This window comes from Mycolicibacterium pyrenivorans, assembly GCF_025821625.1.
Taxonomy (GTDB): domain Bacteria; phylum Actinomycetota; class Actinomycetes; order Mycobacteriales; family Mycobacteriaceae; genus Mycobacterium; species Mycobacterium pyrenivorans.
Genome location: NZ_JACKSH010000166.1, coordinates 1 through 48,495 on the forward strand (window position 1 = coordinate 1; position 48,495 = coordinate 48,495).

Consider the following 48,495-nt stretch of genomic DNA (forward strand, 5'->3'; position numbering starts at 1 on the left):
GCCCCAGCGGCGGCCGGCCGGACAGCCGCCTGCGCTCGTCGAGCCGGAGCAGCGACTCGGGCCCGCCGTCCACCCGGGCCATCGCATCGGCGTCGACGAGGTACGGCCCCGAGACCGCCGCCGCGCCGGCCACCTCGAAGATCTCGACGGCGGGATACCGCGGACGAAGCCCGCTGTCGGTGATGAACCCCTCAAGGCTGCCGGGACCGACGGGCTCGCCGAACTGCGCCACCTTCGTCAGACCGGGCGAGCCGTCGATCGTCCGATGGACCAGGATGGGACGCGCCGACCGTGACGTGTCCGGATCCAGGTCGTTGCGCACCACCACATACGAAATGCCCTGTCGGGCAAGGGTATCGGCGAGGCCAGCGGAGGATCGGCCGGCGGCGAACAACCGCTGCACGGAATCGAGCGCGCGGATCGTCTCCGGCGGCGTCAGTGGGATGGAGTCGCGAACCCCCCAGGGGCTGTGGCCCAGGACCTGCAGTGGCTCGTCGTGGCTGTTCCCCCACACCTGAGTGGCGAACGGAGCGCCGGGCACCACCAGCACCCGTCCCGGCGTCGGTGATCCGTCGCCGGCAGGCGTCCCGGTGTTGTTCGCATCCAGCCAGTCCGCGGTGTCGTGCCAGTACTGCGGGATCGCGTCGAACGCACCCGGCGGCGTCAACCGCCCTGTCCAGGCCAGCGACGTGGCTGCGGTCAGGGCGGTCAGCACCACCACGCCCACCGCGACGCGCTTGTCCCTCTCCGGATGGGCGAAGGCGTCGCGCCACACCGTCCGCGGCGCACTACCGGGCAGCGGAACCCGCCCCAGCAGGTGGGCGAGTCCCAGAGCCAACGGCAGCCGCAGCAGCGGGTCCAGCTTGTGCAGGTTGCGCAGCGGGGTGCCGTCCGCGTCGAGGAAAACCTGGACCTGATGCGCGATCGGGGAGCCCAGTCCGCCGCCGTAACCGGCGGCCAACAGCACGATGCCGAGCATCAGGATCGTGATCAACCGGCCCTTCGCCGGCATCGACGTCATGGCGAGCCCGGCCAGTCCGCCTGCCGCCACCAGCGTCGTCGCCAGCACGGCCACCGTCCCGGTGACCAGCGGCGCGCCCGCGGTGGCGGTCGGCGCCACGTACGGTGTCCACGCGCCGGTGCCGCGCAGCATCTCGGTCAGTGACATCCACCGCGTGGTGACACCGGAGGACTCGATGAAATCCAGGAACGGCGGGCTGATCTGGCCCAGATGCACCAACGCGACGACCCACCACGTCACCGCCAGGACCGCGCACAGCAGCCACCACGCGGTGAACCGCCGCCAGACCGCGGTGGGGCGATGGCACGCAAGCCACACCACCGCACACAGGCAGGCCGTGAGGGTGGCGACGGCGTTGACCGCCCCCATGAGCGCGATGGCCAACCCCGAGCGCGCCGCCAACACCCGAATGCGCGGGTCGCCCTGCGCCTGAAGTGCCAGGATGACCGGCAGTAGCACCCACGGCGCCAGCATCATCGGCAGCGTCTCCGAGGAGATCGCGCCGATCGTGGTCAGCACCCGCGGCGACAGCGCGAACGCCGCCGCGCCGATGACCCGTGAGGTGCGGCTGCCGATGTTGAGCGCCTCGGCCACCCGCAGCACACCCCAGAAACCCACGGTGAGCAGCAGCGCCCACCACACCCGCTGCGTCACCCAGCCGGGAACGCCGAGCAGGTCGCCGGCCAGGAAGAAGGTGCCGTGCGGGAACAGGTAGCCGTAGGCCTGGTTCTGCGCCTGGCCGAACGGCAGGTCGCTGTTCCACAGGTTGAACGCGCGGGCCAGGAAGCGCAGCGGGTTCGCGGTGAGATCGAGCTTGGTGTCGGGTGAGATCTGTCCGGGTGACTGGGCGAAGGTCAGGACGAGAGCCGCCGCGAAGGCCACCCAGAGCCAGCGCCGCGACAGCGGCGCTGTCACGTCAGCTTCTGTCGCCGTACTCGACCCTGTTGAGGACTGACGACGCCGGATCGCCCGCTTGCAGCGGAGGCTTGGTGTCCTGCTGCACCATCAGCGTCACCCCGAACACGGCAGCCGCGCCCAGCAGCAGGCCGACGACGATGCTGGCTGCGGCGGGCACGAGAAACCGATCCATGGGCCTCAAACTAGCACGCGGCCCGTCACGGCTCCGGAGGCACGATCAGCACCGGGCGCCGTCCCCGGCGCAGCACGTGGTCGGCCACGCTGGACTGGATCAGGGACCTCAACCCCGTGGTCGCGCGGGTGCCGGTGACGATCAGATCGGCGTCCAGCTCGTCGGCGGTGTCGATGATCGTGCCCCACACGGTGTAGGTCTGCGCGAGGCACAGCGGCTCGGCGGGCAGCCCGGTCGCCAGCGCCAGTTCGAGGCCCTCGTCGTTGATGCGCTGCGCCTCGGCGAGCGCGATGTCGACCTCGTCGGTGTCCGGCGGATCGGGAGGGCCGTCGAGGTCGTAGGACACCGGGTCGGTGCCCCGGTCCAGCGGGGACCACACGGTCAGGACCACGGCGCGGTCGGCGGTGAGGAACCGGCTCGCGTAGTGGACGGCGCGGCGCGCGGTGGGTGAGCCGTCGAACGCGATGACGATGACGGTCTTCTTCTCGCCGGCCGTCCGACCGGCTTCCGCGCTCGACATCACCTTCTCCTCTTCGGCCCCGAAACCGCTCAGTGCCCTTCAGACCACCTTATTGGGTGTGGCCGTCGTGCCGGCCGGTTCCGGCACCCGGCGCCGACCCTCCGAGAGGGGGTTGACCTGGTATGCAGCCGGCCCGGTCACCAGGGCGTGGAGACCGACAGCCGTTGCCGTTAGTGTCGGGACGTATGTTCGCGCTCCGAAGTCGCTGGAAAGTCCCGGGTGCCCTGCTGGTGGTGATGGCCTCGGCCTCGCTCGCGCTGGGATGCACCTCGACCACCGAACAACCCGAAGCGTCTGCCTCCCGGCTGACCATGGCCGCAGGTCCGGTGCCCAATTTCGCGCCACCGGCTGCCCCGGCCCCCGCACCGGCAGCTCCTGTCTGCGGTGATCCGGCCGCGATGTCGACCCGCGACAAGCTCGCGCAGCTGCTCATGGTCGGGGTCACCGGTGCGGCGGACGCCCGCGCGGTCATCGACACCCAGCACGTGGGCGGCATCATGATCGGCAGCTGGACGGACCTGTCGATGCTCTCGGACGGCTCCCTGACGGACATCGCCGCCTCGGCGGGCCCGCTGTCGCTGGCCGTCAGCGTCGACGAGGAGGGTGGCCGCGTCTCGCGGCTGTCGAGTGTGATCGGTTCGCAGCCCGCGCCCCGGGCGCTGGCGCAGACCAGTACCCCCGAAGACGTCTACGCCATCGCGCTCGACCGCGGCCGCCAGATGCGCAGCCTGGGGATCACCATCGACTTCGCGCCCGTCGTCGACGTCACCGACGCGCCGAACAGCACCGTCATCGGTGACCGGTCGTTCGGTTCGGATCCCACCAAGGTCACCGACTACGCGGGCGCGTACGCACGCGGCCTGCGCGACGCCGGAGTGCTGCCCGTGCTCAAGCACTTCCCCGGGCATGGCTACGCGTCGGGAGATTCGCATGAGGGCGGCGTGGTCACCCCGCCGCTGGCCGAGCTCCAGGCCAACGATCTGGTGCCCTACCGGACGCTGACGGCCGCGGCCCCGGTCGGCGTGATGGTCGGCCACATGCAGGTGCCCGGGCTGACGGGGAGCGAACCGGCCAGCCTGAGCCCCGCGGCCTACGCGCTGCTGCGTTCCGGCGACTACGGCGGTCCGCCGTTCAACGGGCCTGTGTTCACCGACGACCTGTCCAGCATGCGGGCCATCACCGACCGCTTCGGGGTCGCCGACGCGGTGCTGCGTTCGCTGCAGGCCGGCGCCGACGTCGCGTTGTGGGTCACCACCGGCGAGGTGCCCGCGGTGCTCGACCGGCTGGAGAAGGCGGTGGCGGCCGGCGAGCTGACGATGTCGGGTGTGGACGCCGCCGTCAACCGGATCGCCGCCGTCAAGGGTCCGTCACCGAACTGCGGGGGCTGATCGGCCGACCATTGCTTACCCTGGGGTGAACTCCACGGATATCGGCAGGGAAGGCTCGGCTCATGGCAGGTGGCACCAAGCGGTTACCGCGTGCCGTCCGTGAGCAGCAGATGCTCGACGCGGCGGTGCAGATCTTCTCGGTCAACGGCTACCACGAGACGTCCATGGACGCGATCGCCGCCGAGGCACAGATCAGCAAGCCGATGCTCTACCTGTACTACGGGTCGAAGGAGGAGTTGTTCGGCGCCTGCCTGGACAGGGAGCTGAGCCGCTTCGTCGACGCGGTACGCACCAACATCGACTTCGACGACGCACCCAAGGAGTTGTTGCGCAGTGCCGTGCTGTCGTTCCTGAAGTACATCGACACCAACCGCTCGTCGTGGATGGTGCTGTACACCCAGGCGACGAGCTCGCAGCGCTTCGCCCACACGGTGCGTGAGGGCCGTGAGCGCATCATCGAACTCGTCGGCCGCCTGCTGCGGTCCGGCACCCGGCACCCCGAACCCGACGCCGACTTCGACATGATGGCCGTCGCCCTGGTCGGCGCGGGCGAGGCGGTGGCGTCCCGGGTCAGCACCGGCGACGCCGACGCCGACGAAGCCGCGGAACTGCTCATCAACCTGTTCTGGCGGGGCTTGAAGGGCAAGCCTTCCGACGCGACCCCGGCGGACGCCGCGACGGTCGTGGCGAACTAGGGGCGGCCGGTGTCAGGCCGGCGTCACGGTCGCGGTCAGGTGCGGATGCCCCTTGGTCAGGTGCCGCAGCGTCAACTCCCACGCATCGCCGCGACGGTCGACGTAGAGGCCGGCGCGGGCGGGCAGCACCACGGGTTTGGCGAACCGCACCGAATACTTGACTGCATCCGGTAGCTGACCCTCGATGTTGGCCAGAACCGCTGCGGCGCTGTACATCCCGTGTGCGATGACGGTGGGGAACCCGAACAGCTTGGCGGCGATCGCGTTCGTGTGTATCGGGTTGTGGTCGCCACCGATGGAGGCGTAGTGGCGGATCTGCCCCGCCGTGACGTGCAGCACCGCGTTGGGCGGGCCCAGCTTAGGCTGTTTCTGTGGCGGCGGTTTGGGCTCGTCGGACAGGCTGGTCCGCTGTTGATGAAGGAACGTCGTCACCTGGTGCCATGCGGTGTCGTTGCCGATGTTGACGTCGGTGACGATGTCGACCAGCAGGCCCTTGCGGTGCTCCCGCAGATTCTCGGCGTGCACGGCCACCGCGACGGTGTCGGTGACCGAGATGGGCCGGTACTGGGTGATGTGGTTCTCCAGATGAACCGAACCCATTGCGGCGAAGGGGAAGTCGAACCCGGTCACCAGGTTCATCACCGTCGGGAAGGTCAGTGCGAATGGATAGGTCAGCGGCACCGTGTCGCCGAACCGCAGGCCGGTCACGTGGGCGTACGCGGCGACGTTGGCGGGATCGATGCTCAACTCGTCGACGCGCAGCGCGCGGTCGGGCAGCGTGTCGCCGCGCCGCACGATCGGCAACGCACCCGCCGCCGCCCGCAGCAGGTTCTTCAGGCCCGAAGGCTGTTCGTTCTCGCCCATGCCTACGCGCCCAGCATGGCCTGGCCGCAGACCCGGATCGTGTTGCCGCTGACGGCGTTCGACGCGGGGCTGGCGAAGTAGGCGATCGCCTCGGCGACGTCCACCGGCTGGCCGCCCTGGAACAGGGAGTTCAGCCGTCTGCCGACCTCGCGGGTCGCCAGCGGGATCGCGTCGGTCATCTTGGTCTCGATGAACCCCGGCGCGATCGCGTTGATCGTGATGTTCTTCGCGGCGAACTGCGGCGCCAGCGCGTCGGTCAGGCCGATCATGCCGGCCTTGGTGGCGGCGTAGTTGGTCTGCCCGCGGTTGCCCGCGATGCCGGCCATCGACGACAGCCCGACGATCCGGCCGCCGTCGCCGATCGTCCCGTTGCCGACCAGGCCCTCCGCAAGCCGAAGGGGCGCAAGCAGATTGACCGCGACCACGGAGTCCCAGCGGCCCTCGTCCATGTTGGCCAGCAGCTTGTCCCGCGTGATGCCCGCGTTGTTGACGAGGATGTCGAGCCTGCCGTCGTAGTGCTGCTTCACGTGCTCGGTGATGCGGTCCACCGCGTCGGCCGCGGTCACGTCCAGCGTCAGCGCCGTGCCACCCACCTTCGTCGCGGTCTCGGCGAGCGCGTCCGCCGACTGTTCGACGTCCACCGCGATCACCTTCGCACCGTCACGGGCGAACACCTCGGCGATCGTCGCGCCGATCCCGCGGGCCGCGCCGGTGACCACCGCGACCAAGCCGTCGAGCGGCTTGTCCCAGTCGGCAGGCGGGGTCGAGTCGGCGGCGCCGACCCGGAACACCTGGCCGTCGACGTAGGCCGACTTCGCGGACAGGATGAAACGCAGCGTCGACTCCAGGCCGGTCGCGGCGGGCTTGGCGTCCGGCGAGAGGTAGACCAGTGCGGCGGTGGAGCCGTTGCGCAACTCCTTGGCCAGCGAGCGCGTGAACCCCTCGAGTGCACGCTGCGCGGTGCGCTCGTGCACGCTGCCGGTGTCCTCCGGGGTGGTGCCGATGACGACGACGCGGCCCGAGTGGCCGAGGTTGCGCAGCAGCGGCGTGAAGAACTCGAACAGGCCCTTGAGGCCTTCGGGCTCGGTGATGCCGGTGGCGTCGAACACCAGCCCGCCGAACGAGTCGGCCCAGCGACCCCCGAGGTTGTTGGCGACGACGTCGTAGTCGTCGGCGAGCGCGGCCCGAAGCGGCTCCACCACCCGGCCCTCGCCGCCGATCAGCAGGGAACCGGCCAGCGGCGGCTGGCCCGGCTTGTAGCGCCGCAGCGGTTCGGGCTGCGGGACGCCGAGCTGTTTGGCCAGGAACCCTCCTGGCCCTGAGTTGACGACTGTGGAGAGCAGATCGGAAGCCACGGTGCTGCCTTTCGAGAGATCTTGGGTACATCGAGTCGGGGGACGGGTACCCAGCCCGGGACCCACTGTCGTGTCGATCACGAACTTACTCCAGAGTAAGAACGGTGGGTAGTATGACCCTCGACACCCCAATGATCCTCGCGACGCCGGGAGGCACACGTGGCCGATGACAAAAAAACCCGCCGGGTAGCCATTCTCGGAGGCAACCGGATACCGTTCGCCCGCGCCGACGGCGCCTACGCGAACGCCTCCAACCAGGACATGTTCACCGCCGTGCTCGACGGACTCGTCGACCGGTTCGGCCTCGAAGGCGAGAGGCTCGGTGCGGTCATCGGCGGCGCGGTGCTCAAGCACAGCCGTGATTTCAATCTGATGCGCGAGTGCGTGCTGGGCAGCGCGCTGTCGTCCTACACCCCGGCGTTCGACCTGCAACAGGCGTGCGGCACCGGCCTGCAGGCGGCCATCGCCGCCGCCGACGGCATCGCGCTGGGCCGCTACGAGGTGGCCGCGGCCGGCGGTGTGGACACCGCCTCCGATCCACCGATCGCTTTCGGGGACAAGTTTCGCCGGACACTGCTGGGATTACGGCGCGCCGAGTCCAACCTGGACCGCCTCAAGCTGGCCGGCAAGCTGCCCGCGTCCCTCGGGGTGGAGATCCCGGTCAACAGCGAGCCGCGCACCGGTATGTCGATGGGTGAGCACGCCGCCGTCACCGCCAAGGAGATGGGCGTCAAACGCGTCGACCAGGACGAACTCGCCGCGGCCAGCCACAACAACATGGCCGCGGCCTACGACCGCGGCTTCTTCGACGACCTGGTCACCCCGTTTCTCGGGCTCTACCGCGACAACAACATGCGCGCCGACTCCTCACCGGATAAGCTCGCCAAGCTCAAGCCGGTGTTCGGGGTGCGCAGCGGCGACGCGACGATGACGGCGGGCAACTCGACGCCGCTGACCGACGGCGCGTCGGTGGCGCTGCTGTCCAGTGAGGAGTGGGCGGCGTCGCACTCGATCCCGGTGCTGGCCTACTTCGTCGACGGCGAGACCGCGGCGGTGGACTACGTCAACGGCCCCGACGGCCTGCTGATGGCGCCGACGTACGCGGTGCCGCGCCTGCTGGCCCGCAACGGCCTGACGTTGCAGGATTTCGACTACTACGAGATCCACGAGGCCTTCGCCTCTGTCGTGCTGGCCACCCTGGCGGCATGGGAGTCCGAGCAGTACTGCAAGGAGCGTCTCGGGCTGGACGGGGCGCTCGGCGCCATCGACCGATCCAAGCTCAACGTCAACGGGTCGTCGCTGGCCGCGGGGCACCCGTTCGCGGCGACCGGCGGCCGGATCCTGGCCCAGCTGGCCAAGCAACTCGCGGAGAAGAAGGCTTCGACGTCCGGCGACCAGGCCCGCCCGGTCCGCGGCCTGATCTCGGTCTGCGCCGCAGGTGGGCAGGGTGTGACGGCCATCCTCGAGGCCTGAGCCGGGGCCGCGACCCGATAGGCCGAAATCTGTGGGCAGTCGGACGAGAACAGCGTCGAAAAAAGATTTTGGAAAGCGTGTAACGCCGGCAGTTGAGGCGTCGATACATGGGATAGCTCCGTGTTGCCGTCTGACCCCCCGACCCGACGGCAACACGGGGCACTAACTTTTCCGGGGCTACATTCAGCACATGCAGATCAGCATGTTCGGACAGCTCAGCGGCTCCGACGGTTCCCCGATAGACGCGACCATCGCCAACCTCACCACGCTGCGTGACGAAGGTTTCCGCAGGGTGTGGATGAGTCAGCTGCCCTACGAGCCCGACCTTCTCACCATCCTGGCGGTCGCCCTGCGGGAGGTCGACGGGATCGAGGCCGCCAGCGGCGTGGTCCCGATCCAGAACCAGCACCCCATGCAGATGGCGCAGCGTGCGCTGACCGTCAGCCTGGCCTCCGGCGGCCGGTTCACCCTCGGCCTCGGCATGACCCACGCCGCGGTGACCGAGGGCATGTGGGGCATCCCGTGGGACCGGCCGGTGCGCCGGCTCAACGAGTACCTCGACGGGCTGCTTCCGCTGCTGGCCGGTGAACCCGCCGACGCGACGGGGGAGACGGTCACCACCCGCGGCGCCCTGCTCATCCCGGGAGCGCCCCGCCCCGAGGTGTACATCGCGGCGCTGGGACCGCAGATGCTGCGCCTGGCCGGCCGGCGCACCGCGGGCACCTGTACCTGGATGACCGGCCCGGCCACGCTGGGGGCTCACGTCGGCCCGACGCTGCGCCAGGCGGCTGCCGACGCGGGGCGCCCGGACGGTTCGGTGCGCGTCGTCGCCGCCCTCCCGGTGGCCGTCACCGACGATGTCGATGCGGCCCGTCGCCAGGCCGCCGAACAGTTCGCCATGTACGGAACGCTGCCCTCCTACCGGGCGATGCTGGACCGCGAGGGGTACGCGGGGCCCGAGGACGCCGCGATCATCGGCGACGAGCAGACGGTGTCCCAGAGGCTCGACGAACTGGCCGCCGCCGGCGTCGACGAGTTCGTCGGGGCACCGTTCGACCCCTCTGCGGAGGGTCGTGGCCGCACCCGTTCGCTGATGCGCAGCAGGGAGTCCTGACGACCCGAATTCGCACTGGTGTGATGGCAGTCACAAGCGTAGGATCGGTCGCACGACGGGTTCGGGAGTGACTGATCCAAAGAGCCGACAAGGGATGAAAGTCGGCCGCGTGAGACTAATGAAACGCACCCAAGTGTCCTCCCGAACCCGCCCTTATTCTCTGGGTGTGGCCAGCCACACCGTCGATTCACCGGATACCACCATCGATCGCGGCACGTCTGGCGAGCCACGATGGTCGACGTGACCACAACCACGACCGAAACACCTGCCACCGAGGCCCGATCGGACTGGGCCCGAACGCTTCTCGTCCCGCTGCGCCGCTCCGCCTGGCCGTCGTATCTGTACGTCGTCCTGGTCAGCCTGCTCGCGGTCATCGCCGTCGCCTTCCTGTTCGCCTCGGGGCTCGCGTCCGGGCTGTTGCTCGTCACGGTGGTCGGCATCCCGCTGGTGGCCCTGGTCGTGATGAGCGGGCGGGCGTGGAATCGACTGTTCCGGAAGCTGGCGCGGCTCACGGGAACGGTCATCGCCGAACCGCCGCTGTTCGCCAGGCCGGCGGGGCGCCTGCAGACGGTGACGGCGGCGCTCACCGATGCCGTCGGCTGGCGGAGCCTGGGCTTCCTGATGCTGCACGCGCTGCTGATGACACCGATCGGATATTTCACGATCGTGGGCGTGGTCGCGTCGGCGGCGCTGGTGGTGTCACCGGTGGTGTGGCTCGTCATGGGAGAACCGTTCGTGTCGCTGGGTGAACCGGTCGACTCGTTGGGGTGGTACCTGCTGCTCTGCGTCGCGGGTGTCGTCGCGCTGTACCTGTTGGCATGGGTGATGCTGGCGATCGCCCGCGCCCACGTCTGGCTGGCGGGCTTCATGCTCGGGCCGAGCGAGCGGGAGCGACGGGTGACCCAGTTGGAAGGAGCCCGCGCCGGGGTGGTGGACGGCGCCGCCGCCACCCTGCAGCGCGTGGAGCGGGATCTGCACGACGGAACCCAGGCGCGGCTGATCACCGTGGCCATGGCGTTGGCGCGCGCCGACGAGCAGCTCGCGAAGTCGGCCGACCAACCGCAGGCGCGCGCGCTGGTCTCCGACGCGCTGGCCGACACCAAGGACACGCTGGCCGAGCTGCGTGACCTGATCCGCGGAATCCGGCCGCCTGCATTGGATCTCGGCCTCGGACCGGCCATCCAGACGCTGGCGGCCCGAAATCCGATCCCGGTCGCCGTGACCGTCGATCTGCAGGTGCGGCCGTCGATCGGCGTGGAGACCATGGCGTACTTCTGTGCGGCAGAGCTACTGGCCAACGTCTCGAGGCACTCCGGGGCGGACGAAGCACGGGTGCGGGTCACCAGCGATACCCGTGAACTGCGAATCGAGGTGCACGACAACGGCTCCGGAGGCGCCCAGATCGGCGGCGGCTCTGGGCTGACGGGTCTGCAGAACAGGCTGGCGATGCTGGACGGGCGACTGGAGATCGACAGCCCGTCCGGCGGTCCGACGGTCGTCGCCGCGGTCGTGCCCGCCGGAGCGCAGCAGTGACCCGGATCGTCATCGCCGAGGACAGTGCGATCCTGCGTGAAGGTCTTGCCCAGTTGCTTCTCGACCGAGGGCACGATGTCGTGGCCACCGTCGGGAACGCCGCCGAGATGCTGGTCGCTGTCGACGAACTCACCCCCGACGTGGTCGTCGTGGACATCCGCATGCCGCCGACCTGCACCGACGAGGGTCTGGTCGCGGCGGTGTCGCTGCGCCGGTCACATCCGGGCATCGGTGTGCTGGTCTTCTCGCAGTGGGTGGAGACGCGGTATGCCACCGAACTGCTCGCCGTCAACCCCGAGGGGGTCGGATACCTGCTCAAGGACCGCGTGGCCGACATCGCCGAGTTCGATGCCGCGGTGCGACGGGTCGCCACAGGCGGTACCGCGCTCGATCCGGAGGTGGTGCGTCAACTGATGGGCAATCGCGGTGCCTCGGCGCTGGACCGGCTCACACCGCGGGAACGGGAGGTGCTGGCTCTGATGGCCGAAGGCCATTCGAACAACGGTCTCGCCCAGTCCCTTTCGATCACCGAGCGGGCCGTCGAGAAGCATGTGTCGGCGATCTTCACCAAGCTGGACCTGGCACCGTCGCATGCGCACCACCGCCGCGTGCTTGCAGTGGTGACCTACCTCAACTCCTGACCCGGCCTTCTCGCGCGCCCGGGCTTTCTCCCGGAGCAGACGCTAACTCGTGTGCCCCCGACATGCAAGACGCCCCCGGGAAGAGTCCGGGGGCGTCTCGGGGCCGAGGCGGCGGAAGAGCCTAGAAGGCCGCCTCGTCCAGTTCCATGACCTCGTTGTCGAGGTTCTCCACGATCGACCGGGTGCTGGTCAGCAGCGGCAGGAAGTTCTTCGCGAAGAACGACGCCACCGCGACCTTGCCCTCGTAGAAGGCGCGGTCGGCATCTGCGGCACCGGTGTCGAGCTTCTCGATCGCCACGGCTGCCTGCTGCTGCAGCAGCCAGCCGATGACCAGGTCGCCGACGCTCATCAGGAAGCGCACGGAGCCGAGGCCCACCTTGTAGATGCTCTCGGGATCCTCCTGCGAAGCCATCAGGTAGCCGGTCAGCGTGGCCGCCATGCCCTGGACGTCCTCCAGCGCGGTCGCCAGCAGGGCGCGCTCCGCCTTGAGGCGGCCGTTGCCGGTCTCGCTCTTGACGAACTGCTCGATCTGGCCGGCGACGTGCCCCAGCGCGACGCCCTTGTCGCGGACGATCTTGCGAAAGAAGAAGTCCTGCGCCTGGATGGCCGTGGTGCCCTCGTAGAGCGAGTCGATCTTGGCGTCACGGATGTACTGCTCGATCGGGTAGTCCTGCAGGAAGCCCGAACCTCCGAAGGTCTGCAGGCTCTCGGTGAGCTTGGCGTAGGCCTGTTCGGAGCCGACGCCCTTGACGATCGGCAGCAGCAGGTCGTTGACCTTGCCGGCCAACTCGGCGTCGATGCCGTGGACCGCCTGGGCCACCGCCGCGTCCTGGTGGGTCGCGGTGAACAGGTACAGCGCGCGCAGCCCCTCGGCGTAGGCCTTCTGGGTCATCAGCGAACGGCGCACATCGGGGTGGTGCGTGATGGTCACCCGCGGCGCGGTCTTGTCGGTCATCTGGGTCAGGTCGGCGCCCTGCACGCGGTCCTTGGCGTAGGCCAGCGCGTTGAGGTAGCCGGTGGACAGGGTGGCGATCGCCTTGGTGCCCACCATCATCCGCGCCTGCTCGATGACGTCGAACATCTGCGCGATGCCGTCGTGGACCTCGCCGACCAGCCAGCCCTTGGCGGGGACGCCGTGCTGTCCCAGCGACAGCTCGCAGGTGGTCGAGATCTTCAGGCCCATCTTGTGCTCGACGTTGGTGACGAACACGCCGTTGCGCTCGGCCGGCTCACCGGTCTCGGTGTCGAAGAGGAACTTCGGCACGAAGAACAGCGACAGGCCCTTGGTGCCGGGGCCAGCGCCCTCGGGGCGGGCCAGCACCAGATGCATGATGTTCTCGAACAGGTCATCGGAGTCGGCGGAGGTGATGAAGCGCTTCACGCCGTCGATGTGCCACGAGCCGTCGGGTTGCTGCACGGCCTTGGTGCGGCCGGCGCCCACGTCGGACCCGGCGTCGGGTTCGGTGAGCACCATGGTGGAGCCCCAGCCGCGTTCGGCGGCCAGCACGGCCCACTTCTTCTGTTCCTCGGTGCCGAGGTTGTGGAAGATGCCGGCGAATCCGGCGCCCATGGCGTACATGTACACCGCGGGGTTGGCGCCGAGGATGTGCTCCTGCAGTGCCCAGGACAGCGCGCTCGGCATGGCCGTCCCGCCGAGTTCCTCGCTGATGGTCAGCTTGTCCCAGCCACCGTCGATGACGGCGCGCACGGACTTCTTGAACGCCTCGGGCAGCTTCACGCTGTGCGTCTCGGGATCGAAGACGGGCGGGTTGCGGTCGCCCTCGGCGAACGACTCCGCGATTGGGCCCTCGGCCAGTCTGGCCATCTCGCCCAGCATCTCGACGGCGACGTCGGCGTCCAGGTCGGCGTACTCGCCCTGACCCAGCGCCTTGTCGACTCCGAGGACCTCGAACAGGTTGAACACCTGGTCACGGACATTGCTCTTGTAGTGGCCCACGATTCCTCCTCGATGAGAACGCCACATTGCGGTTGGGTACTTCGGAAAAGTTACCCACCAGTAACTGTCGCCAACTATACCGTCCGGTAACTTCAACGCAAAGCGAGTGTGAGCAATTTCGGGGCGTTGACCAACCCAGCAGTTGGGTGGGGGTTGAAAACGCCTGATTTCCATGTGCTGACCTGCGAATCTTCGCTGCTGTGATGATGGTCACGTCGAGGCCGTTAGGGTGTGTTCGTGCAGACGGCAATCGGGGTCGCGGTGTGGGGGACGGGCAACATGGGCGCGGCGTCGATCCGGTCGCTGACGGCCTTTCCCGGGCTGCGTCTGACGGGTGTCATCACCTCGTCGGAGGACAAGGCGGGAACCGACGCCGCTGCCTTCGCCGGGATCGGCGCCGTTACCGGGATCACCGCGTCCACCGACATCGACGCCGTACTGGCCGAGTGTGACGCGGTGGCCTACATGGCTTCCGGCGACATCCGTCCCGACGAGGCGATCGCCGACATCGAACGGTGCCTGCGTTCTGGCGCGCACGTCGTCACCCCGTCGCTGTACTCGCTGTACGACCCCCGCTCCGCGCCTGCGGAGTGGGTGGCACTCCTGACCGCGGCCGCGGAGGAAGGCGGGGTGACCCTGCTCGTCAGCGGGGTCGACCCCGGCTGGGGTAACGACGCGCTCGCGGTGCTGGCGGCGGGTCTGTGCACGCGGATCCGCACCATCCACTGCCAGGAGATCTTCGACTACTCGACGTACAACCAGCCGTTCGCGGTGAAGGTCTCGTGCGGCTTCGGGGGATCGATGGACGAGACCCCGATGATGCTGCTGCCGTCGATCCCGACGATGGTGTGGGGTGGCAACATCCGGCTCATCGGCCGCGGCCTGGGGCTCGAGATCGACGAGATCACCGAGGACGTGCAGCGCCGCCCGCTCGAGGAGTCCGTCGACACCGTCATGGGACGTTTCGAGGCGGGAACCCAGGGGGCGTTCTGGCTCAAGGTGATCGGCTGGTCCGGCGGGCGGGAGCGGATCGTCATCGATCACATCACCCGAATCCATCCTTCCTGCGCCCCGGACTGGCCGCAGCCCGATGAGGGCGTCGGCGACCACCGGGTCATCGTCGACGGCGACCCGCAGCTGACGATCGTGAGCCGCGCCGATGTGCGCGGTGGCACCCGCGCGGACGGCGGCAACACCACCGCAGCCAACCGGCTGCTCGGCGCGATCGGATGGCTGGCCACCCAGAAGCCCGGGATCTACGACGGCCTCGACGTCCCCCTGCATCCGCCGCTGCCCGCGGAAGTGGAGGCGACGCGGTGGTCGGCGGACTGACGGCCGGTATTACCTGCCGGCCAGCCGCTTGTTGACGAGCCGGGTGAGCCAAGCCGGTGAGAACCGCGATACCAGGGCCATCGACTTGGCCGGTACACCCACCGGATAGTGCACCTGGTGGGTGACGCGGCGGGGCGAGGACGGTTCCACCGCCGCCACGATGTCCTCGGCGATGTCCTCAGCGCTCAAATGGATGCCCAACGAGTCGGTGGTGCCCGTCTTGATGCCGCGGGTCATCGCCGTGTTCACATACAGCGGCCACATGTCGATCACCCTGATTCCGTAGTGATCCCACTCGATGTTGAGTGCCTCGGTGATGGCCCTGACGTAGAACTTGGTGGCGCTGTAGTTGGCGAGTTCGGCCTGGCCGTAGATCGCCGACGCGGACGCGAGGTTGACCACCACCGCACCTGGCGTGGCCCTCAGGTGGGGGAACGCTGCGTGCAGTCCGTTGACCACGCCTTTGATGTTGATGTCGATCTCTCGGTGGTGTGCGTCGACGCTGATCTCCTCGAACAGGCCGGCGTGCAATACGCCCGCGTTGTTGATCAGCACGTCGAGTTGGCCGCCGGCGGCGGAGACGAACTCCGACAGCCGCTGGGACACCTCCTCGGCATCGGTGACGTCGAGATGCCCGAAGGTCCCGGTACCGGCGACCGCGCCGATGTCTGCCGCGAGCAGCTTCAGGCCCTCGTCATCGATGTCGTATCCGCCCACGAAGTAACCGTGCCGCGCGAACAGCAGCGCCGTGGCCCGGCCGATCCCCGTCGCGGCACCGGTGATGAACACCGACTTCTTCATGCGCACTCCTCAGTTGTTCAACTGCCAGACGGCGAAGTTCAGGCACAACGCGAACGTCGTCCACGCCAGGTACGGCACGAGCAGCGCTGCCGCGATCCGACTGTGACGCCAGAACATCACCACCGTCGTGATGAGTACTACCCACAGCACGCTGAGTTCAGCGAACGCGATCCCGCGCCAACCGAGACCGAAGAACAGCGGTGTCCAGGCCGCATTGAGCACCAGCTGCACGGCGTAGGCCGTCAGCGCCGGCCGGGTCTGTGACCAGGGACCGCTACGCCACACCAGCCAGGCGGCGACGGCCATCAGGAGGTACAGCAGTGTCCAGACCGGGCCGAACACCCAGGACGGCGGAGCCCACGCGGGCTGTTCGAGCCGCTGGTACTCCTCGCCCGAACTGGTCGAGGCCAGCCCGCCGACTCCCGACGCGATGATCACGGCGACTACCGAGATCGCCAATGCCACTAAAGGTTTCGGCCGCGTGGGCGGGGAACTGTCGACCATGCCGAACCACCCTACCGGCGCGGACCCCGTCGCCGGCCGCCACCGCCGAAACGTTCCGAATCCGTTCGAATTGGCGGGTGCCCTATTCGGCTGGCTCCTGTGCGGCGCCGGCGGCAGCGTCTTCCGGCTGCGGATCGGGTGATTCGGCATCCGGCAGCTGAGCCACGAGATACTCGGCGAGCCCGCCGATGGTCGGATAGTCGAAGACCGCGGTCGCGTTGATCGTGAACGCGCCGCCGAACTGGCTGTGCAGCCGGTTGCGGAGTTCGATCGCCATCAGTGAATCGGTACCGAGGTCCAGGAACCGACTGGTCGCCGCCGGTGGTGACGCGAGCCGAAGGAAGTTCTGCACCTCGCGTTGAAGGAACTCGGTCACGAAACCGGCGCGCTGCGGCACGGGTATCTCCTGCAACTGCCGCAGCAACTCGCTGTCACCGGTCACCTCGCCGGCCGCGCTCGGCAACACCAGGTCGAGGATCGGTGGACGGGAACTGCCGAGCACCTTCGCGGCACGCTGCCAGTTGGCCTTGATGACGGCCGCCTGGCCGGTGCCGTTGGCGACGACTTCGGCGAGGGCGCCCAGCGCTGCCGCCGGGTCCAGCGGGATCAGGCCCTGGGCACTGATGTTGGCGACCGCGGCTTCCGACGAGGCCATGCCGCCCTGGGCCCAGGGGCCGAAGTTGACACCCGTGGCCGGCAGGCCGTGCGCCCTTCGCTGCGCGACCAAACCATCGAGCAACGCATTGGCGGTCGCGTAGTTGGCCTGGCCAGGGGAACCGAACAGGCTGGACACCGAGGAGGACACGATGAAGAAGTCCAGATCGTCGTCCTTCGTCAGGCGGTCCAGGTGGCAGGCACCGAACGCCTTGGGCGCCAACGTCGTCCGGAAACGCTCCAGGCTCTGCTGGGACAGCAGTGCGTCGTCGAGCACGCCTGCGAAGTGCGCCACCCCGGCGAGCGGCGGCAACTCCGCGCGGATCCGGTCCAGCAGTGTGGTCACTTCCGTCTCGTCGCCGACATCGGCGGAGAAGACGTGGATGCGGCACTTGTAGCGTTCGGTGATGTCGTCGATCGCCTGTTGGGCGTCCGTGTCGGGCGCCCGCCTGCTGGTCAAGATGATGTCACCGGCACCGAGTTGGGCCAGATACGACGCCGTGTGCAGACCGATGGCACCGAGTCCACCGGTGATCAGGTAGCTCCGGTCGGCCCGCGGCTGCAAGGGGTTTGGAATCTGGCACACGATCTTGCCGATGTGCCGCGCCTGCTGCATGCGCCGGAACGCGGCCCTGGCCTCGGTCAGCGGGTAGATCTCGGCGGGCAGTGGCACCCACTCGGCAACCGACGAGCGCTTGCGCGAGGAGTCAACAACCGACGAGCGCTTGCGCGAGGAGTCAACAGCCGCGGCCAAACCCTCCGACACCTCGGTCAGCAACCCGCGAATACGCTCGGGCTCCTGGATTGTCACCGTGTCCAGCGCGACGATCTCGTACGCGATGTCCGGGCGGGCCCGCGCCATCTGCTCGGTCGTCCAGATGTCACGCTTGGCGATCTCGGCGAACCGGCCGTTCTTGGCGGTGGCCCGCACGGTCGCGTCGATGAACCCCTCATTGGTCAGGCTGTTGAGCACCACATCGACGCCTTCGCCATCGGTGTCGGCGAGGATCTCGTCGGCGAAATCCGTGGTGCGCGAGTCGTATACGTACTTGACTCCCAGTTTGCGCAACGTGGCGCGCTTGTAGGTGCTGGCGGTCGCGAACACGACGGCGCCGTGCTGCTGCGCCATCTGGATCGCCGCCAGCCCGACGCCGCCGCTGGCGGCGTGGATGAGCACGCGATCACCGGGCTTGAGCTGCGCCCAATCGAACGCGATTCGGGCCGTCAGCGCCGCCGCGGGGATGGTGGCCGCCTCCACCGCGCTCACGCCGTCGGGAATCGGTGCGAGCAACTGGGCAGGCACATTGAACCGGCTGGAGAACGCACCCTGCATGAAGCCGTACACGCGTTGACCGGCCTCGAGTTCCGTTGCGCCGTCGCCCAACTGGGTGACGACGCCGGCGAAGTCGCCGCCGATCGGTCCGGGGTCGCCCGGGTAGAGGCCGAGGACGTTGAGGACGTCGCGGAAGTTGAGGCCCGCAGCCTCCACCCGAACCTGCACGTAGCCCTCGCCGGGCGGCGGCACGTCCACCTCGGTCAGCCGCAGGTTGTCGATCGCCCCACGTTCGGTGGGTGCCAGGACGTAGTCGCCTCCGCGTGGCACCGTGAGGTGACCGCTGCGCGCCCACGGCAGCAACCGGGAAGCCAGCAGTTTCCCTTGTCGCAGCGCGATTTCCGGCTCATCGATCGGGGTGGCCAGCAGCGTGGCCAACGCCTGCACGGCCTCCGGTGATCCGTCGCAGTCGACCAATTTGCAGCGCAGCGCCGGTTCCTCGTTGATCGTGGTGCGACCGAATCCCCACAGCGCCGACTGGACGGGATCGACCGGCTCGCCCGACTCGGTCGCCACGGCCTTCTCGGTGACGATCCACAGTCCGCCGGGCAGCTTCACGGAGCCGTCCTGTGCCCCGGCCTGCACTGTGTGCACCGCGCTGAGCAGGTTGGCGATCTCGGTCTCGAGCCGCGCCGAGACGTCGCCGCTCGACTCGTCTGTGCCGGACTTCTCAGGGCTCCGGCCCGCAGCGCGCCAGACGACACCGGAGAACGGCAGGCCGCGTTCGTGAGCCTTGGTCAACCGCTGCCCCAGCAGCTCCACGTCGGTGGCCCGGTCGAACGGGATGCACCCGGGCACGGTCGCGGCCAGCTCGTCGAACCCGGCGATCAGCCAGGTGCCGGCGACTGCGGCGTCGTCGGTGGATACCGGCGGCGGCACCTCGTGCCACCCGAGGGTGTACAGCAGCCTGGTGGCATCGCCGCCGAGGCCGCGCAGCAACGCCTCCCGCGGCGCGCGTTTGACCGTGAACTCGCGGATACCGCCCAGGTGGCGGCCGTCCCGGTCGACGAAATCCAGGTCGAAGACCTGGGTTTCGCTGTCGAGGGCACTGGTGTGCCACGTCGCACGGCAATAGAACCGCCGCGGCATCTTCTCCCGCAGCGTCACCTGCCCGTATCGCAGCGGCAGGAACAGATCGCTGACGCCCTGCTCCGCGGCGAGAAGGGCCGGGAACGCCGGGAAGGCGACGCCGGTACACAGGTCCACCAGCACCGGGTGCATCGGCTCGGTGCCGACCTGTTCGGCGAGTTCTTCGCCGACCACGATGTCGCCGATCGCCTCACCCTCGCCGAGCCACAACGACTTCAGTGAACCCGACCAGGTCGGCCCCCACGCGAGTTCCATGTCGGCGAAGGTCTCGAACAACTCCTGTGGGCGCATGCGGTTCAACCGCTCGATCGCCTCGTCGACGGGATCGGTCTGCTCGGACGCCGGCTCGTCAGCGACGTCGGAGGCACCGCTCACCACGGTGCCTTCCGCGTTCAGCGACCATTCGGCGGCGCGGTCTCCGTACGGGCGGCTGTGCACCGTGAACTTCGATCCGCTACCGTCGTCGAGCGGATGCAGTGTCAGCTGCACCTCTCGAGAAGCCTTCTCCGGCAGGATGATCGGCTCGTAGAAGAAGACGTCCTTCGCCCGCGCCGGGGTGCCGACGGCGGCCAGCGCCATCGCGGCGTACGTCGCCCCCGGCACGACCACGGTGCCGTAGATGACGTGGTCGGACAGCCACGGCTGCGATTTGACCGATAACCTGCTGGTGTAGACGGAATCGCCGGAGGCGAGGTCCTTGGCACTGCCCAGGATCCCGGATGCCGCGGGACCGACACCGCCTTCCATGGCCATGCCCGAAGTCCTGGGCCAGAAGCGGCGCCGCTGGAACGGATAGGTGGGCAGTTCGAGTCTGCGGCGGGGCTGACGATGCAGCGCAGCGAAATCGGGTCGGTGGCCGCCGACGTAGGCCGCGGCCAGCGCGTCGGCGATCTGGCGTTGGTCGCCGACGCCCTTACGCAGCGAGACGATCGCCCGCGGCGGCGCCAAGTGCTCGGGCCAGACCTGCACCGCCGCCCCGGTCAGCACCGGTTGCGGCCCGATCTCCACCAGCACCGAGCAGCCCAATGCCGCGACGGTGCGCACACTTTCGGCGAACTGCACCGGTTGGCGCGAGTGCCGCCGCCAGTATTGTGCATCGAGCGGGGTCTGGTCCGTCAGCACAGCGCCGGTGCGGTTGCAGACCAGCGGCAGCGACGGGACAGCGAACGTCAATTGCGCCGCGTAGGACTCGAATTCATCGAGCACCGGGTCCAACAGTTCGGAGTGGAAGGCGTGGCTGGTCTGCAGCCAGGTGCACCGGATCCCGTCCTCGCCGAAGCTCTCGACGATCTGGTCCAGATCCTCGCCCGGACCCGAGAGCACGGTGTTGGGTCCGTTGTAGGCGCCGACCGAGACCCGGGGGAACTCGCCGGCGATCTCCTCGACCCTCTTGGCGTCGGTGAACACCGCCACCATCCGGCCGCCTTCGGGCAGGCTGCCGAAGAGCCGCCCACGCTCGGCCATCAACCGCGCACCGTCCTCGAGGCTGAACACTCCCGCCACGCACGCCGCGGCGTACTGGCCCACGCTGTGCCCCAGCACCACGTCGGGCTCGATCCCCCACGACTGCCACAGCCGGGCCAGGCCCATCTCGATGGCGAAGAGCGTGGGCTGCGCGAACGACGTGTGCCGCAGCGTCTCCCGGGCATCACCGCTGGCCCCGCGATCGGTCGAGAACAGCACCTCGAGCAACGGACGCGGCAGCGTGCCGTCCACCGCCTCCGCGCACCGGGTCACGGTCTCGGCGAAAACCGGTTCGGCGTCGAACAGTTCACGGGCCATCCCGGGGTACTGGCTGCCCTGCCCGGTGAACAACCACGCCGTCGTCGGGTGGTGCGTGTGCTCGCCGCGGACGACGCCGGTGCGCAGGCGATTCTCGGCCAGGTCGGCCAGCGCCTCGCGCGCACCCTGGACCGACTCCACGACGAGCGCGGCCCGGTGGTCGAAATGCGAACGGCCCGTCCCGGCGGTGAGGCACACATCGGCGAGGTCGACATCCGGGTGGGTGCCCAACCAGGACTCGTACCGCTGGGCCAGTGCCACAAGGGCTTCCGGTGACCGCGCGGACAGCGCGAGCACGTTCACGGACTGCGCGTCGGCGTCCGGCGCATCGGTGTCCGGTTCGGACGCGATGGCCGGCGGCGGTGGCGCCTCCTCGATCAGCACGTGCGCGTTCGTGCCGGTGAACCCGAAGGAACTCACGCCTGCGCGCCGGGGTCTGCCGTCGGCGTGCCACGGAACCGCTTTGTCCACGACCTTCACCGGCAGCGCGTCCCACGGGATGTGCGGCGACGGTGTGTCGAAATGCAGGCTCTGCGGCAGCAGTCCGTGCTGGAGCGCCAAGACGACCTTGATCAGACCCGCTGCGCCGGAGGCCGACTCGGTGTGACCGATGTTGGTCTTCACCGAGCCCATCAGCAGTGGCCGGTCCGCGTCCCGCGAGCCGCCATAGGCGGCAGCGGCCGCCTGGACCTCGATCGGGTCGCCCAGCGGGGTGCCCGTCCCGTGTGCCTCCAGGTAGTCGACATCCCCGCCCGCCAGTCCGGCACGCGCCAGCGCGGTCGCGATGAGCCGTTGCTGGGCGCCGCCATTGGGCACCGTCAAACCGCTGGATGCACCGTCCTGATTGACCGCGCTGCTGGGAATGACGGCACAGACCTGATCGCCGTCGCGCACCGCGTCGCTCAGCCTCTTGAGCACCAGAATCCCGCAACCTTCACTGCGGACATAGCCGTCGGCAGAGGCATCGAAGGTCTTGCACCGCCCGTCCGCGGACAGCATCCGGGCGCGGGAGGCGGCGACGACCGTCACCGGGCTCAGCAAGACGTTGACACCGCCGGCCAACGCCAGATCGGCGTCCCCGGAACGCAGGGCCTGGCAGGCCTGGTGCACGGCCACCAGCGCCGAGCTGCACGCCGTGTCGACCGCCACTGCCGGGCCTTCGAGTCCGAGCGCGAACGCGACGCGACCCGAGATGGCGTTGAGCGCATTGCCGGTGATGAAGTGAGGCGCGATCTTGTCGATCGGCTCGGCTGAGAGCAGGTGCGCGTACTCGTTGGCGGCCACCCCGACGAAGACGCCGGTTCGGCTGCCGCGCAACGTCGCCGGCGACATTCCGGCGCGCTCCAGCCCTTCCCACGCGGTTTCGAGCATGAGGCGCTGCTGCGGGTCGATCCAAACGGCCTCGCGTGGAGAGATGCCGAAGAACTCGGGATCGAATCCGTCGATGCCGTCCAGGAATCCACCGGAGCGCGTGTAGGTCTTGCCGGGAGCATCCGGATCCGGATCGTAGAACTCGTCGATGTCGTAGCGGTCCTCCGGGACTTCCCGGATCGCGTCGACGCCGCCGGACAGCAACTCCCAGAAAGCTTCCGGGTCGGGCGCGCCGGGGAAACGGCACGACACCGCGACGATCGCGATGGGTTCGTCCGTGCGTGTCGTCACCGCCGAGGCCAGCTGAGCTCCTCGGTCCGCGGCCTGCTCGCTGAGGCCGAGCACATCGCCGAGCAGATAGTCGGCCAGGTCGGACACCCTGGGGTGATCCATCGCCAGGGTGACCGGTATCTCCGCGCCGACACCGTTTTCGACGTGACGCCGCAACTCGACGGCCATCAGCGAATCCATGCCGAGGTCGAAGAACCCGGCGTCCTCACGGATCTCCGCGACGTCGACGCGGGTCACTTCGGCCACCGTGTCGCGCAGGTAATCCGTCATGAGCTTCTTGCGCTGCTGCACTGGAGCGTTGGTGAGCCGCTCGACCAGTGGGGTCGTCCCGGTCGGCGTCACGGCGGGCAGTACCGCGGCGGGCACCTCGCGCTCCAACTCCGCCAGGAATGCCCGTCGCCCCGCCTGCTGGTAGAGCGGCAGGAAGCGGGTCCAGTCGATCCGGGCGACAACCCCCTGCGCCGCACCCTTCGCACCCGACGCCGCCACGACATCGGCAAGACCTGCCAGCGCGTCGGCGGGCGACAAGGTCCGGACCCCGCGCTGATCCAGCCGTGCACGGGACGCCGCGTCGGCCATGCCCGCAGACCAGGGGCCGAAGTTGACGCTGACCCCGGGGATGCCCCGCTCGCGCAGTCGCCACGCCAGAGCGTCGAGGAAGGCGTTGGCCGCGCCGTAGGCGGTCTGACCGAATCCGCCCCACACCGAGGCGATCGACGAGGTGCTGATGAAGAAGTCCAGCTTCAGGCCTGAAGTGTCCAAGGCGGCTTCACTCAGATGCCAAGCACCCCAGACCTTTCCGGCGAAGACGCGGTCAACTTCGGCGTCATCCAGGTTGCTCAGCGGGGTGGTGCCGATCTCGCCTGCAGCATGAACGATGCCCGCCAATGGCGGCAGTTCGGCCGCCACGGTGGCCAACAGGCGCGCGACGGCGTGCGCGTCGGAGACGTCGGCGGTGACCACTTGGATTTCGCAGCCGTGCTGGGCGCCCAGTGCGTCGATGCGCTGCTGCACAGCCGCGCTGGGCGCGCGGCGGCTGGTCAGCACCACATGCCTGGCACCGTGCGACGCCAGATACCCGGCGATCTCGAGTCCGATCGACCCCAGCCCGCCGGTCACCAGATAGGTTGCATCCCCGCGCAGTTGCAGCGGTGCGCCGCTCTGCTGCGTGGCCCGCCGGACCAGCCGGGGCACGTAGATCGCCTGATCGCGCAGCGCGATCTGGTCTTCCCTGACGGCCGAGCCGTCCGGCGTCGTGATCCGGTCGACGAACCGCGACCATTCGGCGGTGGCACTGTCCCCTGCCCCGGGCGTGCCGCCCGACAGATCGGCCAGTCCGCCCCACACCAGCGGCAACTCGAGCGCTGCGGCGCGGCCGAATCCCCACAGGCAGCTTTGATCGGGTGACACGGTGTCGGCGTCGGTGACTCGCTGTGCGCCCCGCGTCATCACCCAGATGGGCCTGCGCAATCCAGCGGTGGTTGCGGCACGGAAGAGCCGCCGCGTTCCGCCCAGGATGCGGTGTTGCATCCGCAACAGGGAGCGCATCGATGGTGCGGTGCCGGATTCGAGCGCGGCGACGTGCACGATGCGCAGCTGCGGATCGTCCGCGGCGGCGGCACGCAACACGTCTGCGAGCAGTTCTTCGTCCGCGTCGGACACCGGTAGCCCGATGATCCGGTGCCGGTGACCGCGGGCGGTCAGCACGTCGATCAGAGGCTGGACCGCATCGGAGTCATCGCCGATGAGGATCCAGGCGGATCCGTCGCCGGACTCGGCGCCGGAGATCGGCGCGCTGGACTCGTCCCAGCGGAACTCGTAGCGGTCGTCGGCGATGGACTGGGTGGTTCGTTGCCGGTTGTGTTGCGCGGCAAGCTTGCTGAGCACGTCCAGGGTCTGGCGATCACCGTTCGCACCGTCGAGAAGGGCCGCCAACTCTTCGATCTGGCCGTCCTCGAGGAGACGCACGGCCTCGGTTCGAGGCCCGGGCGCCTGCTTCTGCGGCTTGGTGGTGCGGCTGTCGTTGAACCAGTACTGGCGATGCTCGAACGGGTAGGTGGGGAGATCGATCTTGGCTGCGTGCGCCTGCCGGAACGCGGCGAACCGGGGCACGTGGCCCAACACGTAGGCGTCGGCAACGGCTTCGATGATCTGACGGTGATCGGCGGTATTACGCCGCAGCGACGCGATCGCCCGCGGTGCCGTCGCCGGGTCCGGCCAGGCCCGCAGGGCCGCCGCGGTGAGCACGGGTTGGGGGCCGATCTCGAGCAGTACCTTGCAGTTCAGGCCGGCCAAGGTGCGCACGCTCTTGGCGAACTCGACCGGTTGGCGCGCATGCCTGCGCCAGTAGGCGCCGTCGAGCTTCACGCTCCTGCCGAGCGCGTCGCCGGTGCGGTTGTCGATCAGAATCCGTTGTGGGGCGCCGAAAGTGAACTGATTCGCGTATGCCTCGAACTCGTCGAGTATCGGTTCCAGCAGCGCCGAGTGGAACGCGTGGCTGGTCTCCAGCCAGTCGCACCGGACGCCCGCGGCCGTCAGCCCGGCAGTAGCCTTCTCCAGATCCTCTGCAGGACCGGATAATACGGTGTTGGCGCCGTTGTAGGCGGCGACGGAGATACTCGGGTGATCGTCGGTCAGACTCTCGACACGCTCAGCGGCGGTGAACACCGCGACCATCCGGCCACCGGCGGGCAGGCTGCCGAACAGCCTGCCTCGTTCGGCCATCAGCCGCGCGCCGTCCTCCAGGCTGAACACCCCCGCCACACAGGCGGCCGAGTACTGGCCCACGCTGTGGCCGAGCACCACGTCGGGCTCGAACCCCCATGACTGCCACAGCCGCGCCAGGCCCATCTCCACCGCGAACAGGGCGGGCTGCGCGTAGGAGGTCTGCCGGAGTGTCTCGTCACCCCCGGTCTCGAAAACGACTTCCAGCAAAGGCTTTTCGAGGATGTCGGCGACCACGTCCGCGCACCGGTCCACCGTGGCGGCGAACACCGGCTCGGTGTCGTACAGCTCCCTGGCCATGCCGGGGTACTGGCTGCCCTGACCGGTGAACAACCACGCCGTCTTCGGTGTGTCATGGGATTCACCGCGGACCAGACCCGGAGCCGGGCGGTCGTCCGCGATCGCGCCGAGAAGCTCGATGGCGGATTCCCTGGAATCGACCACCAGCGCGGCCCGCTGTTCCAGGTGTGACCGCCCCACTCCGGCGGTGAAGCACACGTCCGCCAGCGTGGCCTCCGGGTGTGCGGTCAACCAGCCGCGGTATCGGTCTGCGAGGTCCACCAACGCGGCGGGTGTCCGTGCCGAGAGAGGGAGGACACTGAAGCGCCCGTCCGCGCCGGCGGCGACGTCCGGAACCGGGGCGGCTGTCGGCGCTTCTTCGACGATGACGTGTGCGTTGGTGCCCGCGAACCCGAAGGAGCTGACTCCCGCGATGCGGGGCCGATCGGTGCGTTCCCACGGGGTGGTCTCCTTCACCACCTCCACCGGAAGCCGGTCCCAGGGAATGTGCGGCGAGGGGTTCTCGAAGTGCAGGTGCTTGGGCAGGGCCTCGTGCTCGAGCGACAGGACGACCTTGATGACGCCCGCGATCCCCGCAGCCGCTTCCAGATGCCCGATGTTCGTCTTCGCCGAGCCGATCAGCAGCGGCCGACTGGGTTCGCGACCAGGGCCGTATGCCGCACCGGCGGCCTGAGCCTCGATCGGATCGCCCAGCGACGTCCCGGTGCCGTGCGCCTCCAGGTACCCGACATCGCCGGGTGACAGGCCGGCACGGCGCAGCGCGTCGGCGATGACCCGTTGCTGGGCAACGCCGTTGGGCACCGTCAGACCGCCGGATGCGCCGTCCTGGTTGATCGCGCTGCCGCGGATCACGGCCCGGATCCGGTCACCGTCGCGGAGCGCGTCCTCGAGCCGCTTGACGACGATGACGCCGCATCCCTCGCCGCGCACGTAACCGTCCGCGGCGGCGTCGAAGGTCTTGCAGCGGCCGTCGGGCGCGAGCATCTGCGCGTTGGAGAACGTGATCATGGTCGCCGGTGTCAGCAGGACGTTCGCCCCGCCGGCCAGCGCTAGGTCGCATTCGCCCAACTGCAGCGCCTGGCACGCCTGATGGATGGCCACCAGCGACGAGCTGCACGCCGTGTCGACCGCGACCGCCGGCCCCTGCAGCCCCAGCCGGAAGCTGATCCGTCCCGCCGCCGCGGCGTTGGAGGTCCCGATGGCCATGTAGGCCTCGATCTCGGGGTAGGTGAGCTCGTCGGAGGCCATCCCCAGGTAATCGTGGGTGGCCAGACCCACGAACACCCCCGTGTTGGTGCCCGCCAGTGCCGACGGTGCGGTGCCTGAATGCTCCACCGCGCGCCAGGCCGTCTCCAGCAGCAGCCGATGCTGCGGGTCCAACATCCTGACCTCACGGGTCGACATCCCGAAGAACGGCGCGTCGAATCCGGTCGCGTCGTCGACGAATCCTGCGCGACGGGTCACGACCTTGCCGGGTGTGCCTGGTTCCGGGTCGAAGAACTCGTCGACGTCCCAGCGGTCGCCGGGCACCTCTGAGATCGCGTCGCGCCCCTCGCGCAGCAGGTCCCAGAACTCATCGGCATCTGAGGCACCCGGAAAACGTGCCGCGTAACCGACGATGGCGAAGCGAGGGGCCGGCTCGCTCAGACCGTCGACGGATTCCATGTTTGCTGTACTCCCCCCAGGCCAGGATCAAGACTCGTCGGCCACTATTGCACGTTTGTCATCGCGCATGCGCGGCGTCGCCGTCCATGGTTGAGCCCGCGCGAGGGGGGCGGCGGTCCGACCGAGAGTATGTTGATTCCGCCAGGGGTGATGCCGGGACGGAGCCGGCACACCGGGCAGAACCGGGGAAGGCGACAGCATTGCGCATCGGGAAGATCACGGTCGGCGCGCTTGAAGAATGGTCGCTGAGTCCGGGTTCGGTCACGTCCTGGCATCCGACGCCCGCGGCTCGGGAAAAGGCTCGACAAGCGCCGATCAGCCTGGTGCCGATCAGCTATATGCAGGGTCAACACCTTCGCAACTACACGCAACGGTCGGCCGAGGGGCTGACCTTCTCCCGGCAGATCATCGCCAGCTGTGAAGTACCCGGGCAGTGCGATATCTCGGCAATGGACCACGCCGTGAACACATATCTCCGCCGACACGACACGTTCCGCAGTTGGTTCGAAAAGACCGGTGACGGAGAGTTCGTCCGGCGTGCGATCGAGGATCCGGCGGACATCGAATTCGCGCCGGTCGATCACGGAACCATGACGGTCGACGAGATACACGCTCACGTCGTCGCCATACCGAATCCGCTGGAATGGGGTTGCTTCACTTTCGGGATAGTTCAGAGCGAAAACCACTTCGCATTCTTTGCCGCCATGGATCACGTCCACGGCGACGCGACATTGATCGGCACCACGATGATGGAAGCCAACGGCATGTATTCGGCATTGAGCGCCGGCGGTGATGCGCTGGTACTTCCCGATGCCGGTAGCTTCGACGATTTCTGTGTCCGGGAGCGCGAGGACACCCACGCGTTGACCGTGGATTCGCCCGAAGCGCAGGCGTGGATCGACTTCGCCGAAGAGAACGGCGGCAGCTTTCCCGAGTTCCCGCTGCCGCTGGGCAATCCCCAGGACGCCACCGCCAGCACCATGACCTCTGAAGTCCTGATGGACCCGGCGCAGACGGAGCGCTTCGACTCGGCCTGCACGGCGGCGGGCGCGCGTTTCGTCGGCGGCCTGTTCGCCTGCCTCGCCCAGGTCGAGCATGAATTGACCGGTGCATTGACGTATTACGGCCTCACCCCGCGCGATTCACGCACCGGCACGGATAACTTCATGACGCAGGGCTGGTTCACCGGCCTGATCCCGATCACCGTCCCGATTGGCGCGGCCTCTTTCGTCGAGGCGGCGGGGGCGGCGCAGGTTTCCTTCGATTCGGGTCTGAAAATGGCCAAAGTCCCGTATTACCGGGTGCTGGAGTTGGCGCCGTGGTTGAAATGGCCGCAGCCGAACTTTCCGGTGTCGAATTTCTTCCATGGCGGCGCCGCTCCGCTCAACGCCATCCTGGCGGCAGCCGAAATGGGCCTCGCGAACAACATCGGCATCTACCCCGACGGCCGATTCTCCTATCAGCTCACGATCTACATATTCCGATATGGCGAGGGCACTGTGATGGCGATCATGCATCCCGACAATCCGGTCGCGAAGAAGTCGGTGGCCCGATATATGCAGGTGATGAAGTCGGTGTGCGTGCCGGTCGCTGACAGCGGGCACTGGGGACGCGTCGCGTAGCGTGGGGCGAACCACTGGCTACAGCAATCCCGCGGCTGTGGGGCCGCCGCGGAGCGTGCGGGTGGGGGTGAGGGCGATATGCGACGGCTAGCCGATCTGGTGGTGCGGTGGCCCCTGGCGGTGATCGGGATCTGGGTCGCGCTGGCCATCGCCCTGCCGCTGACGTTCCCCTCGCTCGGCGAGATGGCCGAGAAACATCCGCTGGTCATCCTGCCCGACGATGCCCCGTCGAGTGTCTCGGCGCGCAAGATGGCCGAGGCGTTCCAGGAATCGGGCAACGACGACCTCCTGCTGATCGCGCTGATCAACGAGAACGGCCTGCAGCGCGAGGACGAGGTCACCTACCGCAAACTCGTGGACGCGCTGCGCGACGACGTCACCGACGTCGTGTCGGTGCAGGATTTCGTCAGCACGCCACAACTGCGGCCGTTCCTCACCAGCGAGGACAAAACCACCTGGGTGCTGCCGGTCAGCCTCGAAGGTGAGCTGGGCACTCCGCGGGCCTTCGACTCCTTCAACCGGGTGACCGACGTCGTCGAACACGCTGTCGCTGGACAAAGCGGAGCAGACGGTGCACTCAAGGTGTACCTGACCGGACCGGCGGCCACCGTCGCCGACCTCACCGTCGCCGGTGAACAGGACCGCCTGCCGATCGAGATCGCGATCGCCGTCCTGGTGCTCACCGTGCTGTTGGTGGTGTACCGCAGCCTGGTCACGATGCTGCTGCCGCTGGTGACGATCGGATCGTCGGTGCTCATCGCGCAGGGATTGGTGGCCGCGTACTCCCACCTGACCGGCTCGGGCGTCTCCAACCAGTCCATCGTCTTCCTGAGCGCGATCCTGGCGGGCGCGGGAACGGATTACGCGGTCTTCCTCATCAGCCGCTATCACGACTATCTGCGCTCGGGCGCCGGCTACGACGACGCGGTCAAGGCGGCGATGATCTCGATCGGGAAGGTCATCACCGCGTCGGCGCTCACCGTCGGCATCACCTTCCTCGTCATGAGCTTCGCCAAGATGGGTGTGTTCAGCACGGTCGGGGTGTCGGCGGCGATCGGCATCGGCGTTGCCTATCTGGCCGGTGTGACACTGCTGCCGGCGATCATCGTGCTCGCAGGCCCGCGCGGGTGGATCAAGCCGCGACGCGAGCTGACCGCCCGGTTCTGGAGACGCTCCGGCATCCGCATCGTGCGCAGGCCGGTGCCGCATCTGGTCGCCAGTGTGCTCGTGCTGATCCTGCTGGCCGGCGCGGCGGGCTTCGCGCAGTTCAACTACGACGACCGCAAGGCGGTGTCGGCCTCGGCGCCCAGTTCGGTCGGTTACGCCGCGCTGGAACGCCACTTCCCGATCAGTCAGTCCATTCCCCAGTACATCCTCGTCCAGTCACCGCGGGACCTGCGCACGCCGCAGGCCCTGGCGGACCTGGAGCAGATGGCGTCGCGCATCGCCCAGCTGCCGGATGTTTCGCTGGTCAGCGGGATCACCCGCCCGCTGGGCGAGGTGCCCGCGGAGTTTCGGGCGACGTTTCAGGCGGGCATCGTCGGCGACCGGCTGGCAGCCGGCTCCGCCCAGATCGGCGAACGCACGGGCGACCTGAACACCCTGACCGACGGAGCCGGCACGCTGGCCGACAGCCTCGGCGATGTGCGCGCCCAGGTCAACGACATCGCGCCCACCCTCCGGAGTCTGATCGACACGTTCTCGTCGGTGCGCACCGAATACGGCGGCGACAAACTGGTGCGCGACGTCGCGACCGCCGCCAAACTCGTCGACAGCGTGAACAAGCTGGGACTGTCCATGGGAGTGAACTTCCGCGCCGTCAGGGACATGTTCGCGTGGATCGGCCCGGTCCTGACGGCGCTGCAGGGCAACCGGGTGTGCGATGCGAACCCGTCGTGCGTCGACACCCGCATGCAGTTCGAGAAGTTGATCGAAGCGCGCAACGACGGACGCGTGGACGAGATCAACCAGCTGGCCGGCCAACTCCAGGGCGTCGACGACCGCCAGAGCCTCACCACGACCGTGAACCAACTCAACAGTGCGTTCGCCAGACTCACGAAGGCGATATCCGCGATGGGGCTGGACACACCGGGCGGCGCACGGGCTGGACTGAACGATCTGCAGGACGGCGCCGACCGCCTCGCCGACGGAAGCCGGCAGGTGGCGGGCGGCGTCGACGAACTCGTCGAGCAGATCAAGGTAATGGCCGCCGGACTCGACCAGGCCGCGGCTTTCCTGCTGACCATGCGTCACGACGCATCGAGCTCGAACATGGCAGGGTTCAGCATTCCGGCCGAAGTCCTCAATGCCGCCGAGTTCCAGAAGGCCGCAGAGGCGTACATCTCGCCGGACGGCCACTCGGTGCGGTATCTGGTGCAGACCAAGCTCAACCCGTTCAGCTCCGAGGCGATGGATCAGGTCAACACGATCAGTGACATCGCCCGCGGTGCCCAGCCCAACACGACACTTGCCGACGCGTCGATATCGATGGGCGGGTTCCCCGCCGCGCTGCGGGACACCCGCGACTACTACGAGCGCGACATCCGGTTCATCATCATGGCGACCCTCATCGTCGTGCTGTTGACGTTGACGGTCCTGCTGCGTTCGATCGTGGCACCCATCTATCTCGTCGGCACCGTGGTGCTCTCGTACTTCGCGGCCATCGGCATCGGCGTGGTGACGTTCCAGGGCATCCTCGGCCAGCAACTGCACTGGAGCGTGCCGCCGCTGGCGTTCGTGGTCCTGGTCGCGGTGGGCGCCGACTACAACATGCTCTTCGTGTCGCGGATGCGCGACGAGTCTCCGCACAGCATCCGGTTCGGCATCATCCGGACGCTGGGCTCGACGGGCGGAGTGATCACCGCGGCGGGCCTGATCTTCGCCGCGTCGATGGCCGGTCTGCTGTTCTCCAGCATCGGCATCGTGATCCAGGGTGGTTTCGTGATCGGTGTGGGGATCCTGTTGGACACCTTCGTGGTGCGCACCATCACGGTGCCCGCCATCGCCGCACTGGTCGGGCAGGCGAACTGGTGGCCGTCGCGAGTGGGTGCGGGACGGTCGGTGTCGCGTGCGCCGGCGGAGCGCGTGTAGCAACGATGGGAGTTCGCGCGCACCCATGATGTATGTGAAACTACGAAACGGAGCGGATCGGGTCGGGAGCTACTCAGGAGCTGTAAGGACTGCGGGTACTCCGCGCCGACGGATCCGCCGAATGATTACGGACGTGCATTGATTTCGACAACGCCTACACCCCAGTCGTCGATTCTGTCGATGCTGCACGGGCGCGCCAGCCTGCGCCCGGACGAGGTGGCATTCACCTTCACCGACTACCACCACGACCCCGCGGGCGTCCCGGAGAGCCTCACCTGGTCGCAGCTGTCCCGCCGGACCATGAATGTGGCCCGGGAGCTCAGCCTGCACGCTGGGGTCGGCGACAGGGCGGTGATCCTGGCACCACAGGGGCTGCATTACATCCTGGCTTTCCTGGGCTCCATGCAGGCCGGACTCGTCGCCGTTCCGCTTCCGCTGCCGCATCGCGGCTCCAGCCATGACCGGGTCGGCGCCGTCTTCGCCGACACCACCCCCTCGGTGGTTCTGACGACGTCGGCGGTCGCGGGTGACGTCGGACATTACGTCGACCGGTCCCGGCTGGACACGGCGCCGAAGATGATCGAGATCGACTCGTTGAATCTGGACGCCGCGGACCAGCCCGGCTTTGCGGCCGCTGAGTTCCCGCGCACGGCGTATCTGCAGTACAGCTCGGGATCGACCCGGCTGCCGACCGGGGTGATGATCTCGCACCGCAACCTTCAGGTGAACTTCGAGCAGTTGATGAGCAGCCTGTTCAGGGGTGTGAACGTCAACTCCTCGACCGACCTCACACTGGTGTCGTGGCTGCCCTTCTACCACGACATGGGTTTGGTGCTGGGTGTCTGCGCACCCATCCTCGGCGGCTTTCCCGCCGAGCTGACGAGCCCCGTCGCGTTCCTCGAGAAGCCGGCCCGCTGGATCCGGGCGCTGGCCGAGAATCCGCACGCCTTTTCGGGGGCTCCCAACTTCGCGTTCGACCTGGCCGCCCGCAAGACCCGGGACAGTGACCTCGCCGGGCTCGATCTCGCGGGGGTGCGCGGCATCATCAACGGCGCCGAACGCGTCGACCCCGCTACCCTGGAACGCTTCGCAGATCGGTTCGCGCACTTCAATTTCCGCGACAATATGCTGCGCCCCTGCTACGGGCTGGCCGAGGCGACGGTCTTCGTGGCCAGTGGCACCTGGAGTGATTCGGTCGGGGATTCGTGGGGGGCGGTCCGTTTCGACGTCGACGAACTGTCCGCCGGCCGTGCGCAGCGGTGTTCGTCCGGAGCGGGCTCCGCGCTGGTGAGGTACGAACTGCCGAAGTCACCCGTGGTGCGGATCGTCGACGTCGACACGCGCCGGGAATGCCCGCCGGACGTCGTCGGCGAGATCTGGGTGCACGGCGACAATGTCGCGGCAGGCTACTGGGGCAGGCCACCGGAGGAGCAAGGGTGCTTCGGCGCAGCACTCGTCGACCCTCCGGCAGGCACGCCGGACGGTCCGTGGCTGCGGACCGGCGATCTGGGCTTCATCTGGAAAGGCGAATTGTTCGTCGTCGGCCGCATCAAGGATCTGCTGATCATCCGCGGCCGTAATCACCATCCCGAGGACATCGAGGCGACGGTGCAGGAGATCACCCGCGGCCGCGTCGCGGCGATCTCGGTTCCGGTGAACAGCACCGAGAACCTCGTGACCGTGATCGAGCTGAAGAAGCGCGCCGACCTCGAAACCGGTGCCGATGGCGACGCGGTGCGTTGGCTCACCGAGGTCAAGAGCGACGTCACCTCCGCGATAGCCAACGCACACGGCGTGAACGTCGGGGACCTGGTTCTGGTACCCCCCGGGTCGATTCCGACGACGACGAGCGGCAAGATCCGGCGCACCGCCTGCGTCGAGCAATACCGGCAGGACCGGTTCACCCGGTTGGACGCCTGAGCAGGACCGGGCAGCAGAGTAAGGTCTGGGGCACAGGCAGATGCGTAGGCGAGGGGCGGGGATGGCAGTGCGGAGACAGTTCGCATCCGTCACTGCGCTGCTAACCATCGGCGCCACAGGATGTTTCGGCCTGGGGATCGCGAGCGCCGACGAGCCACCGATCGTGCCCCCGGGCCCCGCCACCCCCGCCGACGGGCCGCCCCCGCTGGGGACTCCGGGTAGGGCGTACGCCCTGGGAGGCGCCCACGTTCTCGGCATCCCCTACGACGAATACATCATGCGCACGGGCGCGGACTGGTTCCCTGGTCTCGACCGCCAGATCGTCGACTATCCCGCAGGGCAGGTTCAGGGCCACACCCTGGAACGGTTGTTCCCCGGCATCGGCCGCCTCGACGACTCGTTCCCCGGTCTGGGTATCGACGGCCCCAGTGTCGGCGAGTCGGTCGACGTCGGAGCGCCCGACACCATCAGCGCGATCCGCGAGGGTGGCCCCGGCACCGCGATCGGCCTCTCCGAGGGCGCGATGGTGCTCAACGACGTACAGGCGCGGCTCGCCTATGACCCGGCGGCTCCACCGCCCGATCAGCTGAGCTTCGCCACCTACGGCGACCCGGTGGCACGGCACGCATTCGGCGAGAGCTTCCTGACGCAGAACTTCCCCGTCGGCAGCGTCGTGCCCTCACTCGACTACCGGATCCCGCCGCCGGTCGAGAGCCAGTACGACACCTACCAGTTCGTGTCCGCCTACGACAGCATCGCCGACTGGCCGGACCGGCCGGACAACTGGCTTTCCGTCGCCAACGCGATCGTCGGCCTCGCCACCGGTCACACCGCCGTCGCGTTCACCGCACCGAGCATGGTGCCGCCGCAGAACATCAGGACGACCGTCAACTCGAGGGGCGCGACGACGACGACGTTCATGATTCCCGAGGAGCATCTTCCCCTGGTCCTGCCGTTCAAATATCTCGGCGTGCCGAAAGAGACGCTGATCGAACTCGACGCGGTCCTGAAGCCGTACGTGGACGCCGGATACTCGCGCAACGACGATCCGCTGACCGCGCCGATCACCGTGGATCCGGTGAACGGCTACGACCCGGCGGCCGTCACCGCGCCGGCCACGCAGGCCGCGTTCGGCGGCGCCGCCGATCCGGTATCGCAGCTGCTCTCGGGCCTGCAGTACGTGCTGAACAACCCGCCGTAGCCCGAGCGGCTACAGCCCGGAGTACCCGACGACGAGAAGCGCACAGCCGACCACGGCGAGCAGAACCGCGACCCCGTGGCGTCCCTTCGACCGCATCCAGTCGTAGAGGGCCGATAGCGTTGCGCGGGTGCGTTCCGGGGCCACCAGGTAGGCCAGCAGCGGGATCTCCACCAGCCCGAAGGCCACCGTGTTGAACAGCATCAAGGCGCCGAACTGGGTGGCCGCCGCGGCGCCGGAGGCGACGATGAGTGCCAGTGCGGCGAGATAGTCGACGGACGGCAGCGCGATGCCGAGGCCGGCGACGCCCGCCGCCCACAGCGAGCGGCCGTTGAGCAGCCGCCGGGTGCGGGTCGCGACCGGTGTCAGCATTCGTTGCGCGCGACCGGCTGAGCCGTCGCTCCGGGTGCGTCGCACCGCCCCGAACACGCCGGTGGCCAGCAATGCAGCGTTGACCAGGACCACCGCGCCGACGACGATCTGCACCCTGGGCAGGGTGAAGTGCGCCGACCCCAGAGCCGGGCGCAGGAGGAACAGCACGATCACACCGACCGTGGTGCCCATCGCGAAACCGCCCGCGAGGAAGGCGAGCAGTTGCAGACCCGGCCGGGGCCGGTTGATCATCAGGACCGTCATGCCGATCCGGAACGGCTCGAGGCTGACCGCGACGGCCATCGCCAGGAGCGTGATCCACATGATGGCGTCACGTTACCGTTCCCGAAACGGCTCTTGCGCTCACGCAGATCGGGACACCGGCCGCCGGACACCCGGACGTGGGCGGCGCTCACGGGTACGTGTGATGATGGTGGTGATGAGCGGTACAACGAGCGATTCGGGGACCAACCTCAGTCCGTCGTCCCTGCGGGAGGCGTTCGGCCACTTCCCCTGCGGGGTTATCGCGATCGCGGCGGAGGTCGACGGCACCCGGGTGGGCCTTGCGGCCAGCACGTTCGTCCCGGTGTCCCTCGATCCGCCGCTGGTGTCGTTCTGTGTGCAGAACACGTCCACGACGTGGCCACGGCTCAAGGATGTCCCCTACCTCGGGATCAGCGTGCTGGGGGAGGCGCATGACGAGGCCGCGCGGACACTGGCGGCCAAGACCGGCGACCGGTTCGCGGGCCTGGACACCTCATCGAGTGACCGCGGTGCGGTGTTCGTCCGCGGCACCAGCGTGTGGCTGGAAAGCGCCATCGAGCAGTTGATCCCGGCGGGGGATCACACCATCGTCATTCTCAGGGTCAGCGATATCACCGTGCACCCGGACGTGCCGCCAATCGTGTTTCACCGCAGCACGTTTCGCCGGCTCGGCGAGGCTTAGGGGCGGGCGCCGAGTTCGTCGCGGTAGTTCTTGATGCGCTGATCCAGTTCGGCGGCATCGGCGCTGCGACCTTCCCTGCGGGCCAGGTCGGCGCGGGTGCTGAGTTCGCGGATCGCGGTGCGAATGTCGTTGACGCTTTGGGGCTCTCGAAGCGACATGTGGCTGCCTTTCTTCGGTGATTGGCTGCTTTCTGGAGCGTACCCCCGTGCAACCCGTCTACACCTGCGTGTGACCGTCCGGTTTGATGACGGTTGCCCCGTGCGGCGGCACCGCGGTCCGGCAGCTGGTCGCCGGCGCGTTGCCGCAGCTCCCGGCCGGGGATATGCAGGGCCCCCGGGATGTGGCCCTGGTGCCACGCGGCCGCCGACCGGGTGTCGACGACGACCGGTGCACTGCCCGCCGCCCGCGCGGCGGCCAGGTCCGCGGGGTCGATCTCGTGGGCGAGCTTGGCGGCGAAGAACGCGCGGGCAGCCGACGCGGGGTCGCAGGCGGTTTCGGTCATGAGGACATCGAACAGCGGCGAAGCCGCCCTGTGAACGGATACATCGCGGCAGTCAGGCTGTCGCGCCGTGGTATCGACGGGATCTTCGGCGATACACCCGACAATCCACGCTGCTAGGGGCGCATCGCGTAGGCGCCGTCATAACCCTGCACCTGCTGCCAGACCCGGTCGAAGCGGGCCGGGTCGGCCGCCGGTTTGCGCACCGCCGCCAGCGCCCACGCCTGTTGGGCGGGTGTGGAGCTCGGCTTGCCGTGCAGCGCGACGGCGTACGCGGAGAAGTCGCGGATCGCGACGTCGAAGATCTGGTCGGTGAGATCGCGGTCGAGGCCGGTCAGCTCGGCCTGCTCGAGGATCAACTGCCCGTACACCACCAGTGTGAACAGGTGCCCGACGACGAGGACGAAGTCGAGGTCGGCCTGCTGATCGGCGTCGGGCGCTGCGGTGCTCAGCAGTTCCTTCAGCGCCTGGGCCTGCTCGTAGAAGCGGGCGACGTTGGGAATGTCCGAGTGCCTCTCGTAGATCGGCGCCCAGTCCGCGAACTGCACCTTCGAGGCGCCGCGGGCCGGGCCCTGCGACCAGAAGAACACGTCGTCCGCCGGGTCGTCCCTGGTGCCGATCGGGGGGTACTCGGTCGGATTGAACATGTAGTTCGGCATGAACTTCAGGATCTGCGCCACGTTGACGTGCACCGTGCCCTCCAGACGCGGCAGCGCCCCGATGAGTCGGGCCGCCTCGCAGAAGTAGGTGTTCTTCTCGAAACCCTTGGCGGCCAGCACATCCCACAGCAGGGTGATGACCTTCTCGCCTTCGGAGGTGACCTTGGACTTGGTCACCGGGTTGAACAGCAGGTATCGGCGGTCATCGAGGCCGGCGCTGCGGAAGTAGTCGATCGCCCGGTCGCTGAACAGCTTCATCGCGATCAGCCGGGCGTAGGCGTCGACGAAGCTCGCGCGCACGTGCGGAAAATCGGTGACCGGGTTGCCGTAGAGGATGCGATTGTTGGCGTGCGTGATCGCTTCGAAGAACGCATGCTCGCACATCCCGATCGAGCCGCTGCACAGGTTGAACTTGCCGACGTTGACGGTGTTCAGGGCCGCCGAGAAAGCCTCGGGGCCGGTGCGAAGGATGTCCTCTTCGTACACCGGGTAGTCGTCGAGCCGAAAGTTGCTGACGAACATCTGGCCGTGCACGACGTTGTCGATCAGTTCGTAATTCTCGTGGGCGCTGTCGGCGACGAACCAGATGTAACCGTCGGCGCCGTCGACGTCGGTGCGGCGCGAGAACACCGACACCATCCCGGCGACGTTGCCGTTGCCGATGTAGTACTTCTCGCCCGACGCCCGGAACAGAACGCCCTCGGTGTCGTTCGTGGCCGCCGGAGTCAGCAGCATGTCGGTGTTGTAGATGTCGGCGCCGTGGTCACGTTCGGACAGTCCGAATGCCATCACACCGCCGGCTTCGAGTTGGGCGGCCGCCTTCTCCTTGGCCTTGACGTTGTCGCTCTGCCAGATCGGTCCGAGCCCGAGGATCGTAACCTGTTCGGCGTACCAGTAGGCCAGCCCGTAGAACCCGAGGATCTCGCTCAGCACGGCGTTGCGCGAGGTGTCCCAGCGCTTGTTCGCGTCCCCGTCGGCGAACTCCGACGGGGTGAGGAAGGTCGCGAACAGCCGCTCCTTCTTGACGAAGTCCAGGAAGTCGGCCACCCACGTCGCCTCCAGATCGTCGCGAAGCAGCCGCACCTTTCCCCGCTCCTCGAACCACTCGATCAGGGCGCGCAGTCGGCGCCGCGATTCGGGGTCGAGCTGTGGAGGGTCGAAGGTGTTGGGGTTGAGCAACAGTCCGCGGGAGTTCGGCATGCGGTCGAATCTAGGTGGGATCATCGGCGATGTGCCGGACAATCAACGGATCACCCTCGACCGTACCGACGAGGCGATCCTGCAGGCGTTGCAGACCAACGGCCGAATGAGCACCGCTGACCTGGCACGCACCGTGTCGCTGTCGCCGCGCTGGGTTACCCGATCACGGCTTTCGTCCGGTTGGCCACCCGGCAGGATCGCGACGCTGGGGAAGATCACGACCAACGTCGTCTACTCGAGCCCGCTCACGGGCCGACGGCTGCTGCCGGCCTGACTCAGGCGTGCACGTCGCGCAGGCCGACGGCATTGCGAAGACCCGAGCAGTTCACGCAGCCGACGCAGCCGATGCAGTCCTCGCAGCTGATGCAGCCCACGCACGCCCGGCACTTCGTGCACTCGATGCAGCCGAGGCACGCCAGGCACCCCCGGCAGACGATGCAGAACACGGTGAGGATGCAGCCGGCGATCGCGGCGCTGCCCGCGGTGGCGATCGACCCGGCGACCGCCGCGCTGCCGGACGTCGCGATCGAGCGCACCACGGCCGCGCTGCCCGCGGTGGCGATCGACCCGGCCACTCCGGCACTGCCCGCCGTGGCGATCGAACCGGCGACGACGGCGCTGCCCCGCGTGACGATCGACCCGGCGACGACGGCGCTGTCCGATGTCGCGATCGACCCGGCGACGGCGTAGCTGTTCTCCGTCGCAGCCGATCGGACGGACGTATCGCCCGGTGCCGACGGGTCCGCGGTCACCCGCCTACTTCCGGCGGAAGAGCTTGCTGCCCAGCCAGACCACCGGGTCGTACTTGCGGTCGGCCGCGCGCTCCTTCATCGGGATCAGCGCGTTGTCGGTGATCTTGATGTGCTCGGGACAGACCTCGGTGCAGCACTTGGTGATGTTGCAGAAGCCGAGACCGTTCTCGTCCTGCGCCTGCTCGGGACGACGCTCCAGGGTGTCCAGCGGATGCATGTCCAGTTCGGCCTGACGCATCAGGTACCGGGGGCCGGAGAACGCCGTCTTGTTCTCCTCGTGGTCACGCACCACGTGGCAGACGTTCTGGCACAGGAAGCACTCGATGCACTTGCGGAACTCCTGCGACCGGTTGACGTCCTCCTGCTGCATGCGGTATTCGCCGGGCTGGAGATCTTTCGGCGGCGTGAACGACGGGATCTCCCTGGCCTTCTCGTAGTTGAAGGACACGTCGGTGACCAGATCGCGCATCACCGGGAAGGTCCGCAACGGCGTCACGGTCACCGTCTCGTCCTCACCGAATGTCGACATCCGGGTCATGCACATCAACCGCGGCCTGCCGTTGATCTCCGCCGAGCAGGACCCGCACTTGCCCGCCTTGCAGTTCCAGCGCACCGCCAGATCCGGTGTCTGGGTGGCCTGCAGGCGATGGATGATGTCGAGCACCACCTCGCCCTCGTTGACCTCGACTGTGAAGTCCCGTAACTCGCCGCCGCTGACGTCGCCGCGCCAGACCCGAAGGTTCGCGTTATAGGCAGCCATGTCAGCCCTTTCGTCCTGGGTGCGCGGCGAGTTCGCCGTCGGTGTAGTACTTCGCGAGTTCGGAGAATTCGAAACACTCCAGCAGGTCCGGACGCATCGGCAACTGCTCCTCGGCTTCGACCGTGACGCCGGGGACCATCGCGTCGACGGTCGCGACGTCGTCGGTCCGGCACACCAGCAGCGTGTTTCGCCACTTGGCGTCCATCTCCGGGTAGTCGTCGCGGGTGTGTCCGCCGCGGCTCTCGGTGCGCTTCAGGGCGGCCTTGGCCACGCATTCGCTGACCAGCAGCATGTTGCGCATGTCGATGGCCAGGTGCCAGCCGGGGTTGAACACCCGTCCGCCTTCGACGGTGACGTTCTGCACCCGGGCCCTCAGCTCGTCGAGCTTGGCCAGCGCCGCCTGGATCTCGTCCTCCTTGCGGATGATGCCGACGAGGTCGTTCATCGACTCCTGCAGTTCGGCGTGCAGGGTGTACGGGTTCTCGGGGCTGGGGTGCGTGTCGAACGGCGCCAACGCCATCTTGGTCGCCTCGTCGACGGACTCCTGCGACACGGTCGGGCGCTCGGGCAGCCCCCGCACGTAGTCGGCCGCGCCGAGACCGGCGCGGCGGCCGAACACCAGCAGGTCGCTCAACGAGTTTCCGCCGAGGCGGTTGCTGCCGTGCATGCCCCCGGAGCATTCACCCGCGGCGAACAGTCCGGGCGTGGCGGCTCCGCCGGTGTCCGGGTCGACCTCGATGCCGCCCATGACGTAGTGGCAGGTCGGGCCGACTTCCATCTCGTCCTTGGTGATGTCGACCTCGGCCAACTCGATGAACTGGTGGTACATCGACGGCAGTCGGCGCCTGATCTCCTCGGTCGGCATGCGCGACGCGATGTCGAGGAAGACGCCGCCGTGGGGCGATCCGCGACCGGCCTTCACCTCGGAGTTGATGGCGCGGGCCACCTCGTCGCGGGGGAGCAGGTCAGGGGTGCGGCGCGCGGAGTCGTTGTCCTTGAGCCACTGGTCGGCCTCTTCCTCCGACTCGGCGTACTGGCCTTTGAACACTTCGGGGATGTAGTCGAACATGAACCGCTTGCCCTCGGAGTTCTTCAGCACTCCGCCGTCGCCGCGAACACCTTCGGTGACGAGGATGCCCTTCACCGACAGAGGCCACACCATGCCGGTGGGGTGGAACTGGATGAACTCCATGTTGATCAGGCTCGAGCCCGCACGAAGCGCCAACGCGTGGCCGTCGCCGGTGTACTCCCACGAGTTCGACGACACCTTGAACGACTTGCCGATCCCACCGGTGGCGAGCACCACGGCGGGCGCCTCGAAGAGCACGAAGTTGCCGGTCTCGCGGTAGTAGCCGAACGCGCCGGCGATGCGGCCCTGGTTGTGTCCCTGGGCGCCCGTCGTGTCGTGCGCTGCGCTGGGGTTCGCGCTGGGGCCCTTGTCCAGGATCAGGTCGGTGATCGAACACTCGTGGAAGACCCGGATCCGCGCCTCGTAGTCGCCGAACTCGGCCTTGTCCTCCTGCTGCAGCGAGACGATCTTCTGCTGCAGGGTGCGGATGATCTCCAAGCCGGTGCGGTCGCCGACGTGGGCCAGACGCGGATAGGTGTGGCCACCGAAGTTGCGCTGGCTGATCCGGCCGTCCTTGGTGCGGTCGAACAGCGCGCCGTAGGTCTCCAGCTCCCACACCCGGTCGGGGGCCTCCTGCGCGTGCAGCTCGGCCATCCGCCAGTTGTTGAGGAACTTGCCGCCGCGCATGGTGTCGGCGAAGTGGATCTGCCAGGTGTCCTTCGGGTTCGCGTTCTTCATCGCCGCCGCGCAGCCGCCTTCGGCCATCACGGTGTGCGCCTTGCCGAACAGCGACTTGGTCACCACGGCGACGCGCAGGCCGCGCTCGCGTGCCTCGATCACCGCACGCAGACCCGCGCCGCCGGCACCGATCACGACGACGTCGTACTGGTGCCGTTCCAATGTCGATGAGCCGCTTGCGCGAAGAGCGTCCTGCGTCGATGAGCCGCTTGCGCGAAGACCATCCTGCTGAGCTTCATCCGAAGCCATCAAACCTCACTCGTCCTATCAAAAACCAGATTGTGAATTGTCTTGCTAACCAATGAATCTCAGGTCGGAAATGGTGCCGCTCGCCACCAGCATGATGTAGAAGTCGGTCAGCATCAGGGTGCCGAGCGTGATCCACGCATACTGCTTGTGCCGGACGTTGAGCCTGCTGATCTGAGTCCACATCCAGTACCGGACGGGATGTTTGGAGAAGTGCTTGAGGCGGCCGCCGGCGACGTGCCTGCAGGAGTGGCACGAGATCGTGTAGACCCACAGCATGACGACGTTGACGATCAGGATCACGTTGCCCAGACCGAAGCCGAAACCGGTGGGCGAGTGGAACGCCTTGATCGCGTCGTACGTGTTGATCACCGAGATGATCGCCGCGATGTAGAAGAAGTACCGGTGGGTGTTCTGGATGATCAGCGGTAACCGCGTCTCCCCGGTGTACTTCGCGTGCGGTTCGGCCACCGCGCACGCGGTCGGCGCCTGCCACACCGTGCGGTAGTAGGCCCCGCGATAGTAGTAACAGGTCAGCCGGAACAGCAGCAGGAACGGTAGCGAGAACGCCGCATACGGCAGCCACCACACGTCGGGGAGGTACTGACCGAAGTGGCTGGCCGCGGGAATGCAGCCGGACTGGGTGGCCTCGTTCCACTTGACCACGCACGGCGAGTAGAACGGCGTCAGGTAGTGGTAGTCGGCGACGTAGTAGTTGTTCTGCATGAACGCCCGCACCGTCGCGTAGACGATGAACGCCGCGAACCCCAGGTCGATGATGATGGGCGACTTCAGCCAGTTGTCGGTGCGCAGGGTGCGTTGTGAAATCTGCGCGCGGCCAGGCGAGAAGACGCCGGTCGCTTTGCGATCGGCGGTGGGTGCGCTCACGGTTGCCTTTCTATGCTGTTGTAACCCCCGAACACGTCCCGTGTTTCACGGCACGCGGCGCTCAATGCGTCCCGCCGAGACCTTCGTCGTCGACGCCGCGCCAGAAGTCCGAGTCGTACTGAGTATCGGGGATCGCGATCCGCTCGCCCACATGGTGGTGTCCGCTGACGCCACGGGCGAGTTCCAGTTCTTCTGCGTCGATGTCGAGTCGGTCGATATCGTTGAGGATGCGTTCGGCGTCGTTGACGATGCGACGGGTAGCTGGGCTGTTCCCGTATCGCGACGCAAGCGACGTCACGCAGCGCCGGAGGCTTCCGATCAGATCGTGAAGCTCGGCGAGTTCGGTGGTGCTGGACAAGTGACCTCCTTGGGCTGAAGGGTGTCAGGGATCACAGTACGCAATCGATGCTAGTCACAACACCGATGCGATGGTGAGACGGGTCACGTTGATGAGTGGAGGAACGCATGTCTGATGACGTCCTGAAGGGCCGCGCGGAGACGCTGCTGGCGCTGCACCGGCCCGGGGATCCGGTGATCCTGCCGACGGTGTGGGATGCCTGGTCGGCGCGCCTGGCCACCGGCGCCGGGTTCGCTGCGCTCACGGTCGGCAGCCATCCGGTGGCCGACTCGGTCGGCAAGGCCGACAACGAGGGCATGACGTTCGACGACCTGCTCACCCGGGTCGCGCAGATCACCGCCGCGGTCGACGTGCCGATCTCGGTCGACATCGAGGCCGGGTACGGGGAGGCGCCGGACCGGCTCATCGACGGTCTGTTGTCGGTCGGCGCGGTCGGGCTCAACATCGAGGACACCGTGCACAGCGAGGGTGGCCGGCTACGGTCCGCCGACGAGCATGCCGAGTTGGTCGGCGGCCTGCGCGCGGCGGCCGACGCGGCCGGGGTGCACGTCGTGGTCAATGCGCGCACCGACCTGTTCCTGCGCAAGGACGGCGACGAGGCCGACCGGGTCGATCGGGCCATCGCGCGGCTGAAGAAGGCGGCCGACGCGGGCGCCGACGTCCTGTATCCGGTGGGTCGTCACGACGCCGGGACGACGCGCCGGCTCGCCGATGAGCTTCCGCTGCCGATCAACGCGATCGCGCTGCCCGATCAGGACGACCCGGCGTCGTTCGGCCCGCTCGGAGTGGGCCGGATCAGCTTCGGCCCGTTCCTGCAGGCCGCGCTGGCGGCCCGCGGTAAGGAGATCCTGGGCCGCTGGGCCTGACCCCAACACCCGCCGAAACGGCATTCCAGCAGGTCCTCACTCGCAGGATCGCTGCTGGAATGCCATTTCGGCATAGGGGGATCGCGGGTTACTTGCTCTCGATCGCGATGCGCTGGGCTTCGGCGCCCTTGTGGGCTCCGGCCACGCGAACGGTCAAGACGCCTGCGTCGTAACCTGCCGAGACGGCGTCGCCGGTGATGTGGGCGGGCAGTGCGAACGAGCGGTGGAACGAGCCGTACCGCACCTCGCTGAACCCGCGGACCCCGCCGTCTTCGGCGCGCTCCTCGGTGCGCTCGTCACGGCGTTCACCGCGGATGACGAGCCTGCCCTTGTCCACCTCGACGTGGACGTCCTCGGCTACGTCCACACCGGGCAGGTCCACCCGGATGACGGCGTCGTCGCCGTCCCTGGCGACCTCGACGGCGGGGTTGATGCCCTGCTTGATGTCGGTGGCCCACTCCTTGGCGGTCACCGGGCCGAAGAAGTCGCGCACCCAGCGGTCGCTGTCCCACGCGGGACGGCTCCACAGGGACAGAGCCGGGGTCAGAGTGCTCATGGTTCATCTCCTGTTGTCGTCGACCGGCTCCGTGCCGGTACGTCTACGGAGAAGAACTTGAGCGAACCACGCTCATGTTCCGGATGCGCGTTCGCCGTGAGAGAACGGACTCACAACGGTCCGTCGGCGTCGGTGAGAACACCGTGATGGGCGCTTCACATGAGGCGACACGGCGGCAATATCAGCTCCCTAGCCTGTCTGCCATGGCGCCAACATCGCACGTCGTGGTCGTCGGCCACGGCATGGTCGGACACCGGTTCGTCGAAGCCCTGCGGGCTCGCGACACCGGCTGCAGCTGGCGGGTGACCGTCCTCGCCGAGGAACTCGACGCCGCCTACGACCGGGTCGGCCTCACCGGCTACACCGAACACTGGGACCGCGCCCGGCTGGCACTGCCGGGCAACGACTACCTCGGTGACCCGCTCGTCGAGGTCCGGCTCGGAAGCCGGGTCACCGCGGTCGACCGGGCGGCCAAGGTGGTGACGACCGCCGACGGCGCGCGGATCGACTACGACGCGCTGGTGCTGGCGACGGGGTCGTACGCGTTCGTCCCGCCCGTGCCGGGCCGGGACCTGCCGTCGTGTCACGTCTACCGCACCCTCGATGACCTCGATGCGATCCGCGCCGACGCCGCGCGGGCCCGCGAGAGCAACCGGTCGCCCGTCGGTGTCGTGATCGGCGGCGGCCTGTTGGGCCTGGAGGCGGCCAACGCGCTGCGCGGGTTCGGATTGAGCGCACATGTCGTCGAGCGCTCGCCGCGGCTGATGGCGCAGCAACTCGACGAGGCTGGCGGCGCCCTGCTCAACAGGATGATCAGCGAGTTGGGCATCGTCGTGCACACCGACGTCGGCACCGAGTCGATCAAACCGGCGCAACGCAACAAGCCGCTGCGGCGCTCGGCCGAGGACGACTCGATGCGGGTGACGCTGAGCGACGGGACGTTCATCGACGCCGGAGTCGTCGTCTTCGCGGCAGGGGTGCGTCCGCGTGACGAACTGGCCCGCGAGGCGGGCCTGCGGATCGCTGAGCGAGGCGGAGTTCTCACCGACATCTCCTGTGCCACAAGTGATGCCAACATCTACGCGATCGGCGAGGTCGCTGCGATCGAGGGCCGCTGCTACGGGTTGGTGGGTCCCGGGTACACCAGCGCCGAGGTGGTGGCCGACCGGCTGCTGGGCGGCGCCGCGGAGTTCCCCGAGGCCGATATGTCGACCAAGCTGAAGTTGCTCGGCGTCGACGTGGCCAGCTTCGGCGACGCGATGGGCGCCACGCCGGACTGCCTGTCGGTGGTGGTCAACGACGCCGTCAACCAGACCTACGCCAAGCTGGTGCTCTCCGACGACGCCAAGACACTGCTCGGCGGCATCCTGGTCGGCGACGCGTCGGCGTACGGGATCCTGCGCCCGATGGTCGGTGAGCAGTTGCCGGGGGATCCGCTGGCCCTCATCGCACCCGCCGGATCTGAAGGCTCAGCGGGACTCGGCGTCGGCGCGCTGCCGGCGGCGGCGCAGATCTGCTCGTGCAACAACGTCACCAAGGGTGATCTGACCGCGGCCATCGGGTCGGGCTGCTGCGACGTCGCCGAACTGAAGAAGTGCACCTTGGCGGGCACCTCGTGTGGCTCCTGCGTGCCGCTGCTCAAGCAACTGCTCGAGGCCGAGGGTGTCGAACAGTCCAAGGCGCTGTGCGAGCACTTCAGCCAGTCGCGGGCCGAACTGTTCGAGATCGTCAGCGCCACCGACATCCGGACGTTCACGGGCCTGATCGAGCGGTTCGGCACCGGAAAGGGTTGCGACATCTGCAAACCCGTCGTGGCGTCGATCCTCGCCTCGACCAGCTCCGGCCATATCCTCGACGGTGAGCAGGCCTCGCTGCAGGACTCCAACGACCACTTCCTGGCCAACATCCAGCGCAACGGCAGCTACTCGGTGGTGCCCCGGGTGCCCGGCGGTGACATCACCCCCGAGCACCTCATCCTGATCGGCGAGATCGCCCGGGATTTCGGGCTGTACACCAAGATCACCGGCGGGCAGCGCATCGACATGTTCGGCGCCAGGGTGGATCAGCTGCCCGAGATCTGGCGCCGCCTCGTCGAGGGCGGCATGGAGTCCGGTCACGCGTACGGCAAGGCGTTGCGCACCGTCAAGAGCTGTGTGGGCAGCGACTGGTGCCGTTACGGCCAACAGGATTCGGTGCAGATGGCGATCAACCTCGAACTGCGCTACCGCGGACTGCGGGCGCCCCACAAGATCAAGATGGGCGTGTCGGGGTGTGCCCGCGAGTGCGCGGAGGCCCGCGGCAAGGACGTCGGCGTCATCGCCACCGAAACCGGGTGGAACCTGTATGTGGGTGGCAACGGCGGAGCGACGCCGCGGCACGCCGAACTGCTGGCGAGCGACCTCGACGACGACACCCTGGTGCGCTACATCGACCGGTTCCTGATGTTCTACATCCGCACCGCGGATCGCCTGCAGCGCACCGCACCGTGGGTGGAGGAGATGGGGCTGGAGCACCTCCGAGAGGTTGTCTGCGACGACTCGCTGGGGCTGGCAGACGAATTCGAGGCGGCGATCGGCCGGCATGTCGAGAACTACGCGTGCGAATGGAAGGGCGTGCTCGAGGATCCCGACAAGCTGTCGAGGTTCGTCTCGTTCGTCAACGCCCCGGACATCCCCGACCCCACGGTCGAGTTCACCGAGCGGTCGGGCCGCAAGGTGCCGATCGGCATGCCGAAGGTAGGAAGGTAGCCCGAAGATGACTGTGGTCAACAACATCGAGGACGACATCCGGGTCTGGACGACGGCGTGCGCCTACGACTTCCTCCAGCCGTGCCGCGGCGTGGGCGTGCTGCTGCCCGACGGCGCCCAGGCCGCGTTGTTCCGGCTCGACGACGGCACACTGCACGCGGTCGGCAACATCGACCCCTTCTCCGGAGCGGCGGTGATGTCGCGTGGCATCGTCGGTGACCGGGGCGGCCGCCCCACCGTCCAGTCACCGCTGAAGAAGCAGGCTTTCGCCCTCGACGACGGCAGTTGCCTCGACGATCCGGAGGTGTCGCTGCCGGTGTATGCGACGCGGATCACCCCCGAGGGCGACGTCCAACTCGGCTCCTGATTCCCCGCCGAAACGGCATTCCAGCAGGGCCTCACTCGTAGTTTCGCTGCTAATCCGAAAATGGCGGTGAGTTGGGTGTGGAGTCTGCGCGTCGGTATGGCCGTGTGGTGACGGCGGGGGTGTTGGTGTTGTGGGTCAGGCTGCT

The 48,495-nt window shown here is 68.1% G+C and carries 34 protein-coding genes and 1 pseudogene; 16 read left to right on the plus strand and 19 right to left on the minus strand.

Annotation, left to right across the window (positions count from 1 at the left end):
• The 3 genes from H7I57_RS19700 to H7I57_RS19710 all read right to left on the minus strand — a co-directional run.
• Positions 1 to 1,936, minus strand: a 1,936-nt coding sequence (locus H7I57_RS19700; RefSeq protein ID WP_264025468.1) for a DUF3367 domain-containing protein, incomplete at its 3' end; no start/stop codon positions are given.
• A gap of 1 nt (position 1,937) precedes the next feature.
• Complete coding sequence (locus tag H7I57_RS19705) at positions 1,938 to 2,111, minus strand: DUF2613 domain-containing protein (protein ID WP_014813542.1); 174 nt, start codon at positions 2,109 to 2,111, stop codon at positions 1,938 to 1,940.
• 25 nt (positions 2,112 to 2,136) lie between these two features.
• Positions 2,137 to 2,631 (minus strand): universal stress protein, encoded by a 495-nt coding sequence (locus H7I57_RS19710; RefSeq protein WP_264025469.1) that lies wholly within the window; start codon positions 2,629 to 2,631, stop codon positions 2,137 to 2,139.
• Positions 2,632 to 2,816: 185 nt separating this feature from the next.
• Between H7I57_RS19710 and H7I57_RS19715 the strand changes: the two genes are divergently transcribed.
• Together H7I57_RS19715 and H7I57_RS19720 are read left to right on the plus strand one after the other, a co-directional pair.
• On the plus strand, positions 2,817 to 4,019 hold the full coding sequence (locus tag H7I57_RS19715; RefSeq protein ID WP_264025470.1) for a glycoside hydrolase family 3 N-terminal domain-containing protein: 1,203 nt from the start codon (positions 2,817 to 2,819) through the stop codon (positions 4,017 to 4,019).
• A gap of 62 nt (positions 4,020 to 4,081) precedes the next feature.
• Positions 4,082 to 4,714, plus strand: a complete 633-nt coding sequence (locus H7I57_RS19720) for a TetR/AcrR family transcriptional regulator (RefSeq protein WP_264025471.1) — start codon at positions 4,082 to 4,084, stop codon at positions 4,712 to 4,714.
• Between the two features lie 12 nt (positions 4,715 to 4,726).
• On the opposite strand, the gene H7I57_RS19725 is transcribed toward H7I57_RS19720, so the two are convergent.
• Together H7I57_RS19725 and H7I57_RS19730 are read right to left on the minus strand one after the other, a co-directional pair.
• Positions 4,727 to 5,578 (minus strand): MaoC/PaaZ C-terminal domain-containing protein, encoded by an 852-nt coding sequence (locus H7I57_RS19725; RefSeq protein ID WP_264025472.1) that lies wholly within the window; start codon positions 5,576 to 5,578, stop codon positions 4,727 to 4,729.
• Positions 5,579 to 5,580: 2 nt separating this feature from the next.
• A complete protein-coding gene (locus H7I57_RS19730) occupies positions 5,581 to 6,933 on the minus strand; it encodes a 3-oxoacyl-ACP reductase (RefSeq protein ID WP_264025474.1) in 1,353 nt (450 codons plus the stop codon).
• 159 nt (positions 6,934 to 7,092) lie between these two features.
• Here H7I57_RS19730 and H7I57_RS19735 point away from each other — a divergent pair, with 159 nt between their 5' ends.
• The 4 genes from H7I57_RS19735 to H7I57_RS19750 all read left to right on the plus strand — a co-directional run bounded on the left by H7I57_RS19735 (position 7,093) and on the right by H7I57_RS19750 (position 11,694).
• Complete coding sequence (locus tag H7I57_RS19735) at positions 7,093 to 8,406, plus strand: acetyl-CoA C-acetyltransferase (protein WP_264025477.1); 1,314 nt, start codon at positions 7,093 to 7,095, stop codon at positions 8,404 to 8,406.
• A 190-nt stretch (positions 8,407 to 8,596) separates the two neighbouring features.
• A complete protein-coding gene (locus H7I57_RS19740; RefSeq protein ID WP_264025478.1) occupies positions 8,597 to 9,520 on the plus strand; it encodes a TIGR03564 family F420-dependent LLM class oxidoreductase in 924 nt (307 codons plus the stop codon).
• 231 nt (positions 9,521 to 9,751) lie between these two features.
• Complete coding sequence (locus H7I57_RS19745) at positions 9,752 to 11,053, plus strand: sensor histidine kinase (RefSeq protein ID WP_372510294.1); 1,302 nt, start codon at positions 9,752 to 9,754, stop codon at positions 11,051 to 11,053.
• A complete protein-coding gene (locus H7I57_RS19750) occupies positions 11,050 to 11,694 on the plus strand; it encodes a response regulator transcription factor (protein WP_264025480.1) in 645 nt (214 codons plus the stop codon). The genes H7I57_RS19745 and H7I57_RS19750 overlap by 4 nt, the downstream gene beginning before the upstream one ends.
• 121 nt (positions 11,695 to 11,815) lie before the next feature.
• Here H7I57_RS19750 and H7I57_RS19755 read toward each other — a convergent pair whose 3' ends face one another.
• The gene (locus H7I57_RS19755; RefSeq protein ID WP_264025483.1) at positions 11,816 to 13,651 is read right to left on the minus strand and encodes an acyl-CoA dehydrogenase; all 1,836 of its coding nucleotides are present in this window, start codon (positions 13,649 to 13,651) and stop codon (positions 11,816 to 11,818) included.
• A gap of 237 nt (positions 13,652 to 13,888) precedes the next feature.
• On the opposite strand from H7I57_RS19755, the gene H7I57_RS19760 reads away from it, so the two are divergent.
• A complete protein-coding gene (locus H7I57_RS19760; protein WP_264025484.1) occupies positions 13,889 to 14,983 on the plus strand; it encodes an NAD(P)H-dependent amine dehydrogenase family protein in 1,095 nt (364 codons plus the stop codon).
• A gap of 9 nt (positions 14,984 to 14,992) precedes the next feature.
• Here H7I57_RS19760 and H7I57_RS19765 read toward each other — a convergent pair whose 3' ends face one another.
• From H7I57_RS19765 to H7I57_RS19775, 3 genes are all read right to left on the minus strand, one after another.
• Complete coding sequence (locus H7I57_RS19765) at positions 14,993 to 15,784, minus strand: SDR family oxidoreductase (RefSeq protein ID WP_264025485.1); 792 nt, start codon at positions 15,782 to 15,784, stop codon at positions 14,993 to 14,995.
• Between the two features lie 9 nt (positions 15,785 to 15,793).
• Positions 15,794 to 16,288, minus strand: a complete 495-nt coding sequence (locus H7I57_RS19770; protein WP_264025487.1) for a TspO/MBR family protein — start codon at positions 16,286 to 16,288, stop codon at positions 15,794 to 15,796.
• Between the two features lie 82 nt (positions 16,289 to 16,370).
• Entirely contained in the window at positions 16,371 to 27,497 is an 11,127-nt protein-coding gene (locus H7I57_RS19775) for a type I polyketide synthase (RefSeq protein WP_264025488.1), read from the minus strand.
• Positions 27,498 to 27,697: 200 nt separating this feature from the next.
• Between H7I57_RS19775 and H7I57_RS19780 the strand changes: the two genes are divergently transcribed.
• The 4 genes from H7I57_RS19780 to pe all read left to right on the plus strand — a co-directional run bounded on the left by H7I57_RS19780 (position 27,698) and on the right by pe (position 35,330).
• Positions 27,698 to 29,119 carry a condensation domain-containing protein gene (locus tag H7I57_RS19780; protein ID WP_264025489.1) on the plus strand — a complete coding sequence of 474 codons (1,422 nt, stop codon included), beginning with the start codon at positions 27,698 to 27,700 and terminating at the stop codon, positions 29,117 to 29,119.
• A 78-nt stretch (positions 29,120 to 29,197) separates the two neighbouring features.
• The gene (locus tag H7I57_RS19785) at positions 29,198 to 32,209 is read left to right on the plus strand and encodes an MMPL/RND family transporter (protein ID WP_264025491.1); all 3,012 of its coding nucleotides are present in this window, start codon (positions 29,198 to 29,200) and stop codon (positions 32,207 to 32,209) included.
• 141 nt (positions 32,210 to 32,350) lie between these two features.
• Entirely contained in the window at positions 32,351 to 34,129 is a 1,779-nt protein-coding gene (locus H7I57_RS19790) for an AMP-binding protein (protein ID WP_264025510.1), read from the plus strand.
• A gap of 61 nt (positions 34,130 to 34,190) precedes the next feature.
• Positions 34,191 to 35,330 (plus strand): acyltransferase PE, encoded by a 1,140-nt coding sequence (gene pe / locus H7I57_RS19795; RefSeq protein ID WP_275081471.1) that lies wholly within the window; start codon positions 34,191 to 34,193, stop codon positions 35,328 to 35,330.
• A gap of 9 nt (positions 35,331 to 35,339) precedes the next feature.
• Here pe and H7I57_RS19800 read toward each other — a convergent pair whose 3' ends face one another.
• A complete protein-coding gene (locus tag H7I57_RS19800; RefSeq protein WP_264025492.1) occupies positions 35,340 to 36,023 on the minus strand; it encodes a GAP family protein in 684 nt (227 codons plus the stop codon).
• Positions 36,024 to 36,129: 106 nt separating this feature from the next.
• On the opposite strand from H7I57_RS19800, the gene H7I57_RS19805 reads away from it, so the two are divergent.
• Entirely contained in the window at positions 36,130 to 36,645 is a 516-nt protein-coding gene (locus H7I57_RS19805) for a flavin reductase family protein (protein WP_275081477.1), read from the plus strand.
• On the opposite strand, the gene H7I57_RS19810 is transcribed toward H7I57_RS19805, so the two are convergent.
• The 3 genes and pseudogenes from H7I57_RS19810 to H7I57_RS19820 form a co-directional block, all read right to left on the minus strand.
• The gene (locus H7I57_RS19810) at positions 36,642 to 36,803 is read right to left on the minus strand and encodes a hypothetical protein (RefSeq protein ID WP_264025495.1); all 162 of its coding nucleotides are present in this window, start codon (positions 36,801 to 36,803) and stop codon (positions 36,642 to 36,644) included. The genes H7I57_RS19805 and H7I57_RS19810 overlap by 4 nt on opposite strands.
• A 197-nt stretch (positions 36,804 to 37,000) precedes the next feature.
• Positions 37,001 to 37,147 (minus strand): annotated as a pseudogene (locus tag H7I57_RS19815) (hypothetical protein); the annotation flags it as partial.
• A 113-nt stretch (positions 37,148 to 37,260) separates the two neighbouring features.
• Entirely contained in the window at positions 37,261 to 39,003 is a 1,743-nt protein-coding gene (locus H7I57_RS19820; protein ID WP_264025496.1) for an acyl-CoA dehydrogenase family protein, read from the minus strand.
• On the opposite strand from H7I57_RS19820, the gene H7I57_RS33250 reads away from it, so the two are divergent.
• Positions 39,002 to 39,277, plus strand: coding sequence for an AsnC family transcriptional regulator (locus tag H7I57_RS33250; RefSeq protein WP_275081472.1), 276 nt, complete (start codon positions 39,002 to 39,004; stop codon positions 39,275 to 39,277). The two genes, H7I57_RS19820 and H7I57_RS33250, sit on opposite strands and share 2 nt — an antisense overlap.
• A 1-nt stretch (position 39,278) precedes the next feature.
• Here the strand turns inward: H7I57_RS33250 and H7I57_RS19830 are convergent, their stop codons facing one another.
• The 5 genes from H7I57_RS19830 to H7I57_RS19850 form a co-directional block, all read right to left on the minus strand.
• Positions 39,279 to 39,674 (minus strand): hypothetical protein, encoded by a 396-nt coding sequence (locus tag H7I57_RS19830; protein WP_264025513.1) that lies wholly within the window; start codon positions 39,672 to 39,674, stop codon positions 39,279 to 39,281.
• Positions 39,675 to 39,759: 85 nt separating this feature from the next.
• Positions 39,760 to 40,515 carry a succinate dehydrogenase/fumarate reductase iron-sulfur subunit gene (locus H7I57_RS19835; RefSeq protein ID WP_264025498.1) on the minus strand — a complete coding sequence of 252 codons (756 nt, stop codon included), beginning with the start codon at positions 40,513 to 40,515 and terminating at the stop codon, positions 39,760 to 39,762.
• Position 40,516: 1 nt separating this feature from the next.
• Entirely contained in the window at positions 40,517 to 42,571 is a 2,055-nt protein-coding gene (locus H7I57_RS19840) for a fumarate reductase/succinate dehydrogenase flavoprotein subunit (protein WP_264025500.1), read from the minus strand.
• Between the two features lie 45 nt (positions 42,572 to 42,616).
• Positions 42,617 to 43,456, minus strand: a complete 840-nt coding sequence (gene sdhC / locus H7I57_RS19845; RefSeq protein WP_264025501.1) for a succinate dehydrogenase subunit SdhC — start codon at positions 43,454 to 43,456, stop codon at positions 42,617 to 42,619.
• A 61-nt stretch (positions 43,457 to 43,517) separates the two neighbouring features.
• The gene (locus H7I57_RS19850) at positions 43,518 to 43,814 is read right to left on the minus strand and encodes an Rv0250c family protein (RefSeq protein ID WP_264025502.1); all 297 of its coding nucleotides are present in this window, start codon (positions 43,812 to 43,814) and stop codon (positions 43,518 to 43,520) included.
• A 107-nt stretch (positions 43,815 to 43,921) separates the two neighbouring features.
• On the opposite strand from H7I57_RS19850, the gene H7I57_RS19855 reads away from it, so the two are divergent.
• A complete protein-coding gene (locus H7I57_RS19855; protein WP_264025504.1) occupies positions 43,922 to 44,680 on the plus strand; it encodes an isocitrate lyase/PEP mutase family protein in 759 nt (252 codons plus the stop codon).
• Positions 44,681 to 44,768: 88 nt separating this feature from the next.
• Here H7I57_RS19855 and H7I57_RS19860 read toward each other — a convergent pair whose 3' ends face one another.
• A complete protein-coding gene (locus H7I57_RS19860) occupies positions 44,769 to 45,236 on the minus strand; it encodes an Hsp20/alpha crystallin family protein (protein ID WP_264025506.1) in 468 nt (155 codons plus the stop codon).
• 203 nt (positions 45,237 to 45,439) lie between these two features.
• Here H7I57_RS19860 and nirB point away from each other — a divergent pair, with 203 nt between their 5' ends.
• Entirely contained in the window at positions 45,440 to 47,983 is a 2,544-nt protein-coding gene (nirB, locus tag H7I57_RS19865; protein ID WP_275081473.1) for a nitrite reductase large subunit NirB, read from the plus strand.
• 7 nt (positions 47,984 to 47,990) lie between these two features.
• Entirely contained in the window at positions 47,991 to 48,350 is a 360-nt protein-coding gene (gene nirD / locus H7I57_RS19870; RefSeq protein WP_264025509.1) for a nitrite reductase small subunit NirD, read from the plus strand.
• Positions 48,351 to 48,495: the final 145 nt, after the last annotated feature.

Excerpts from the sequence above, each read along its gene's own strand:
- H7I57_RS19705 (WP_014813542.1), bottom strand. The coding sequence starts at position 2,111 with ATGGATCGGTTTCTCGTGCCCGCCGCAGCCAGCATCGTCGTCGGCCTG.
- H7I57_RS19710 (WP_264025469.1), bottom strand. The coding sequence starts at position 2,631 with ATGTCGAGCGCGGAAGCCGGTCGGACGGCCGGCGAGAAGAAGACCGTC.
- H7I57_RS19715 (WP_264025470.1), top strand. The coding sequence starts at position 2,817 with ATGTTCGCGCTCCGAAGTCGCTGGAAAGTCCCGGGTGCCCTGCTGGTG.
- H7I57_RS19720 (WP_264025471.1), top strand. The coding sequence starts at position 4,082 with ATGGCAGGTGGCACCAAGCGGTTACCGCGTGCCGTCCGTGAGCAGCAG.
- H7I57_RS19725 (WP_264025472.1), bottom strand. The coding sequence starts at position 5,578 with ATGGGCGAGAACGAACAGCCTTCGGGCCTGAAGAACCTGCTGCGGGCG.
- H7I57_RS19740 (WP_264025478.1), top strand. The coding sequence starts at position 8,597 with ATGCAGATCAGCATGTTCGGACAGCTCAGCGGCTCCGACGGTTCCCCG.
- H7I57_RS19745 (WP_372510294.1), top strand. The coding sequence starts at position 9,752 with ATGGTCGACGTGACCACAACCACGACCGAAACACCTGCCACCGAGGCC.
- H7I57_RS19765 (WP_264025485.1), bottom strand. The coding sequence starts at position 15,784 with ATGAAGAAGTCGGTGTTCATCACCGGTGCCGCGACGGGGATCGGCCGG.
- H7I57_RS19770 (WP_264025487.1), bottom strand. The coding sequence starts at position 16,288 with ATGGTCGACAGTTCCCCGCCCACGCGGCCGAAACCTTTAGTGGCATTG.
- H7I57_RS19775 (WP_264025488.1), bottom strand. The coding sequence starts at position 27,497 with ATGGAATCCGTCGACGGTCTGAGCGAGCCGGCCCCTCGCTTCGCCATC.
- H7I57_RS19785 (WP_264025491.1), top strand. The coding sequence starts at position 29,198 with ATGCGACGGCTAGCCGATCTGGTGGTGCGGTGGCCCCTGGCGGTGATC.
- pe (WP_275081471.1), top strand. The coding sequence starts at position 34,191 with ATGGCAGTGCGGAGACAGTTCGCATCCGTCACTGCGCTGCTAACCATC.
- H7I57_RS19800 (WP_264025492.1), bottom strand. The coding sequence starts at position 36,023 with ATGTGGATCACGCTCCTGGCGATGGCCGTCGCGGTCAGCCTCGAGCCG.
- H7I57_RS19805 (WP_275081477.1), top strand. The coding sequence starts at position 36,130 with ATGGTGGTGATGAGCGGTACAACGAGCGATTCGGGGACCAACCTCAGT.
- H7I57_RS19810 (WP_264025495.1), bottom strand. The coding sequence starts at position 36,803 with ATGTCGCTTCGAGAGCCCCAAAGCGTCAACGACATTCGCACCGCGATC.
- H7I57_RS33250 (WP_275081472.1), top strand. The coding sequence starts at position 39,002 with ATGCGGTCGAATCTAGGTGGGATCATCGGCGATGTGCCGGACAATCAA.
- H7I57_RS19820 (WP_264025496.1), bottom strand. The coding sequence starts at position 39,003 with ATGCCGAACTCCCGCGGACTGTTGCTCAACCCCAACACCTTCGACCCT.
- H7I57_RS19835 (WP_264025498.1), bottom strand. The coding sequence starts at position 40,515 with ATGGCTGCCTATAACGCGAACCTTCGGGTCTGGCGCGGCGACGTCAGC.
- H7I57_RS19840 (WP_264025500.1), bottom strand. The coding sequence starts at position 42,571 with ATGGCTTCGGATGAAGCTCAGCAGGATGGTCTTCGCGCAAGCGGCTCA.
- H7I57_RS19855 (WP_264025504.1), top strand. The coding sequence starts at position 43,922 with ATGTCTGATGACGTCCTGAAGGGCCGCGCGGAGACGCTGCTGGCGCTG.
- H7I57_RS19860 (WP_264025506.1), bottom strand. The coding sequence starts at position 45,236 with ATGAGCACTCTGACCCCGGCTCTGTCCCTGTGGAGCCGTCCCGCGTGG.
- nirB (WP_275081473.1), top strand. The coding sequence starts at position 45,440 with ATGGCGCCAACATCGCACGTCGTGGTCGTCGGCCACGGCATGGTCGGA.
- nirD (WP_264025509.1), top strand. The coding sequence starts at position 47,991 with ATGACTGTGGTCAACAACATCGAGGACGACATCCGGGTCTGGACGACG.